Genomic DNA, 57,671 nt, shown 5'->3' on the forward strand with positions numbered 1-57,671 from the left:
GGCTGATCTTCTCAGTGCCCTTTTAGGGCTGGTCAGTAATAGAGGCTTATAGCCGCAGAACAAACCACCCGTTAAACGGGTGGTTTTGATTTATCCTATAAAGCTTTGTATAGCATCTATTAAACTGTAGACACCTAAAAATGATACGACGAGTACGACAAATAGTCCGATGATGTTAAGGACGATGCCATTTGCAAATTTACCCATCATATTCTTCTTATTTAATATTACAAAGATTAATATTGCGATGAGCGGTAAAATGATGCCATTTAATGCTTGTGCAATGAGTAAGACTTCTAATGGTTCGAATCCGAGTGAAGAAGTGATGATACCTATGAAAATGACGATTGCGAACACGAGTCTATATTTTTTACTTTTTACGCCACCTTTCCAACGGAGACAACTACTGATTGTTGCTGCGGCACCCATTGGAGAGGCAATTGCTGAAGATAGACCAGCTGAGAATAAGCCAACACTCATGAAAATAGGTGCTAAGTCTCCTAAAATTGGTTTAAGTGGTTCGGATAATTCTACTAAGCTTGTGACTTCTTTCCCGTGGATGAGTGTACCTGCTGTAATTAGTATGGCAGCAGATATCAGTCCACCTAATCCTATTGCAACAATTGTATCGATTCTTACAATTCTTAAATCTTTTATACCATTAAATCGTTCATGTATAGAACTGGCATGGATAAAGAAATTATAAGGTACTACTGTTGTACCAATTAGTGCGATGATTGTTAATAATGAGCCGTTAGGTATGCTTGGTATGAAGGCACCTTTTAAGACAGCACCGAAATCTGGTTGAATGACGATGACTGTCGTTATAAAAATGATACCCATAATGAGCACGAGTACGGTCATAACTTTTTCTATTAAATCATAACTACCGCTTAACCCGATTAACAAAATAACTATACCAATGACAGGTGCAATATAATTTTCAGGAATGCCTAGTAAATAGGCAGCACCTAACGATGTCCCTAATAAATCCCCCGATATGTATGCTGCACAACCAACTGCGACAGCAATCATACTGAACCAAACTGTGATGAGTTTAAGTAATTGGTGATTAAAAATATCCCGTATAGCTTCTCCTAAACCTTCATTTGTAACAAGCGCCAATCGAGCAACCATTTCTTGAAGTGCAATCGTTGCGATGATTGAGAAGACTACTGCCCAGAGTAAGCTGTATCCAAATCCTGCACCACCTTGAGTCATGGTTGTAACGGTACCAGGACCAACAAATGATGCAGTAATAATCATTCCGGGACCAAAAATACTAAACTTACTTCTTTCTCTCTTTTCAGTCATATCTTGTCATCCCTTCGTTTGTAAGGCATTAAACTTTGTTTAAATACTTAATATGGCCGGCTAATACATAAAGTACAGCAGTTGATACAAAGTGAGCAGAGTTCTGATTCGCATCTTGCATTGGATAAACTTCAACAAAGTCCATACCAATAAGACCTAACTTTCCAAATTCGTATATCATTGTTAAAAGTTCATAACTTGTTAAACCATTACCATCAACAGGTCCACCTGGATTAAAAGCGAAATCAAGTACATCACTACAGATCGTTAAGTAAACGACATCTACATCTTTACTTGCTTGTGCATAAATATCACGCGCAAACTGACGTAAATCAGATGTTTCTTTAATTTCATTGATTGTGATAGTAACCGCACCATTTTCTTTAGCGAATTGTCCCGTTTCAGGCTGGTTACGAGGTCCATGAATACCAGTATGAATTAAGCTTTCGTTTCGAATGCCTTCTGTTTCATATAACCTCATGAAAGGTGTATTACGCGCAAATTGTTCATTTTCATAATGAGGCATATTATCATAGTGCGCATCTAAATGAATAATGCCTACTTTTTTCCCAGTGTTCGTTAATCCTTTTAAAATTGGATAGGTGATACCGTGGTCGCCACCTAAGCCAACTAAAAATTTATTAGATTTCCATAAATCTTCAGCAAATGCTTCAATGTTCTGAACCGTTTGATCAACATCATGCGGTACAGTTGAAACATCACCTACATCGCCGATGGATAAATGCTTATGTACATCTATATGATCTAATTCAGGTAAATATCCGCTATATCTAGCAGAAGATAATCTAATTTGTTTCGGTCCTAATTCACACCCTGTATAATCTCCCCAAGTGCAAGGTCCTTCGAAAGGGACGCCATATACGAGAACGTCTGTGGAATAATCTTTTTCTTTTGTTAAGTTTTTACCACCTAAAAAGCAAGGTGTATTGCCATAAATTCGTTCTGTCATTGTAAAAGTTCTCCTTTCAATTATTTATTCACATTATATAAAAGTAATCATTCGTTTTCAAACTTTTCTGAATATTATTTTTGAAAAAGGGAATATTAATTTTAATATATTAATTAAATTTTACTTAAAATGATTGGAGGGATTTATAATCATGATATATAAATGTGTATGGATGATTACTGCTATATTGCTCTTAACAGGATGTAGTATCACAATAGGAGATCCTCAAAATCACAATCAAAAATCTTCGAAATCCAATAATAAACAACATAAAAATAAAAAAGAAACGCCAAAAATTAATGTTTTATCACAGGATTTTTCTGATCATTATATGAATGAAAACCATGTTACGGGATATAAAGGATTAATGAAGACAATGGACAAGACAGAAATAGAATCTAAATATGGAGATGAAGAAGAAGTACGTAATTTTTTAGGAAGAGAAGGGCATGTTTATGGGAACTTTATGGTTATGTATTATTTGAGTGAAGGTTATCCAGTTAAACAATTCAGTATCGTTCCTAGTAATCACGTTACGTACAAAGACTCTGTAGATTTTCATGGTGAACCAACACAAGATTTAAGAACGAGACAAGGACATTCATTTGTTGTTTATAACAAGACGAATCATAACGGCTACCAAGTTGCTGTATATACAAAAGGAAATAATGACGATGATAATATTCAATATATCATGCAATTTCCAGATGACTTTAAGTTTGAAAATTCAAGGGATAATCAACAAACAACCATTACGAGAGATAACGTATTTGATGCAGTAGAAGCGTTTGAAGGTATAGATAAAGATGGAACAGATCATATCATTTGGAAAGAACCTAAGAAGAAAGGTGACGTGTTTGGATTTTCATATTCAAGTAAAGATGGCAAACTACTAGGGTCATACAATGTTAGTGAAGATGGTTATGTTGAATCATTTAATGAAAATGGCAAAAAAATTAGAGCTGGTTATATTAATTTAAATCAGTAAAATTACATTCGTAGCGTTGACAATTTTAATGGAACCGATTACAATCAGAACATGTTAATATATTTTTTTGAATCTTTTTGGTACCGGTACCAAAAAGAACGGGATAAATAAGGAGTGAAATGAATGAATTATAAAAAGGAAGCTCAGAATATTACTGAAGCAATAGGTGGGAAAGATAACATTGAAGCTATTGCGCATTGTGCCACACGTTTAAGACTTGTATTAAAAGACGAGTCTCAAGTAAATGAAGACCAATTAAATGATATGGATGTTGTTAAGGGGACTTTCTCAACCGGTGGTCAATACCAAATTATTATAGGTTCTGGAACGGTAAACAAAGTCTTTGCGGAAATGGAATCTTTAACTGGATTAGAGGCATCTACAACATCAGAAGTAAAAGAAAAATCGACTAAGAAATTAAACCCGATTCAGCAATTTGTAAAAATGTTATCAGATATATTTGTTCCGATTATTCCTGCAATTGTAGCAGGTGGTTTATTAATGGGGATTAATAATATTTTGACAGCTAAAGATTTATTTTATGATAAAGCGTCATTTATTGATGTACATAGTCAATTTGCAAGTTTAGCTAATATGATTAATGTTTTCGCTAATGCACCATTCGTATTTCTACCAGTTCTAATAGGTTTTAGTGCAGCGAAGCGGTTTGGAGGAAACGCATTTCTTGGAGCTGCACTTGGTATGATACTTGTGCATCCTAGTTTAATGAATGGTTATGATTATCCTAAAGCTTTAGTAAAAGGCGACGAAATCCCAACGTGGGAAATTTTTGGACTTTCTATCAAAATGGTTGGTTATCAAGGACAAGTGTTACCTATATTAGTCGCATCTTACATACTTGCTAAATTAGAAATTGGATTTAGAAAAGTCATTCCTTCTACTTTAGATAATTTATTAACACCATTACTGTCATTATTCTTTACAGCATTTGTTACATTTTTAGTCGTTGGACCAGTTACACGAACTGCAGGAACTTTCTTATCTGACGGTTTAACTTGGTTATATGAAACAGGTGGTGCAATCGGTGGTTTATTATTTGGATTATTATATGCACCAATTGTTATTACTGGCATGCATCATAGCTTTATCGCTATTGAAACAACATTGATTGCAGACAAAGCAAATACAGGCGGATCATTTATATTCCCAATTGCAGCAATGTCTAACGTTGCACAAGGGGCAGCAACACTTGCAGCATTCTTTATTGTGAAGAATCATAAAATGAAAGGTACTGCTTCAGCAGCAGGTATTTCTGCATTGTTAGGTATTACAGAGCCAGCTATGTTTGGTATAAACTTAAAATTACGTTATCCATTTATCGGTGCGATTATAGGATCAGGTGTTGGTTCTTGTTATGTAGCTGCAACAAAAGTAAAAGCTATTGCACTCGGTACAGCGGGATTACCAGGATTTATTTCTATAGCTCCAGGTAGTTGGTTTAACTATATTATCGGTATGGCGATAGCAATTGTTGTCGCATTCGTTGTTACAATTGTATTATCTAGAAGAAAAGCATATAGAGATGTGCAATCATAATATTTGTTATGACCTCTCATTATTTCGTACAATAGAAGTAGTTATTAAATGGAGGTATTGAACATGAAATTAAATGAAATTGATGAAAACGAATTATATCCTACAGAAAAAGTTGGTCCAAGTGTATTAGGAACAATTATTTATAAAGTAGGCGAACAAAGCCAATTTAAAGGGGCATATATTACAACAAACGAACGTGTCATTATGAGCGTTGATATGAACGGTGAACCTTATAAAAGAGTATTTAGTTATCAAGATATCAAAGCCGTTACAATAGAAGATAAAGGTGTATTATTTATTGAATTCCCTCAAGGAAAAGTTGCAATGATAGATATTGAAGAAGGCGACAAAGAAGCATTCAAAGATTACGTTAACAATCTTGTTCAACAATAAATAACATCGTTAAAAACCTTTCAATGAAGACCATAACAGGTCTAAATTGAAAGGTTTTTTTAAATACAAATGATGAAATTGATTAACTGTTATTCAATCCAATAATATTGACTTCGTTAAAAATTTTATCAAGCTTTTCATAGTCTAAATCATTATTTGTGGACTTTGACCAATGTATAATACCAGCTAAATTAGAAGCGTAAATAAAAGGTAGTAAAGATTGAGGTAAATGCTCTGGTGTTGAAACCATATCGATATTATTTTTAAAATCTTTGCTGAATACCTCAATAAAGTACTTAGCAATTTCATCCATAAATGCAGTATCACTATTATCTTTTTGTTTTTCAAATACGTCACTTAACTCACTGATAAATGCCTTTTCCATCGATTGAAAAGGATGATGTAGACGGTCGTATAAATCTAATTCAAAGAAATCTTTCGTATATTCGCTTAATGCATATTGTAAGAGATCAAACTTATCCATAAAATGCTTGTAAAATGTTGTTCTATGTATAAGAGATGCATGACAAATTTCATTTACAGTAATCTCTGAGAAATTTTTCTCTTTAAGAATCGAGATTAAAGTTTCTGTGAGTGCTTTTTTAGTTTTAATCACACGTAAATCCGTTTGTTTAGTCAAAATTAATTCCACTCCTTTAATATACAGTGTATGCATAAAATTTATGAAATGCAAATAGGGAGGTTGTGAGGTATTGTTGATATGAGTTTTGTAGGCGAGCATGTTGTTATTAGCAGTTTTGGTGAGAAGTGCAAATAACGAGTGTATTAGTAACACTTCGGCCGAGTTTTGTAATTAAGACTGTCCATAGTAACAAATCTCAGTAGTTTTGTAACTAACAACTCCGTTATGAACAAGTTTGTGCAGAAGTGTTCACAAGACCAACATATATAATAGAAGAGACTAGGTCAGTATGACCCAGTCTCTGCTTTATTATTTAGTTAACATATCTTTGAAGTATTTAGATTGTTTTTCGATTGAAATTGGATCTGAATACATAAATTCATTTCTTGGATAGTAGTACACTTGATCTTCTTTAACTGCTGGTGTGTTTTTCCAAATGCTACCTTTAGTTAATGAAGAACTTGGTGCTTTTCCATTTTCAGTTGGGATTAATAAATAATCACCAGTGTATTTATTAAAGTTTTCGAATGAAGTTGTTAACCAACCTTCTTTAGGAATGTCTTTTTGTGCTGCTTCTGGATGTTTGAATCCAAATCCTTGATAAATGACTTCTGAACCTCTACCAAAGTTCTTACCGATTAATGTAAGTTCTTTAGGTCCAACTTCCATGATAGAAACTGTGCTGTCTTTACCAATTTTGTCTTGAACTTCTTTCCCGTCTTTAGCCATGATATCTTCTAATTCTTTAACTTGTTCTTTAGCTTGATCTTCTTTACCTAATAATTTCCCGATTTCAATGTGTACTTCTTTAAAAGTACGTTTACTGTGGTCGAATGGTACAGTAGGTGCTATTTTTTCATATTTTTTAATTTGTGGATTAGCATTATAAGTAATGATTAAATCTGGTTTAAGTTTTGTAACAGCTTCAACATCTTCAGAACCAACACGTTTCCCGTCTTTATCGTCAACATACTTTGATTTAGGGAAATCAGCATCTGTTCCAACTGGATCAACACCAAGTTTTTGGAAGTTACCTTGGTTAGTTGTTAATACCACAACACGTTTCGGATTGTTAGGAATTTCAACTGTTTTTCCTTCATCTGTTTTATATTTGTGAGTTTTACTTTTAGATGAGTCATCATCTTTGTTGCCACAAGCTGCTAATACAAGTAACAATGTAGCGAGGAATACAAGTAATTTTTTTGTCATTTTTTCTCTCTCCTAATTGATAATTACTTTCAATTATATCATGTTAATTTGTTAAATAGTATCCATTTTTTTATTTTAAATTTGTTTATAAATTGTAAATAATGGATAATAAACTGTAACGATGGAGGTGATGTCTCGTGCATGAAATTAGAATAGAATGTCCCAAAATATTCGACTATGAAAAATGCTTAGATTATTTAAAAAGAGATGAGAATGAAGTGTTATTTGAAGTTGAAGATCATAAAATTTATCGTGCGATAAATTTAGATGGCGAGCGACTGTTGATGTGTATTTATTATCATCGCCATTACTTAATTGTTGAGATTTTAAATGATGTTTCTGTAAATCCTACACTTACTGAAAAAATAATTGCATATATAGAAGAATGGTTCGATTTCTCAGCAGATTTATCATCGTTTTACCAATATGGTAGAAAAAATGAAATATTAAAGCCATTAATCCAGGAATTATATGGTTTAAGATTGATTAGAATTCCTAATTTATTTGAAGCTATTTCCTGGGGCATAATTGGACAGCAAATTAATTTAACATTTGCATACCAACTTAAAAAGAGACTTGTTCAAACTTATGGAGAGAAAATTACGTATAATCATAAAGCTTATTACATCCATCCTACAACTGAAGTGATTGCAAATGTTTCTGTACAAGAGTTGATGGATTTGAAATTTTCAAGAAGAAAAGCAGAATATTTAATAGATATTGCGAAAAGAATGCATTCTCAAATGTTATCTAAAGACATGTTGTTGGATATTGAAGATACAAATGATATTGAGCGTACACTTATTAAAATTAGAGGGATTGGTCCATGGACAGCACATTATGTTATGATGCGTGCGTTAGGTGTTCAGGATGCTTTTCCAATCGGGGATGTTGGGCTACAAAACGCATTGAAAGACATCTTGAATTTAGATAAGAAACCATCTAAAGAACAAATGTTAAGTTTGAATGAAGGTTGGCATGAGTGGAGTTCTTATGCAACGTTTTATATATGGCGAGCACCACATATTCAAAATTAAAGAGTTGGATTGAAATCTCTACGATAAATAGGGTATTTCATCCAACTCTTAATTTTTAGTCTAAAGTTTGTTCTTCACCATTAAAGATAAGTTTTGGTTCAATTGTTGCTTTTAAAGAATGTGCAACCGTACAATATTTTTCAACACTCAGTTTTATGGAACGCTTTAATTTTTTTAAATCCACTTCACCTTCAACATCAAAGATTAATGTGACATGTTTCACTGCACGAGATGTTGTATCTTCTCTTTCATCATCTACAGTAATTTCTAATTTGGTAACTTGTGCTAAACGTTCTTTCATTAAATTAGTAACATCAATTCCAGTACATCCAGCTAAACCGCTTAGCAAAAGTTCAACAGGAGATGGACCGTTGTCATCTCCACCTGATTCTGTTGGTGCATCAGAGATGATGTCATGGCCAAATTTGGATTGTGCTTTAAAAGTTTTCTTACCTTGCCAAGTAGACTTAATCATTAAGCTCTCCTCCTCTTTTTTTAAATTGTATCAACTTCAAATAATATAGACTAGTAAATCGTCTTTCCCATAATCATTCATTAAAATAAAAAAATTAGTTTTATGTCTTTTTGTTCATATTCAGTTCATATTGCCTCGTTATGATATGTATATACATTAAAGAGAGAGGAACGGATAGACATGAAACTAGCACTTAAAGAGCTTACTTATTACAAATTTAAATATCTACTCGTAACATTAATTTTATTCTTATTAGCATTTTTAATGTTATTTATATCAGCTTTAGCACAAGGGTTAGCTAAAGAGAACGTATCGGGAATTGAACAATGGAATAAAAGTACTTACGTAATTGCCAGTGATGCTGACAATAACTTGAGTCAGTCTAATATTACGACGAAAACTGATGACGCTGTTAATACAATTGCTAAAGGCGACACAATCAAAACAGCAATGCAAAAAATTGATACTAAAAGTGGGAAAACAGATTTAATGTTTACACAAATGACAAATAACATTAAACCGAAACCAACAGAAGGACATTTACCTCAAAATAAAAACGAAGTGTTATTGAATGAAAAATTAAAAGCAGAAGGTTTTAAAGTAGGGGACGAAATTAAATTATCAGAAGGCGATCAATCATATAGAATCTCAGGATTCGCAGATAATATCATGTTCTCACATACATCTATGGCATATGTAAATGAAAATGGCATGGATGCGTTGAAAGGTCATCATATTTCAGTCATTGCATATGACAACTTGAATGATCATCAAAAAAATGAAATCAACGACGTAGACAATGTTAAAGTCATTTCACAAGATGACATGTTAAATGCCATTCCAAGTTATAACGCAGAACAACAACCATTGAACTTGATGATTGTATTCTTATTCGTTATTTCAGCGATTGTTATTACGGCATTCTTCTATGTTATGACAATTCAAAAAACAAGCCAATTTGGTATTTTAAAAGCAATCGGTACAAAAAACATATCACTTATCGCATCATTAATGCTGCAAATTCTGATGATTACATTAGCGGGCGTGGTCTTATCCATTGCCGTTATATTTATCATCAACAGTGTGATGCCAGTTTCAATGCCATTCTATATTGACGTAAACTTAATGATGTTAATGGTAGCCGTATTCATCGTTGTTTCATTAATCGGCGCCGTATTATCACTGATTAAAGTGACAAAAATCGAACCACTTGAAGCTATAGGAGGCGAATAATAATGGGATTAGTTGTTGAACATGTTACAAAATCATTCGGAGAAAATGAAGCAAAAACACAAGTATTAAATGACATTACATTTACAGCAGAAAAAGGACAGCTTGTTATTTTGAATGGCGCTTCTGGTTCAGGGAAATCTACATTACTTTCTATTATTGGTGGATTACTTGGCAAAAGCTCAGGAGAAATAACTTTAGACGATTTAGATTATGTAGACTTATCAGATAAAAAATTAACAGATATGAGATTGAATCAAATAGGATTTATCTTTCAATCATCACACTTAATACCATATTTAAATGTTACAGATCAACTTGTTTATGTTGGTGAAATGGCTGGTATGCGTAAAAAAGATGCTAAAGAAAGAGCAGAAAAATTATTAAAACAAATTGGTTTATCTCATCGACTTAAATCATATCCAAATGAATTGTCAGGCGGGGAGAAACAACGTGTTGCAATTATGAGAGCTTGGATGAATCATCCAAAAATGATTTTGGCAGATGAGCCTACTGCAAGTTTAGATTCAAAACGTGCAATAGAAGTAGCAAAAATGATTAAAAATAGTGTGAAAGAAAATAATTCAATTGGTATTATGATTACACATGATGAAAGAATATTTGAATTTGCAGATAAAGTGATTAAATTAAGTGACGGAAGAATTGAGGAACAAGTATCATAATTAAATTAAGCGGCTGGAGATTGTTAATCATCTCACAGTCGCTTTTTGTATGATTATTTTTTAATAAATCCTTTTAAATTTAATTTTTCTAGAATATCTGGTCTTGTTTTTTTGCTCATCATATTCTTAATTTGTTCTGACCAAGATTCTGAGCGCTTGCCTTGGGTACGTTTTTCATAATATTCTTGTATGTCTTTGTCATATTGTTTAATTTGATTGAGTTGTTGTTCTTTGTCGGCATTATATTGATTTTCATGGAAGACATGTTCAAATGGTAAACGTTGCTTAGGTGAACCTTGATCGTCATCACTTGGTACACCGACAGCCATACCGAATAGTGGGAAGACATGCTCAGGTAAGTTTAATATCTCACTTACTCGACCAACATCGTTACGTAATGATCCTAAATAAACAATGCCTAGCCCCATATCTTCAGCAGTTAAAGCTACATTCTGTGCAGCAAGTGCAACATCTATCGTACCAACTAGCAAGCCTTCAGCTGACTCAAAACTAGGTTGCATATTACCTTGTGTTTCTTGGTTAATTAAACTATGACGGTAATAATCTATCACATACACAAATAAATAACCGTTATCGACAACATGTTGTTGCCCTGATACTTCTTTTAATGCTTGTTTAATTTCTGGGTCTGTAATACCAATAATAGAATAAGCTTGAACGTAACTTGAAGTTGAAGCCATTTGTCCTGCTTTTACTAATTTTTCTACAGTCTCTTTCGAAAGAGGTTCATCTTTAAACTGTCTAACAGATCGGTGCTGTTGAGTTAAGTCAAATACACTTTGATTCATTGTGTTCAGTGCTCCTTTATAATACTTATGATATATAAATGTTATCAAAAATATTAAAAATATTCATATAAGGTGCTTTAAATAAAAAATAAGCATTTAGGATGTTATATGATATCCTAAACGCTTATTAAGTGAAACTTATTTGATTTTATTTAACGCTTGTTCTAAATCCTTAATAATGTCTTCACTAGATTCTGTACCAACTGATAAGCGTACTAAGTCTTTTGTAACACCTGATGCTAGTTGTTCTTCGTATGTTAATTGTTGGTGTGTTGTACTTGCTGGATGTATGATAAGTGATTTAGAGTCACCAACGTTTGCTAATAATGAAAATAAATTCAGTGCTTCAACAAATTCGGGAATAGCTTCTGAATTACCTTTAACACCAAATGTTAAGATAGCACCTTGGCCATTAGGTAAATATTTAGTTGCGAGTTCGTGATATTGATTAGATTTAAGACCAGGATAATTAACCCAGCTTACTTTTTCATGATTTTCTAGAAACTCTGCAACTTTTTGAGCATTTTCAGAATGACGTTCTGTTCTTAAATGTAAAGTTTCAAGTCCGATTAGGAATTGTTGTGCATTAAATGGAGAAAGTGCTGGTCCAATGTCTCGCAATAATTGTACACGTGCTTTCGTAATGTATGCAGCTGCACCAACATCATTGACATAAGATACACCATGATAACTTGGATCAGGTTCAACTAATCCAGGGAATTTGCCATTATCCCAGTTGAATTTACCACTATCTACAATCACACCACCAATTGATGTACCATGACCACCAATAAATTTAGTCGCAGAATGGACAACGATGTCAGCACCAAATTTAATTGGTTGTAGTAGGTGAGGTGTAGCAAATGTATTATCGACGATTAATGGAATACCATTATCGTGTGCAACTTTAGCAACAGCTTCAATATCTAATACATCGATACGTGGGTTACCAATTGTTTCAGCGAAAATAAGTTTCGTATTTTCATTGATTGCTGCTTCAAAATTTGCTGGATCATCTGGGTCTACAAAGTGCACTTTAATGCCGAATTTCTTTAAAGTTACAGCAAATAAATTATATGTACCACCATATAGGTTAGTAGATGCGACTACTTCAGAGCCACTTTCTGCAATATTTAATATACTCAATGTAATGGCTGCTTGACCGCTACCAACACTTAATGCTGCTATTCCGCCTTCTAATAAAGCGATACGTTTCTCGAATACATCATTTGTTGGGTTCATGATTCGAGAATATATGTTACCTTCTTCAGCTAAAGCGAATAAGTTCTTCGCATGTTCAGTAGATTTAAACGTATATGAAGTTGTTTGATGAATAGGTACAGCTGTAGAACCTGTTACAGGATCAGGTACTTGACCACCGTGAATTGCTAATGTCTCTTTATTCCAATTTTCTTGTGTCATTAATAAATACCTCCTTAAGTTATATATATGTCATTATAGTCAGACAATTTTAAAAATTCAATTAAATCCGAGTTAAAAGATAAGAAAATTTCATAAAGCCTTTAAAAAAGCATTTTTTTATTTAAAGCCGACTTTACTTATAAGAATAGTTATGATAAATTCAAAATATTATTACGCTCGGGAGTGGATGACTTGCTTAAAGTTGAAGGATTGTATCATAAATTTGGTACACAAGAAATTTTGAAAAATATAAATTTTGAACAAGAAAAAGGAACCGTCACAACAATTATTGGACCAAGTGGATCGGGGAAGACGACGCTACTAAGAAGTTTAAATATGCTTGAAACACCATATAAAGGATTAATCGAACTCGGGAATTGTAAGTTCGATGTAGAAAATTATCAAAAGCAGGATGTTACGCGCTTAAGAAGTCAATCTGCAATGGTCTTTCAACACTATAATTTGTTTAAAAACCGTACAATTTTAGAAAACATTACAGAAGGTTTGATATACGGACAAGGAATGAAGAAGAAAGATGCTAAAGAGAAAGCTATGAAATATCTTAAGAAAGTATCTTTAGATGATAAAGCAGATGTTTATCCTGTTCAATTATCAGGTGGACAACAGCAACGAGTTGGTATCGTGAGAGCACTCAGTATCGAACCTGAAGTATTGTTATTAGATGAACCAACTTCAGCACTTGATCCGGAATCTGTACAAGGTGTGTTAAATATTATTCAAGAAATCGCAAGCGAAGGTAGAACGATGGTTATTGTAACGCATGAAATTCAATTTGCGAAAGAAGTATCTGATCAAGTTGTGTTTATGGATAAAGGTGAAATTATTGAAAGCGGAACACCAGAAGCCGTTATAGATAATCCAGCGTCTGAACGTACGAGAAGATTCTTAAGTCGTTTAACACCAGTCGGATTGTAGGAGGTAAAGAATGAAGTATATTAAATTATTGATTTTGATGATGCTCATCATTTCTTTATCTGGTTGCGGCACAATCACGAAAGAAAATAACGGTAAAAAAGTAGTTAAAGTAGCTTTATCTGCAGAAGTTAATCCGCCTTATTTATATACAGATAGTGATAATAAACCAGTCGGATACGATATGGATTATATGAAAGAACTTGAAAAGAAACTACCACAGTATGATTTCCAATATGAATTTGGAGAAGAAGAATCTAACGTTGTTGGTATTGGTGTTGGTAAATTTGATATGGGTATTAATTGGTTCTTCAAAACGCCTGAAAGAGAGCAGAAATTCTTATATCAAAAAGAACCCTATGTTTATTCTTTAACAACGCTTATTGTACATAACGATACAAATGATATTGAAACTTTAGATGACTTACAACATAAAAGACTGACGCCTATGTCACCAAGTGGCGGATTATATTCAATCTTAACAGGTTACAACAAGACACATAATAATCAAATCGACATTGATGAAATTCATAAAGTTTCAAATGGTGAGAATTTCAAAATGATTGAATCTAAAAGAAGAGATGCCATGTTCTTAAACTTAACAACTTACCAAGCAATTCAAAAAGAACTCAATGCTGATGTAAAAGTTGGTGGCGTTGTTTCAAAAGAATCTGTTCATATTTTATATAATAAGAAAAATACGCAATTACAAAAAGATATAGACAAAGCTACTAAAGAGTTAAAAGAAGACGGTACGCTAGAGGAATTATCTAAAAAATGGTTTGGATTTAATATATTTGATGATAAAGAGTCATTAAATGATATTAAAGACCGCTTATAAGGAGGAGACATATGGGAACAACTACTTGGCCAGATTTGTTTGTGCAAATACTGGATAAACTACCAATTACATTGTTAATAACCGTTCTTTCTCTTTTATTTGCGATGATATTGGGGCTAGTATTAGCAGTTATTAGAATCAAAAAAGTACCTGCACTATCCCAAATCGTAAAATTATATGTATCCTTTGTTAGAAGTACGCCACTTATATTACAACTATTTTTAGTATATTTTGCGTTACCGATCATATTGCAGTGGGTGTACATTGATATTAATCATTTTAGTAGACTTTTCTTTGTTATTTTGACATTCACGCTGCATACTGGTTCATATTTATCAGAAGTGATGAGAGCTGGATATAACTCAGTTGATAAAGGACAAATTGAAGCAGGGAAAACAGTCGGTCTTAATGATCGTACAATTTTATTAAGAATTATTATTCCACAAGGTTTTAGAAATAGTTTACCAAACACCGGTAATCAAGTTATAGAACTGATTAAAGACACATCATTAGCGTTTACAATCGGTTTAATCGATATGATGGGACAAGTAAATTTAATTATCGGTAATAACTACGGACTAGGCATGTTTCCAGTATATTTCGCGATTTGTATCATTTACTGGGTTATCTGTATCATAGTCGAATTTATCGTGATGCTTTTAGAAAAGAAATACAATATTCCATATCAAACTGAACAAATGAGGTGAGCAATTTGACGATAGATTTTCCTTTTATGTACGAACATGTTGGAGATATTTTAAAAGGTGTACCAACAACGTTATTAATAGCAGTTGTCAGTATGGTAATTGGTTTAGTGATTGGTACTGCTTTTGCATTAATAAGACAAGCTAAGTATCCAGTTATTAACCAACTTATTGTCATATTTGTTTCGTTCTTCAGATCGACACCACTCATCGTTCAGTTGTTTGCTTTTTATTATGGGACGCCTGTAGTCATAGAGTGGTTAAACAAAATGTGGCATTTGAACATTAATCCTGATGGTATAAATCCTATAGCAATCGTATTATTTGTATTTACATTACATTCAGCTGCGTATTTAACAGAAGTGATGCGTGGTGGTTTACGAAGTGTTGATGATAAACAAATAGAAGCGGCACTCACAGTTGGACTTAGAAAGCGACATATACTTATGAGAATTGTGATACCTCAAGCTTTAGGTTATGCAATTCCGAACTTAGGTAATCAATTTATTGCTTTAATTAAAGGGACAGCAATCGCGTTTGTCGTACAAGTAACAGAAATACTTGCAATCAGCCAAATTATTGCTAACGATGGTTATCGTTTTGTTGAAGTATATATTATAGCTAGTGCAATATATTGGATTTTGGCTATCTTTTTCGAATGGATTTTTGGCAAGATGGAAAACAGAGTTGGAAAGTATTTATATCAAACTTAAAGCGCAAGGTCATAGATTATCATTTCCTAGGAAATTTTAACTATGACCTTGTTTTTTTATAACTTTACAGCGTATAAGTGTATACTAATAGATAAATAAATATCGGGGGTGCACCATGATTGAAATCCGACCAGTAGAAATGAAAGACGCAAGTGAATTATTAGATATAGATGTAAGAAATAGAGCACTATTTGAATCATATTCAGCAGCAGACAGAAAAGATTCAGACTACCAACTCTATAATTACAGAAAAATTATAGACAAACATTTACAAGAGATGACAGAAGATAAAGGCTATCACTATGTCATTGTACATAAAGAAGATAATAAAGTAATCGGAACGATAGATTTATTTGCAGTCGTCAGACACAATATTCAGAGCTGTATGATGGGTTATGCATTAGACGCAGAATATAACGGAAAAGGTATTACAACATTGGCAGCAAAAGAAGTCATTCGTATCGCATTTAATGAATTAGGATTCCATAGAGTTGAAGCAGGCGTACAACCAACAAATATAGGTTCAGTTAGAGTATTAGAAAAAGCAGGCATGATACGCGAAGGACTAAACAGATCTAACGTAAGAATCAATGGCGAATGGAAAGACCATTACCTATATGCCATCGTAAATGAAAACTATTAAAGACAGGTGAGTAGCATGGTGGTAGTAGGGTTGGGTGTTTATATATGTTTGTTATTATTGGCTAATTACTTAATTAAAAATGAAAAATTCTATATTATTCATACGATGTTTACAATAATCTTTATCTGTTTTAGCCAAATTCCTTTAATTTATTATGCAAAACTTGATGGGGACTTAAATGGCATTGTATTGGTATTTGGATTGATATTTACAATACTGATGAGTGTATCGATGTTCCTTCAAGTGATTTGTGATTTATTAGCTTATACGAATTTGTTTAAAACAAAAACCATAGATAAAATGTTCAAAATTGTATCTGATCCATTAGAGGTAGCTGGTAATGTAATCAAATCAGTTTGGTTATTACTATTAGGCATACATTTAATTCAAAATAATGACTATGGGATAGGATTATTTGTTCTAATATGGGGCATAACGATTGTCTATTATATTGGCATCCTTATAAATTATGTAACAAGTCACAAGAAAGGTATTAGACCTAATGTGATTTTTATAAATATTGAAACACTATTGATATTTTTAATTTTATATATAGGAACTTTTGTTATATGAGGTGACTTTCTGGACCGATAAAAATAAATACCGGTCCAGAAGTAGGATATGTGGACCGATAAATAAAATTATCGACCCGAAAATGGGATTTGCAGGCCGATAAATAAAAATAGCGACCCGAAAATGAGATTACCAGGCCGATAAAATAAATTATCGGCCTAGTAATTTCCTTATACCACATAAAATGAAACAAGCGGAACCATAATCAACGATGGTTCCGCTTGTTCTGCTCCATTGTCCTGTTCCGCTTGTCCTTTTACCTTGAATCGGGTTGGTCTATTTTTCTGTGGTGATCTATATATAAACCAAGTGGTGTTAGTATGAATGAAAGTATGATATATGCCCAATTCGATGTATATATTTTAGGTCCTAATTGTAAATAGACGCCTGGTAAATAAAAGGCTAGTATCGTCACTACTAATGTCCCGAATATCAATATATTAGTAATCATGGTTGTCCAATTGGATTCGCTATATATTCGTATTTGAACGACTTTAAATATCATCCATATAAATATGAAAATCATCGTAAATCCTGTTACAAAGGTGATGAGGAATGTGTATAGATATGTGAATTCAACTTGTGTGAAGAATCCTGTGAATCCTCTTATGAATGAAAATACACCTAACAAAATAAGGATATGTAAGCCGATAAATTTAAATATATTCTGGAATGTTCTATTTGGCATATTTCTAATCATCGTGTCGGCATGTTTTTTTGGATCGTGATCAAAAAATTCCATGGCATGCATGCCGTCTTTTTCGGCGCTTAATAAATGATTAAGTATGTTGAGCAACATTTTCTCTGAGTCATATTCATTAATGCTCAAATTTGCACGTACGTATGTTATATAATTTTCGTAAACTTCTCTATCGTGACTATTGAGTCTTAATCGTTTTACGTTGTTTTCTATTATAAGGTCGCGTGTTGATTTTTTCATCAGCGTTTTCCTTTCTGTTATCAATAATTTTATTCTAACAAGTATTTTCTAATAAAACATTACAAATTTGAGGTTTATACTTTTTACAGATGATTCATTTTTCGATATTATTAAATGTAACAGGTGGTGTAGTCTTGGAGATCATGACATTATTTATTATCTTTTTAGTAGGGGTTTTTGCAGGAACGATTAATATCGTATCTGCTGGTGGCTCATTAATTGTTTTGCCATTACTTATATTTTTTGGACTACCAACAACTGTTGCGAACGCATCGAACAGGGTTGCGATTTTAGTTCAAAATTTATTAGCGTTATATGTGTTTTATATAAAAGGCATGAGAAATGTTAAGTTGAGCTTGATGTTAAGTGTGCCTGCTATTATTGGCTCTTTTATTGGCGTTCATTTCGCTATAAATCTCCCGGATGCTGTCTTTAACCGCATGTTAGGTATTATTATGCTTCTCGTTTTAATCGTTATGATTATTCCTACCAGATGGAAAGATACGCAAAATCAATCTGAAAAATTATCTGTCTTTAGAATTGTACTTCTCATTATTGTTTTTCTAGCACTTGGTATTTATGGTGGCATTGTTCAAGCCGCTGTAGGATTTTTATTTATTATAGCTTTAAATTTAATTATGCCAAGACTGACTTATGCGGAAGTTCAGTGTATGAAGACGTTAGTTATAACGATTTACTTATCATTATCTACTTTTGTTTTTATTTTTCAAGGTTATGTTAATTGGCCATTTGCCATAAGCTTAGCACTTGGTTCAGGTCTAGGTGGCTTTATAGGTGGTCGTTTAACAGTTTCTTTACCTGAAAAGAAACTAAAAATCATAATGTTTATTATTATATTTATTTTAGCAATTAAATTATTAATCGAAAATAATTAGGTAGGGTAAAAATGTTTGTCATAAAAAATATAGAAGAAGACGTAACGATATATAGCATTAGTGAAATGGCTGCTTCTTCATTTAAAGATGAAAATCAAAGCTTGAGGCTTGCTACATCATTGGAATATGAAGCAATAAAGCGATCTCTTGAATATGAGAAGAGTGTTTTGAAAGGTGCTTTAATTCAAGATAAATGCATCGGTTTTATATGGGCGAAATATAATGTTCATGATCGAGAAGTTAAGATATACAACCTTCTCGTTGATAAAAGTCAAAGAAATAAAGGCATAGCAACCGCTTTGAAACGAGAAATAGAAAAGTGGGCGAAAGAAATGGGTGCGTATACCATCGTTTCAACAGTACATGCTCACAATAAAACAATGATTCAAATAAATGAATCAATGGACTACGAAGTTGAAAAAGTTATTATGCGTAAAAAGTTATTTTAAACAGAAGAGAGGAATTTTATGGCCATATTTGAAGGTTTCTTATGGTTCATCATGGGTATCATCCTAAGTTCAATCATACATCATTATATTTCTAAGATACCTTTAAGTTTTGTTCAAATTATAATTGGTTTTGTTATATTCTTATCTCCAATTCCAGTTGAATTAAACTTTGAGTCAGAAGTATTTATGGTAGGGATTATCGCACCATTGCTATTTTTAGAAGGTATTTCGGTATCACGTTTCCATTTAGCGAGATATTTGAAACCCGTTATGTCTATGGCATTAGTGCTTGTATTCTCAACAGTTATTGGTCTAGGCTTCTTATTACATATTATCTGGCCAGAATTACCATTAGCTGCATGTTTTGCAATTGGTGCAATCGTGTCACCTACAGATGCGGTAGCCGTTCAAGCTATTGCGAAAGGCAAATTATTGCCTAAAGGTTCTATGACTATATTAGAAGGTGAATCTTTACTGAATGATGCTGCAGGTATCTTGTCATTTAAGATTGCATTAGCCGCATTAGTAGGTGGGTCATTCTCATTAACTGGTGCAGTTGGACAGTTCTTTATAACTGCAATCGGTGGCGCAATTGTTGGTCTTATTATTGGTTATGGTGTTGTACAATTACGTGTTTATTTAACACGTAATGGGATTAATAACGGTAATATGTTGACGTTCATCCAGGTTATTACGCCGTTTCTAGTTTATATTATTGCTGAAACATTCCATTCATCAGGTATTATTGCTGCAGTTGTTGCAGGTTTAATTCACGGTGTTGAAAAAGACAGAATTGCTCAAGCAACGACGAAAGAGCAAGTAACATATAATCATACATGGGATTTACTGAGCTATTTATTAAACGGTTTTGTATTTATTTTATTAGGTTTCTTAATACCTGAAGTCATGATTAATATATTAGAAGAACCACAACATGAAATTATGCATGTTATTGGAATTACACTATTTGTAGCTGCATTAGTGTATCTATTTAGATATATTTGGGTGCTTATTTCATATCCATATTTCTATTTACCAGAAAGTCGATTTTCTAAAATGTTAAATACGGGTAAAGATATTGCGCCAGAATCAGAAATAGATAAACCAAATCGCTTTAAATATGCGTTTATTATGACGGTTTGTGGTGTTCACGGTACCATTTCATTAGCAATCGCATTGATGTTGCCATTTAAATTGTCAGAACACACTGATTTTATTTATCGCGATCATCTATTGTTTATCGCAACTGGTGTTATTTTAATCAGTCTTGTACTCGCGCAATTAATATTGCCACTCGTTACACCAAAAGCTAAACCGAAAGATCAAAGTTTATTAACATTTAACGAAGCGAAAATTTTATTAATTGAAAGTGCATTAGAAAATCTACAAGAATTTTACAGTAAAGAAACAAGCTATATTTACGGTAAAATCACACGTAGTTATCATATGCAATTATCGTTCTTAAGAGAAAATGAAGAAAAAGACGAAGATATAAAAGAGCTAGAACGTATGCAACGCATTGCGATTGATACAGAATTCAACACTTTGGACAAACTCATTAAAGAAAATAAAATATCTCAAAGTACATTTGATAACTACAGACAAATTACTGAACGTTCATCAACATTTAAAAATGCTTCATTATATACAAAAGTGAAATTAATGTTGAAATTATTTATTAGACGTAGAAAAATTAAAACATTCATTAATGCTACCAGTTCACTTTCAATTGAAAGTAATATTAAAGAGATGAGATTTATCAGTAAAGAAGTGCATTACAATGTTGTTAAAAGATTAACTGAAGAAATGAATGACAACAATGAATTTGAAATTAGTATTGTATGTGATTCTTACTTAAACAAAGTTGAAAGATTAACACCTGATTACTTTAAAGGTAATCACACTGCTGTATATACAGAAATGGAAATTTACGCATTAAGAATTCAAAGAGAAATGATTAATCAGTTAACAGAAGAAGGTAAAGTCAGTCGTTCAATGGCAATCAAACTAAGAGAATCTGTTAATTATGATGAAATGATTGTTCTCGGTAACAGCATATAGTTTGTTTTCAATAGATAGCTTACATGTTGTGTGGTAAAATGTTTAAGACTATATATAGGAGGCGACACCTATGAAGAAGGCACTTTTACTTATGGTGAGCTCATCAATTATTCTAGCAGCGTGTGGCAATGATGATGAACAGAAAAATCTAGAACAAGAAATTAAATCTTTAGAGAAATCGACTAAAGATTATCAAAAAGATAAAAAGTCTTTAGAAAAAGAAAATGAAAAGTTAAAAGAAAGTATTAAAGATAAAGAAGAGCAATTAAAAAAACTTGAAGATGAAGTGAAAAGTAATCAATCAGATACAGAAGAATCTAAAGATAGCAAAGAAGATTCAACAGACAAAAAAGAAACTTCAAGTGCTGAAAGTAAAGAGGACTCAGCAAAAAAGCCATTTCCTAATACAATTCGAACGTCAACAAATGGAGATGTTGAACTCATTCATGATCTTAAAGATAAACATTTTCAATTTGAAGACAGTGGCATGAAAGTCAATATTGATCATTTGCAAATTTTCCAAGTGCATAACATGCCTGAAGGACAGGTCTTACTTTTTAACGGTGCAAAAAATGGTTATGTCGTGATGTATGAAGTATTAACTGAAAATACTTCAAATCATAAGTTATACTATGATAATACGGCATCTATTCAAGATGGCAGTCATAAACAACGATCTGATTATGCATCATTTATACCAGATTCTCATAATGAAAAGTACATGAAAAAGTCTAAAGAAAATACAGATGAATATCAGCCTGGTGAAAAGACAAAAAGTTTAAAATCTATTCCAATTTCTCAAAAAGCCTATGAAGCGCTTAAAAATAACCGTGCTACTTTCAATATAAAAGGTGGCGTAAGTAAAACAGCTACATTTGATGATGCAACTGATAAAGTAAAATCATTTAAATTAGATTTATAGGTCGCGTTTAGATTGAATTGTATTAGGGAATAAACAACAAAGGATTATTTGAAAAGAGGGATGTCATCGTGCATGAAAAAGAATTTGTTCTGATTGAAGGCGGAAAAATGACATTATTAGAATTAGGTCATGAAATCGAAACAATCACAGGTCGAACATTACAATCAACAACAGGTGAGGTTAGAAGTTGGCCATCAGAAGCAGTAATTTTTAATCGCAAATCTAATATTAATCAAGTCACATATCGTTTTAATGATGTTAACGATTTGATTGATGCAACGATTGAAGTTCCTAGAGGCTTTAAAAATTATGATACTGATCCTGTAACAATTAAACTGCTAACATATATTAGAAAAGCATAGAACACATAACGGAGCGGGATGATGAAATCTTTTAAGTTTAAAAGATTTCTCACTCGCTCCATATTTTATACATAAGGAGAAATATGATGAAGTCTAAACTGTCGATATTGAGTTTAATAACACTGATTGTCTTTGTTATTGCGGGTTGTTCAAATGACGCAACTGAGAAAGAAGGCAAAGATGGAAAAATTGTATTATCACCTAAAAGTGATGACATAAAAGGGAAAGTCTTGTTTGATAGTGCGCATGGTCAAACAGCGGGAAGTGCAGATTGGGTCATCAATGGTGGCTTTTCTGATTTTGCTGATGCATTAACTAAAGAAAACTATGAAGTAACAGATTTAGGGTATAACCAATTATTAGATTATGACAAGATGAAAAAATATGAAGTCGTTGTTATTCCAGAGGCTAATAATCCACTTAAAGCGAGTGAACAAGATGCTATAGAGCAATATGTGAAGTCTGGTGGAAGTATATTAATGATTAGTGATCATTATAATGCCGATAGAAACTTTAATCGATATGATTCTTCAGAAGTGATGAACGGTTATAGAAGAGGTGCTTTTGATAATCCTACAAAAGGCATGAACGCTGAAGAAAGCTCGTCAGATAAGATGAAAGATGTTCAAAGTAGAGATTTCTTAAACGAAGTGTTTGGCTTAAGATTTAGATACAATGCATTAGGTAACATTAAAGTAGATGATTTAGCGGATGAAAAAGATAGCTTTGGAATTACTAAAGGTGTTAAAGCAGTATCGATGCATGCCGGTTCAACAATCGCCATTACAGATCCTAATAAAGCAAAAGGTGTCGCTTTTGTTCCTAAATTATCAAAAGATGATGCATGGAATCATGCTGTAGACCAAGGTATATACAATGGTGGTGGCCGCAATGAAGGTCCATATATTGCTGTGAGCAAAGTATCTAAAGGTAAAGGCGCATTTATAGGCGATTCTTCAATGGTAGAAGATAAGTCGCCAAAGTATAAACGTGAAGACAACGGAGAAACTAAAAAGACTTATGATGGATTTAAAGAAGAAGATAACCAAAAAATGATTATGCAAATTGTAGAATGGTTAAATAAAAAAGATGACCAACAAGATTTATCATCTATGAATGTTCAACTTGATGAAAAAACGCAGTTGTTAAATTTTGAACAACCAGAGAACAGTAGAGAAAATGAAAAAGAACCTTGGGGAACACCTAAACAAGGATATAAATGGTATGATTCCTCAACTTATGCATCTGGAAGTTATGGTGCAAACTCAGACCGTAAAAATAAGAAAGCTGATCAATCAACAACATCTCGTTCAAAAGAACAAAATAATAATCAATCATCCAACAGTGACCAAGGTGCATTTGAAATGCCATCATCCGTTCAGAAACAAGAGAAATTTCAAATAACAGTCCATGTCGATGAATCGAAATTAGTAAATCATAAATTCCAGTTGTCGATTAAAAATAAAGACGGACAAGAAGTAGGCATGTTCGACGGACAAGCACCAGGTGTTTCAAGTTCAGTATCACCAAAAATTAAAAACGGTGTAACCGATTGGTATTTTAAATCCAAAATAGCAAACGAAGCAGACAACGAAGTAGAAGTTGAAGTCTTATCAGGCGGCAACGTGATAGCCAAAACGACATTAAACGTACAATAACGGGTGTCGTTAGGGACAGAATTCCGAGAAATGTCCGTAAGAGAGTGCCCATCTAATTACCAGAATTCGGAATTTTGACAGTTAGCACTCTCTCTCAATAAATTTCATATAACGATAATGAAGCGTCTGGGCATAAGATTATGCTCCAGACGCTTTTTGCATATAGATATTTGTTACTTTTTATTTAAATTTTTATTAATAATCTAAAATGCATTTTATTTGATGTAAGCGTTTTCCTAGATTAAAATTAAAGTGTAATTAATTTAAGGGAGGCGTTTTAATATGGCTTTTGAATATCCAACTGCAGCAAATGCAAAATACAAAGTTAAAGACAAGTATCAGAACTTTATCGGTGGTAAATGGGTGGATCCTAAAAATGGTGAATTCTTTGATAATGGATCGCCAGTAACTGGTGAAGTATATGCAAAAATTCCTCGTTCTACAAAAGAAGACATAGATGAAGCAGTTAAAGCAGCACATAAAGCACAAGTTGAGTGGGCAAAAAAATCGCCAGCTGAACATTCGCAATTACTCTTAGATATAGCCGATCGTATTGAAGAAAATTTAGAAGAATTAGCAGTTATTGAAACATTTGATAATGGTAAACCTATTAGAGAATGTCTAGCAGCTGATTTACCATTAGTTGTGGATCATTTTAGATACTTTGGTGGTGTGGTCAGAGCAGAAGAAGGGGCAATCTCTCAAATTGACGATAATACAGTTGCGTATCACTTTAAGGAACCTATTGGGGTTGTAGGTCAAATTATTCCATGGAACTTCCCATTATTAATGGCTACTTGGAAGTTAGCGCCAGCAATCGTTACAGGTAACGCTGTTGTACTTAAACCAGCAGAACAAACGCCTGTATCTATTTTACATCTTATTGAACTAATTCAAGACTTATTACCAGAAGGCTTGATTAATGTTGTAAATGGTTTTGGTGCAGAAGCGGGACAAGCTTTAGCGACACATGAAAATATTAATAAAGTTGCATTTACGGGTGAAACAACTACTGGTCGTATTATCATGCAAAATGCGAGTCAAAACTTAATTCCAGTAACGCTTGAATTAGGTGGTAAATCACCAAATATCTTCTTCAAAGATATTATGGATGAAGATGATGACTTCTTAGATAAAGCTGTTGAAGGGTTAGTAATGTTTGCACTTAACCAAGGTGAAGTATGTACATGTCCATCAAGAGCATTGGTACATGAAGATATTTATGATAAATTTATCGAAAAATGTATCGAACGTGTAAAACAAATTAAGACAGGTAATCCTCTAGATCCAGAAACAATGCTTGGTGCACAAACTTCACAAGAACAAGCTGAAAAAATTAAGAGCTATTTAGACATTGGTAAACAAGAAGGTGCAGAAGTATTAGTTGGTGGTAATGTAAGAGAAGAAGCTGGAGAATTAGAAAATGGTTTCTATATCGAACCAACGATATTTAAAGGCACACAAAATATGAGAATATTCCAAGAAGAAATCTTTGGACCAGTATTATCATTAGCAACATTTAAAGATGATGAAGAAGCATTAGAAATGGCGAATGATACTTTATATGGTTTAGGTGCAGGTATTTGGACTAGAAACCAAAATAAAGCTTATCGCTTTGGTAGAGGTATCCAAGCAGGTCGTGTATGGGTGAATAACTACCATACTTATCCAGCTCACGCTGCTTTCGGTGGTTACAAAATGAGTGGTATTGGCCGTGAGAACCATAAGATGATGTTAGAACATTATCAACAAACTAAAAACTTACTCGTGAGTTATGACGAGAAGCCTGCAGGACTGTTCTAAATGACTGAACAAGTTACTGCTACTGAAAAAGCCAAATCACTCATTAGAGAATTAAAGAAAACACATGGTGAAAACCTTATTTTTCATCAATCAGGTGGATGTTGTGATGGTAGCTCTCCAATGTTATTTGTTGAAGGAACATTAATTATTGGAGATGTAGATGTGAAATTAGGTGAAATTGAAGGTGTCCCATTCTATATGAATAATAAGCAATATGAATATTGGAAACATACGAATTTAGAAGTCGATGTTGTTGATGGAAGAGGCGGTATGTTTAGTATAGAAGGCCCAACAGGGAAGAGATTTCACATTAGAAGTTCAGTAAGATCATAATTTTTTGAAGGATGTGCTAAAATATTAGTACATCCTTTTTTGAATATGATAAAGGTTGGGTGAATGAAATGAAACATTACATTGAAACAAAACGTTTAATACTTAGAAATTGGAAAGACGAGGATGTTGCATTATTTCAAAGTATGAATGCAAGTCCTGAAGTGAGAAGATACTTTCCAGATATATTGAGCTATCGTGCGACTGAAAATATGATTGACCAAATGAAATCAGTCATCGATCAACATGAAATTGGTTTATTTGCTGTGGAATTAAAAGAAACTAAAAGCTTTATCGGTATGGTAGGTTTGAATTATATTCCAGAAGGTAGCGAATTAAGTTTCCCAGAATTACCTTTTTATGAAATAGGTTGGCGAGTGGATAAGGATGTATGGGGTAATGGGTTAGCGACAGAAGCGGCGGAAGCGGTATTAACATATGCTAAATCAAAAGGTATTGATGAAGTGTATAGTTTTACGTCAGAAATTAATAAACCTTCCAGAAGAGTTATGGAAAAATTAGAAATGAAACATATTAGGAATTTTTTGCATCCAAAAGTCATACATGATGATGATTTAGCAGCACATGTTTTATATCATAAAGTATTGTAAGGAGTAGATGATATGATCGTTATTAGTGCATGTTTAGTTGGAGAAAAAGTAAGGTATGATGGCAACCATAAGTTGGATTTATTCTATAAGAATTTAATAGATGAGAAGAAAGCGATTAGTATTTGTCCTGAAATATTAGGTGGCTTACAAGTTCCAAGAGAACCAGCAGAAATCATCGGAGGAGATGGTTATGATGTGTGGAATGATCAAGCAAAGGTCATGACTGTTACAGGTCGTGATGTCACAATACAATTTAAAGAAGGCGCTAAGCGTGCACTCTCTATTATTAAAGATTTAAATGCCAAGACAGTTATTCTGAAAAGTGACAGTCCTTCATGTGGTAGTACAGTTATATACGATGGTACATTTACGGGAAATAAAAAAGAAGGTGTCGGTGTCACGACAGCCCTCTTTACATTAAATGATATTAACGTCTATGATGAAAAAACATTTTTAACTATTTTTGATAATCACGAAGTTTAACAGGTTGTGCCATTTTCATAGCACTAAATAAATCATTGATACTTTCTTTAATAATCGCTAAATTTTTATAATCTGAACTGATAAATTCAGTCGATATTAAATGATCAATCATTAAACTTAATGGATTGAAAAACTGTTTAGTATTTAATGCACCAATTGGTTTGTGATGTAGTCCTATTTGAGACCATGTATAAATTTCAAAGAATTCCTCTAAAGAACCAGCACCACCAGGTAACATAATGAATGCATCAGCCATATCAGACATCATTTGTTTTCTTTCATGCATTGTTTCGACAACATGATATTCTGATAAATTTTCATGAGCGATTTCACGTTCTCCTAAAAATCTTGGCATTACGCCAATAGCAATACCATCATGGTCAATGACACCATTGGCTACTGCTCCCATCATGCCAGTTGATCCGGCACCATATACTAATTCATATTTATTTTCGGCTAAATATTTACCTAACGCATAAGCTTGTTCTGTATAAATTGGGTCATTTCCCTTACTTGCACCACAGAAAACAGCAATTTTCTTCATATATATTACTCCTCTCACATATGTAGTATAATAACTTAAAAGATACTTCTATTATTTAAGAAGGGGGTATAACTGTGAATATATTTTTAATGGTCGTGCTTATTGTGCTTATTTCATCAGTAGCGGGTCTTATAAAAAACCATCAAAGTAAAACGGTTAGAATAGAAAAAATTAAATCCCAACGAGTTAAAGATGAATTAGAGCTTGAAAAAATAAAGCATGAGAACTACTTATTAGAAACAGATAAGATGCGTTTAGAATTAGAACAAATGAAAGAAATAGATAAAGTTAATTTAGAAAAAGCTAAAAAACAAATGATAGAATAATAACATTCTGGACGATTATCATTGTCCAGAATGTTTTTTTATTAATTTTGATAGAAATTCTGAAAAAACTTTATGGTCTTCTTGTGTGAGTTTTTTAGGACCTTTCGTTCTACCACCTTGTTGACGTACTTGAGCAGAAATGTGTCTTTGCGTTAACAGTTGTTCAATATTTTGAGATGTATACTCGTAACCTTTATGGTGGATAACGTGAAGGGCTTTATTTAATAAAAGACTCGCTAGTCCATAATCTTGCGTCACAACGATATCATCTGGTTGCGTCAATTTGACAATTCTAAAGTCTGCACTATCAGCACCATGATCAACATAAATTGTTGAAACATAATCAGGATATTCCGTTAATGAGAAATGGTTAACACTTCTAATAATAAGAACAGAGATGCCTGTATGTTGAGTTAAGCGAATGATATCATCCGTAACTGGACAAGCATCTCCATCTATAATAATTCTGTTAATCATTTATTGCGGCGAAATCTTTTTTTAGATTTTTTATGTTCAGATGTATGTTCATCATATGGAAATTGACTGATATGTTGAGACATAGACGATTTATGTTGATTAAATAGAAGATGACTAGATTTTTCTTCTTTCTCATTTCTAACTCTTTCATTGACTAATTCTTGAATGTTTGGTTTTGCTTGTTTAGAGCTTACGTCGTTGATTGATTTTGCATTACTGCTTTGTGTAGTTGCTGTGTTCATTTGATGTCCCTCATACTTCTTTATTTCTTTAATGCGTTCTTCTTTATTTTGTTGCTCTAATTTTTGTTCTTCTTGTTCACGCGCTTCGATATTACTTTGTAACTTTTTATCTAACTTAGATACATCTTTTTCGTTTTCTTTTTGAAGTTTTTCACCTTTTTTAGCTTGTTGTTCTTCAAGCTTTTGGTAGTGTGTTAGTTCTTTAATACGCGCTTTTTTATTTTCTTTTTGTGCTTTTTCTTCTTCTTTATTACGCGCATCGATATTTTTTTGAAGTTTTTTATCTAAATGATCAATTTCTTTTTGTTGTTGTTTTGCTTCTTTTTGTTCTTCTTTAAAAGGTTGTTTCATTTGTTTGTTGTACTCATATAAGCGTTTCTTTTGAACGACATATGATTTTACAGGTTGTGTTTTTTCTGCAACTTTATCTTTCGTTTCGATTGTTTTATCTTTTACTTTATGTGAAAAATCAACAGTCGTTTCAGTTACATGTTTAACATCTGGATGTTCTTTTATTTTTTTGCGTTCTCTAATTAATGGTACTAATACAAGTGGTAATGTGTTAACAATTAATTTAACTTTATCATTCATGAGTCATTCCTCCGTAGTTATTTCTTATAATATATCTTACTCCAATACCCTATATCATAATATTCAAACGATTGATACGATACGTTAGCCGATATTCTGACCAATTCCAAAACCGAAATATGCAATAGCAATAATAATAACTAAAATAATACGATAAATCGCAAAAGGTATTAATTTTACTCTATTAATCAGTTTTAAGAATAATTTGATTGAAATCAGTCCAAATATAAATGATGCGATAAACCCTACAATATAGAAAGGTATTTGATCTATCGTTATAAATTGTAGATTTCCAAGTAATGCTTTTGCACTTGCTGCAAACATAATAGGTACGGCCATAATAAATGTAAAGTCAGAAGCAGCTTTATGATCTAACTTTAAGAAGACACCTGTCGAAATGGTTGAACCTGAACGACTAAATCCTGGCCATAATGCAATTGCTTGAGATAGACCAATTACAAATGCTTTTGGATAGTTCATATCATCTACTTTGTGTGGATTTGTGACGCGTTTAGAATACATATCCGCACCAATCATATATATAGCTCCAAGTAATAAACCGATTAATACAGTTGGGACACTAAATAAATGTTCTTCAATGAAATCATCAAATAATAGTCCGAGAATACCAGCTGGTACAAGCCCGACAATAATATGTGACAATTTTAATTTTCTTTTTTGCTGTTCATTTTGTTTAATATGTAACATTTCAAAATATCGATTTCTAAATATCCATGCGGCTGCAAGGATTGAACCTAATTGGATCACAACTTTAAATGTGAATGCTGATTCGCTTCCAAGAAAGGCTTTGGATTTTAACCACATATCATCTACTAAAATTTGATGACCTGTAGATGAAACAGGTGCGAATTCTGTTAAACCTTCAACAATACCTAATATAATGGCTTTTATTAATTCTAATATAAACATAGCTTTGCTCCTCTGTTTTTATGAAAGTCTGTGGTTATCTAGAGACAATCACCGTATCATCATTGTACCAAATATTACATTGTAATATGCTAATATTTAATAATACATTTTAGTTTATTTTTTTCGTAAAGGCGTTATAATGGAACAAGGTGGTGAGATTGTGAAAGATTTAACAAAGTATAGTATGCATTATAAAACGTTGCAAATATTTATGTTTCTAGCTTCGTTTTTATTAAGTTTAACAGTCGTATTTCAAAATATATATTTAGGGAAAATTATTAACCAAATGCTCGTCGTAAAATCAAATGGTCAGCAACTTTATTTATGGCTAGCAATCTTGCTCATTGTATTGCTTTTAAGAGCATGCTTTAACTACCTTAATCAATTATCAGGACAAAAACTTTCATATAAAGTTAAAAAAGATGTTAGACATCAATTGATAAATAATGAAACAGATAGAACTAAAATAACAATGATTACTGAAGTGGTTGAGGGTATACATCCTTTTTATGAATCTTATTTGCCTCAAGTCTTCAAATCAACCATTATCCCAGTATCGATTATCGTTACATTACTCTTTATTCATTGGCCAGCTGCGTTAATTATGATGATTACAGCGCCGTTTATTCCACTGTTCTATATTGTATTTGGACTGAGAACTCGTGATAAAGCGAAAGACCAAATGCAATCGTTAGATCAATTTGCGGCAGAATTTATAGATTTAACAAAAGGTCTCGTATCGTTAAAACTTTTCAATCGAACACATGAAACGACTGAAAAAATTTATAAATCAAGTACGTCATTTAGAGATTTAACAATGGAAATTTTGAAAAGTGCCTTCTTATCAGGCTTAATGTTGGAATTTATCTCGATGCTTGGAATAGGTATTGTTGCACTAGAAGTAGGCTTAAGATTAATCGTATTTCATGATGTATCTTTTGTAGTTGCCATCATTACTTTATTATTGGCACCAGAATTCTATAATGCGATTAAAGATTTAGGACAAGCTTTCCATACGGGTAAACAAAGTGAAGGTTATATTGAATTGATTGAAGAAATGAATAATGAAGAATCTATACAAGCTTCAAATATTCATATTGATTCAAATATTAAAGATGAAGATATCATTCAATTTGATCATGTGTCATTCACTTACCCAGAACGTAAAGATTTTGCATTTGATCAAATCAATTTAAGTATAAAAGAAAATCATCATACAGCAATTATTGGACCGAGTGGTGCAGGTAAATCGACATTAATTAAACTTATGTTAAATGAATTGAATCCCAATGAAGGTAAGATTATTTATAAAAAACCACTCAAAATGGGGTATTTATCCCAAAGACCTTATATTTTCAGCGCATCTTTGTATGAAAATGTCACGATGTTCCAAAATTATGATGAAAATCGTGTTGACGAAGTGTTAACTGAAGTGGGCTTATTTGAAAAAGTAAAACAATTATCTAAAGGTATGCATACGATGATAGGTGATGGTTATGAAATGCTGTCTGGTGGAGAAATGAGAAGAATAGAACTAGCCAGATTACTATTACTTGATCCAGATGTGGTTATTTTTGATGAACCAACAACTGGATTAGATATTGAAACCGAACAACTTATCGTACAAACTGTTAACCAATTTGCGCATCAAAAGACTATTCTCACAATCGCACATCGAAAAGAAGTATTGAGATATGCCACTGATTATATAGAAATTCATAATGGAACCGTTCAATCATATGACGCATCTCAAAAAGGTGGTGGGATGTCATGAAAAAATTAAAAATTAAATTTGATAAAGACTTCTATCTTTCTATTGTAATAGGCGTATTTGGCATGTTAACTGCACTTGGAATGTTTGCTTTAAGTGGATATATGATATCTAAAAGTGCGCTTGGAACACCTTTATATGCATTAATGATTTTAATTGTATCTATTAAATTATTCGGTTTTGTTCGTGCAATTACTAGATATTTCGAAAGATTATATTCACATCGTTCAACATTTACAATGTTGAGGGATATACGTGTTAACTTGTTTAATCAACTCATTCCAATCGTTCCAAACGTATTTAGAAGATACCGTTCGAGTGATTTATTAACGCAAATGGTAAACCACGTTGAACGATTACAAAATATTTTACTCAGAGTATATTATCCACCATTTGTTATTATCATAACGACATTTATAACAATACTCGTGATGATTAATTTCAATATATATGCAGGTGTGATTATAGGACTTTCAATGTTGATGTCAGTCATCATCATCCCTTATTTATCAGCTAAAAGAGCTGAAAGTTTGGCTGAAGATGTTCAACAAAGTGAAGAAGCATATGTTGCTGAATACTTTGATTTTGAAAAAGGACGTTCAGAATTAAAAAGATTCCAACAATATCGTGCATTTAAAGAGAAAGTGTTAAATAAACAATATCAATATGAAGATAAAAAATATAAAGAACAGAAATTTTTAAGTTCTTATGACTTTATGCTGAATTTATCATCGATGGTGAGTATTTGGTGTATGACGATCTTATGTATTTGGCAAATACAAGATGGTGTATTAAACGCTGTATTCTTTGCGAGTATATTAATGATAACAATTACGTTATTTGAACAAGCTATCCCGATGACTAATGTTGCTTTTTACAAAGCGGATACAGAGCGAAGTCTTAAAAATATTGAAGAAGTCATCAATCAATCATTTGATGTGCCTCAAGAACGTTCAGTTCAAAATCATGCATTGTATAAAGCAGAGAATGTAATGTTTAAATATGATTTTCAAGAAAGAGAAACGTTATCTCAAATTAACTTTGAAATAAATGAAGGAGATCATATAGCTATTATAGGTCCTTCAGGTTCAGGTAAGACAACGATGCTTAATATATTAATGGGATTATATAGTGTGAACGATGGTACTTTATCCTATAAAAATGAACAGTTGTCTCATGTGATTCAAGAAGATTATGTGAATGATATCAATACAATGTTGCAACATAATCATTATTTTGAAGGCACAGTAAGAGAGAACTTATTAATTGAAGCAGAAGATGAGCTTATGATAAACGTTCTTGCCGCCGTAAATTTAAATCATTTAAACTTAGATCAGCAGCTAACTAAAAATGCTGAGAACATTTCAGGTGGGGAACGTCAACGTTTATCATTAGCAAGATTATTGTTAAGAAAAGCACAAATATGGTTGCTTGATGAACCAACAGCTTCATTAGATGAAGAAAATGAAGAAAATGTTATGAATCTTTTATTAAATAAAGACGATACAATTGTGATTGTGACGCATAACTTGAAATATTTACAAAACTTCGATCATATAATCGTCATGAATGAAGGACATATCATAGAACAAGGTAGTTATTCACAACTCATTAAAGAACAAGGTTATTTATATAAAGTCATTCAATATAATGAACAATTAGAATAAATAACAAGCAAAAAATAAGCATATCACTTTAAACTGAGCATTCAGTTGCGTGATATGCTTATTTATTTTGAGCAAGATGATAGATGCTTGCTGTATTATTTTTCTTGATTGATTTTATCTACATTATTGATCAATTTTTGTAATAAATTGTTTAATTGATTAGTTTCTTCATCATTTAACTCTGATACATCTTGAATTAAATGTGAAGCTTGGTGTAAATGTGGTTTCATTTGTTCACTTTTTTCTGTTAGATGAACAAACACTTCTCTTTGATCTAATTCAGAACGTACACGTTTAATTAAATCTAAATTTTCCATTCTTTTTAATAAAGGGGATACAGTACCTGTATCTAGGGCTAAGTCTGTTACAAGCTTTTTGACATTGACCGGTGCGGTTTCCCATAAAATCGTTAATACTAAATATTGTGGATATGTAATATTGTACGTCTTGAAAATTTTGTTTGAATAATAGCGGTTAACTTGTCGTTGCGCATTATACAAATTAAAACACAATTGGTTTTGGATATCTAATTTATCCGGCATAATCTTTCCCCCAAACTACAAATGCAATGGTTCATTATTTTTTTGAATTTTCCTAATTCATTATATAATGAATATTTTTATTTTGTAAATATTTTAGTGATGTGTAATTTATAATATTTAATGTATAAGTTATAGAATGAACTTTAAGTCTTTGTAGTTTCTGAGCTTATATCATATAATTACAGAAAGGTGGTTTGAATATGAGTCAAAGTATGAAGAATAAAAATAAAATGGCAGTAACAATTTTGACAGGTTTTTTAGGTAGTGGTAAAACAACATTACTTCAAAGACTCATCATGAAAGCAAAGGAATCTGGTCAAAAGGTCGCAATCATTATGAATGAATTTGGTTCTTTTGATGTTGATAGCAATTTGTTAGGTGATGATGTCTCTACTCAAAGTTTATTAAATGGTTGTATATGCTGCTCATTGAAAGATGATATTGAAGTTGTATTACATAATTTATATCATAAAGACCAGCCTGATCTTGTATTAATTGAAGCTACTGGTATTGCGCATCCTGTAGAAGTTGTGGATGCATGTCAAAACCCTACATTAATAGATAAAGTTGAAATGCCAACAATTATTGGTGTAATGGACGGGAAAAGATATTTAGAAAGATCGAGATATACCGTTCAGACGAAACAATTAATGGAAGAACAAATGTTATATTCTCATTTGATTATTATTAATAAGTCTGATGAATTATCTGATGAAGAAAAAGCATCATTAGAAACATCATTACAAACGATCAAGCATCAACCAGTGCTACACTTTACGCAGTTTTCAAATATTGATGGTGTTGAAATACCTGTAAATGAGGCTTTGTCACTTCAAACTAAACATAGTCATCATCACGGTATTCAATCCATAAATTATACATTTAGTGGTCCGATAGAAATGGAATTATTAATGAATTTCTTAAGACAATTACCTGATTCGATTCTTAGAATTAAAGGATTTCTCAAATTTAGAGAAGAACCAGAACAAACTTATTTATTTCAATATGCGTTTGGGGTACCTCAATATGAACCAGAAATAATGAATATGCCTTTAACAATTGTCATAATAGGTGAATCTTTAGATAAAGCAAATATTCGTAACAAGTTAGATATGTTGAACTTTTCTTAGGAGATGATGGGATGGAAAGAATTCGTATAAATAAACATGTTAGTTATTCTAGAATTGTACATGGTTTTTGGAGATTGAATGAATGGGGTTATAACAATCAACAATTAAATGATTTCATACATGAAATAGTTGATAGAGGCATTACAACAATGGATCATGCGGATATTTATGGTAATTATACATGTGAATCATTATTTGGTGATGCATTAGCATTAACACCTAATTTAAGAGAAAAAATTGAAATCGTCACAAAATGCGGTATTATTTTACCGAATGATCAAATTGCTAAAAATACTGGTCATCGATACGATCAAAGTTATGATCATATTATTGAATCAGTTGATAAATCGCTATTAAATCTTAAGACGGATTACATCGATACGCTACTGATTCATCGTCCATCTCCATTAATGGATCCAGATGAAGTGACGCGTGCAGTGATGCATTTAGTTGAGCAAGGAAAAATAAAAGCATTCGGTGTTTCAAACTTTAAATGTAATCAATATGAATTGTTAAATGAGAGTTTGAAGAAAGAAATGTCGCATATCTCAGTCAATCAAGTTGAAGTATCACCATATCAACTTGAAAATATTGAAGATTGTACATTAAATAGAATGTTGCAACATGATGTTAAAGTAATGGCATGGAGTCCATTAGCTGGTGGTAAATTATTTGATCAAACTGATGAAAAAGCAAGACGCATTATGTCAGTTATACAACCATTAGCAGAAAAATATAACGTATCAGTGAGCACAGTCATTTACAGTTGGTTACTCAGATTGCCATCAAAAGTAATGCCAATTGTAGGTTCAAGTAAGATAGAAAGAGTTGACGAAGCTGTAAATGCTACGAAATTACAATTAACAGATCAAGAGTGGTTCGATATTTATGTCGCATCACGTGGTGAAGATATATTATAGTATGATAATGATATAAAAATGAGGCTAGAACCAATATACAGGTTCCAGCCTCATTTTTTATAATAATATTTATTTTTCTAATCTATTTAATGTAATTTCTCCTAAAGATTTTGCTGCAACTTGCAAGCAATCTTCATTCACATCAAATTTAGGGTGATGATTCATATATGGTTCTGTTACGCCTTCTGGTTTACTGCCTACAATGTAGAATGAACCAGGAATTTTTTGTAGATAGTATGCAAAGTCTTCTGAACCTGTAACTTGAGGTATTTCAACTAATTGTTGGAAATAGTCGCCTTTACTATTTGATAATATTTCTGCTACTTTATCAGTTTGTTCCGGGTGATTGTAAAGTACAGGATAACCAAATTGATAATCTAAGTCATATTCAATATCAAAGCCCACTGCAACACTATCTGCAATTTTTTTGATTTCTTGATACATTTTTTCTTCTAATTCGGGATTTAAATATCTAGCAGTCCCTTTAATCGTGACACTATCTTGAATTACGTTGTATCCACCTGGTGCTTCGAATGCACCAATCGTAACGACACCCATATCTAATGGATCGATACGTCTTGATACAATCGTTTGAATAGTATTTACAAAGTTTGTCCCAGCAACTAATGCATCATGTGTTTTGTGTGGACTTGCTGCATGTCCGCCTAAACCATTAATCGTCAACTTGAATGTTGAACTTCCTGAGAATGAAGGTCCTTTATTGTAACCAATAAATTCAGGTCCAGCTACTGGAACGATATGGATACCATAAACTTCATCTAAATCGTCAAGTGCACCAGATTCTACAAGTGCTTTAGCACCACCAGGAGGTTTTTCCTCAGCATGTTGATGAATGATTTTAACTGTGCCAGGTAATTCTTCTTTAATTTCAATAAGTGCATCTGCAAGCCCCATTAAATAAGCAGTATGAGCATCATGGCCACAAGCATGCATAACACCTTCATTTTGTGATTTGAAAGGAACATCTGTTTCTTCAGTTATAGGTAAAGCATCAAAGTCAGCTCTTAAACCAATCGTTCTACCTTCTTGACCACCTTTAATTTCTACAATAATAGCATGTTCTTTTTCTAAAGGTTGTGTTACTTTAACATCTTTGCCTTCGTAAAATGATTTAATATATTCAGCAGTTTGCGCTTCTTCAAATGATAGTTCTGGGTGTTGATGCAAATGCCTTCTAATATCAATCATGTCACTTTCTTTCTTTTCAATTAGGTTAAAAAGCTTTTCTTTTAAATTATTCATGATTTACCTCCTAAAATTATACTAGAAAAGTATAACAGTAGTCTTTTACTATATAAAATGATTGAACTTATAAAACAACTAAAAAATTTTGGTTGATTTTGGTTGATTGTGAATGAAAGTGATTGACAATGAAATGAAAACGTTTTATTATGTAGAGGAATAGGGGAGATTGTATGTTAACGACTGAAAGACATCAATTAATATTAGAAGAGATTAATCTACGGGAAACAGTATCTCTACAAGAACTTATTAATTTGACGAATTCAAGTACATCAACAATTAGGAGAGATTTATCTCAACTTGAAGAAAGAGGTATGCTCAAAAGAGTTCATGGTGGTGCAACTCAAATAACAAAGCGCCATGAAGAGCGTAATATGACAGATAAAGAATCGCGACATCAAGATGAAAAACGAGAGATTGCACAATTAGCTGTGAGTCAAATTTCAGATGGGGATACGATATATTTAGATGCTGGGACAACTACTTTAGAAATGATTCCGTTCATTACACAACAAGATATTATCGTTGTGACAAATGGTTTAACACATGTAAGACCGTTATTAGAAAAAGGCATTTCGGTTTATATGACAGGTGGAGAAGTAAAGGCAACAACATTTGCGAATATAGGCGTAAATGCAGTTAAATCCCTTGAAAGATATCGTTTTGACAAAGCTTTTATTGGTATGAATGGCATTGATTTGAATTATGGGTTAACGACACCAGACCCTTACGAATCAGAAATGAAAGAAAAGGCCATTCATTTAGCATCTCAAGTATATGTCTTGTTAGATCATTCTAAATTTAATGAAGTATCGTTTGCGGAAGTTACATATGATAAATCAATAGAGATATTAACTTCTCAAAAAGCGATTGAAACATTAAATAATTTAAATCAATTTAAAGAAAAATATAACATTAACGGAGGACTAAAATGATATATACAGTTACGTTTAATCCATCAATTGATTATGTAATGTTTACCAATCAATTTGAAGTAGGTGAATTAAACAGAGCACATGAAACAAACAAGTTTGCTGGTGGAAAAGGGATCAATGTTTCTCGAGTACTTCAAACATTAGATATCAAAAGTACAGCAACAGGTTTTATAGGTGGATTTCCTGGAGATTTTATTAAAGATGCACTTAATCAAGCAAACATCTTAACTGACTTTGTAGAGGTTAAAGATGATACAAGAATCAATGTGAAATTAAAATCTGGTTTAGATTTAGAAACTGAAATCAATGGTCCAGGACCAAATATTGAACCACATAACTATGAAGAATTTTTAACGAAAATGAAAAATACGCAATCAGAAGATACGGTTATAATTGCGGGCAGTGTGCCAAGTTCATTACAAAATCCAGTCTATCAAGAAGTAGCGGAAATACTTAAACAGACTGGTGCGAATTTAATCGTGGATGCTGAGAAAGATTTGATGAAATCAGTACTAGCGTATAATCCGAAATTTGTTAAACCAAATAAACATGAATTAGAAGAGATATTTGATAAACAAATTGAAACGGATCAAGAAGTTATTGAATGTGCTGAGCAATTATTGAATGAAGGTGCTCAAGCAGTCATCGTTTCACTCGGTGGAGAAGGTGCCATTTATGTGGATCAACAAACACGATTAAAAGCCATCGTCCCAAGTGGTCAAGTTGTGAATACAGTTGGTTCAGGTGACAGTACTGTTGCTGGTATGGTAGCAGGATTAGAAGCTGGCAAAGACATAGAATCAGCATTTAAATTGGCAGTAAGTTGTGGTACAGCAACAGCATTTAATGCGGATTTAGCTAATAAAGAAGACATAGAAAAAATAATTTCTAAAGTAATCATTAAACATGTTTAAAATAGGGAGGTTATTAAAATGAGAATTACAGAACTATTAACGAAGGAAACCATTGCAATGGATCTTTCTGCAACAAGTAAAGATCAAGTCATTGACGAGTTAGTTGCGCAATTAAACAGTGCTGGGAAATTAAGTGATGAGGCAACTTTTAAAGAAGCGATTCATGCAAGAGAGTCACAAAGTACAACAGGAATTGGTGAAGGGATTGCGATTCCGCATGCTAAAACAGATGCTGTACAATCTGCTGCGATTGCTTTTGGTAAATCTGTTGAAGGTGTAGATTATCAATCATTAGATATGCAACCAGCTCATTTATTCTTTATGATTGCAGCGCCAGCTGGTGGTGCACAAACACATTTAGATGCCCTTGCTAAACTTTCAGGCATTTTGATGGATGAAGATGTAAGAGCAGAGTTATTACAAGCGAAAAGTAAAGAAGAAGTATTAAATATCATTAATAAGCATGATGATGAAGCTTCAGATGAAACTTCAGAAGCAGCAGCTGTAACGAATGCAGAAGCGGATTCAGAAAAAGGACTTGTATTAGCTGTAACAGCATGTCCTACAGGTATTGCACATACTTATATGGCTGCGGATGCATTGAAAAATCAAGCTAAAAAAATGGGTGTACCTATTAAAGTTGAAACAAATGGTTCAGGTGGTATTAAAAATCACTTAACAGATGAAGAAATTGAAAAAGCATCAGGTATCATTGTAGCTGCGGATGTGCATGTTGAAACAGATCGTTTCGATGGTAAAAATGTAATTCAAGTTCCGGTTGCTGATGGTATTAAACGTCCAGAAGAATTAATCAATATGGCGCAAGACACATCTCGTAAACCATTCGTAGCTAAAGGTGCGAAACAAAGTAGTGCTGCTAGCAACGAAAAACAAAGTGTATCTAAGACGATATATAAACACTTAATGAATGGTGTTTCTAATATGTTACCACTTGTTATATCTGGTGGTATCTTGATGGCAATCGTATTCTTATTTGGTGAAAACTCATTCGATCCAAAGAGTGGCCAATATAACGAATTTGCAGCTAATTTATGGTCGATCGGTAGTGAAAGTGCATTTAAATTAATCGTGCCTATTTTAGCAGGTTTCATAGCTAGAAGTATTGCAGATAAACCTGGTTTCGCATCTGGTTTAGTCGGCGGTATGTTAGCAGTAGCAGGTGGTTCAGGATTCTTAGGTGGTATTATCGCTGGTTTCCTTGCAGGTTATTTAACAGAAGGTATCAAATATGTATTTAAGAACTTACCTCAAATGTTTGAAGGTTTAAAACCTACATTAATTTATCCAATTTTATCAGTATCACTTACTGGATTACTTATGGTGTACGTGGTGAATCCACCAACAGCATGGTTAAACAATTTATTATTAGATGGATTAAATAACTTATCCGGTTCTAATATTATGTTATTAGGTTTAGTAATTGGTGCAATGATGGCAATCGATATGGGTGGTCCATTTAATAAAGCGGCATATGTATTTGCGACAGCAGCGTTAACAGAAGGAAATGCAGCAGCAATTACAGCAGCTATGGTTGGTGGTATGATTCCACCAATAGCAATTGCAACAGCGATGTTAATCTTTAGAAAGAAATTTACTAAAGCACAAAAAGGTTCTATTATTCCAAACTATGTGATGGGATTATCATTCATTACAGAAGGTGCTATTCCATTTGCAGCAGCAGATCCATTACGTGTCATTCCATCAATGATGGTTGGTTCAGGTATTGGTGGAGCGTTAGCTTTAGGATTAGGTTCAAGAATTCAAGCACCACATGGCGGTATCTTTGTTATATTCGCAACTGACTTCGGTCATGTATTACAAACATTACTAGCAGTAATTATCGGTGCATTAGTTGCAGCAATTATTTATGGTGTAATTAAACCTAAATTAACAAAAGAGCAACTTGAAATCGCAGAAGAAGTAGAATAATCAATATATCGTATTAAATTAAAAGCTGTCTACAGAGTTGTGACTTTGTAGACAGCTTTTTTTAATCATTACCTTAAATTCTCGGCCAAAAGTATGACACTGATTTAACATGTTTAAAATTGAAAAGTTGGGGAAATTTTTATATGATAAATTGAAAAGTTGGGGAAATTTTTATATGATTAAATTAAATTATTATAATATGTAGAAAATGGTAAACATAGGGAAAGATGTGAACAATGTTATATTACAAGACAATTATCAAATCAAATGACGCAGAATGGGTTACGTTGATACACGGAGCTGGTGGTAGTTCTTCGATTTGGTTTAAACAAATGAGATATTATAGGAAACATTTTAATATATTACTCGTAGATTTAAGAGGGCATGGGAAGTCTGCGAACAAAGAATGGAAGAAAAATGATTCCTTTGAACATTTAGCAAAAGAAGTTGTAGATGTATTGGATCATTTAAAAATAGATAAGACACATATTATTGGCATGAGCCTTGGCACAATTGTTGGTCAAACAATGGCGCAATCATATCCAGAGAGAATTACGACATTGGTGTTAGGTGGCGCCATCATTAATGTGAATTTAAGGACTAAATTCTTGTTAGCAATCGGCCGTACGATTATGAACTTTGTACCGTATATGTTGCTTTATAAATTATTTGCATACATTATTATGCCTAGGAAAGCTCATGAAGAATCAAGATTAAGATTTGTGAATGAAGCTAAGAAAGTGTCTCAAAAGCAATTTATTAAATGGGTTAAATTAACGAAGCTTGTGAATCCTTATTTAGCACATTTACAAGTTGCGACAAGAGATATTCCGACACTCTTTATTATGGGGGAAGAAGACTATTTATTTATGCCACCAGTAGAAAGACTCGTTAAAGAAAATGAAAACTTTTCAATAGAAATAATAGAGCAAGCTGGTCACGTATGTAATATTGATCAACCAGAAGATTTTAATAAAATTAGTTCTCAATTTATCATGCAGCATGTTGGAACGACGGCTATATAAAGAATGTATGTGTAGACTTCTACATTTACATTCTTTCTTATATCATTTAAATTGAGATAAAAATATGGTAAACTAAAAATAATATGCTAATATCGGGGGAGGTGACGCTAAATGGGAAGGATTTAGTTTTGAAAACGTATATCATAAATAAACTTATAGAACAAAATCATACAAAGGTGGCCATGGCGTCACCGCAAAATATTTGGAGGTGAATCCCTAGAAATAGGGAACTAATTGGAAATTTCGACCATAATAAACTTTATTGTATTCTTTATATTAATTGCATTTACAATGGTATTTGTAGGATCTGAATTCGCGCTTGTAAAGGTGCGTATAACTAGAATTGAACAATTAATTTCTGAAGGAAGTAAATCAGCTAAAATTGTACATAAAATGATCAAAGAACTAGATTATTATTTATCTGCATGTCAGCTTGGTATTACTGTAACATCACTTGGATTAGGTTGGATTGGTGAACCAACATTTGAAGTTTTAATACATCCTGTATTAGACTTCTTTAACTTACCAGACGCATTAACAACAACTTTCTCCATAGCGATCAGTTTCTTAATTGTAACGTTTATCCATGTAGTAGTTGGTGAATTAGCACCAAAAACGGTAGCAATTCAACAGGCAGAAAGACTTACACTTGTCTTCGGCCGACCATTATATTATTTCGGTATCGTTATGAAACCGTTAATTTGGTCAATGAATGGCGCAGCACGTATTCTAGTTAGAGCAATAGGTATTCAACCTACTAACGAAGAACAAGCAATGTCAGAAGAAGAATTAAAGCTTATCATGACTCAAAGCTATCAAAGTGGCGAAATCAATCACACTGAATTAGCTTATATGCAAAATATTTTCTCATTCGATGAAAGATTAGCAAAAGATATCATGGTACCTAGAACACAAATGGTTACATTAACAGAACCATTTAATATTGAAGAATTATTAGAAATTATAAATGAACATCATTATACACGTTACCCAATTACTGAAGATGGCGATAAAGACCATATTAAAGGCTTTATCAATGTTAAAGAATTTTTAACAGAATACGCTTCAGGTGAACAAATAAAAATTAATAACTACGTACATGACTTACCACTTATTCACGAAGTTACAAGAATTAGTGATGCATTAGTGAAAATGCAAAAAGATCATGTGCATATGGCGTTAGTTATTGATGAATATGGTGGTACAGCTGGTGTCATCACGATGGAAGATATATTAGAAGAAATCGTTGGTGAAATTCGTGATGAATTTGATGATGATGAAGTAAATGATATCATTCAAACTGGTGAAGATACTTACCAAATTAATGGACGTGTAACTTTATCAGAACTAGAAGGAAAATTCGGAATTGAATTTGTGGATTCAGACGATATTGATACAATCGGTGGTTGGTTACAAGCACATAACCCAGAAATTGAAAAAGACGACTATGTCGATACAGAATATGATAAATGGGTTGTTATTGATGTTGAAAACCACCAAATTAAGACAGTTGCTTTACACAAAGATTTTATAAAAGAAAGAAAAAGTATATTTGACGAAGACGAAGAAGACGAGGATTAAAACGTGAGCAAAACTACATTAACATCATTATTTAGGTTTACAGGATATTTAGAAGGTGGATCATTACTGTTATTAGTATTTATAGCAATGCCTATCAAGTATATGTTGAGTAATCCAAATGTAGTTTCAGTATTGGGCATGATACATGGTGGATTATTTTCAATGTATGTCATTATGATATTAGTAATGGCACTGATTGTTAGAATTCATATAAAGTGGCCAGTCATTGCTTTTATAACAGCTTTTATTCCTTTTGGAACATTTATATTTGATCATTTCTTTATAAATGGCAAATCTTATGAAAAGATAACACAATCATAAATTGATACGAAGAGCATGGGACAAATATTTGGATCCTGTGCTCTTTTTTTATTGTATTAATTACAAAAGTCTGGAGAAGTGTAACTAAGAGCACCCATAGTAACAAAAGTAGGTCGAAGTGTAACTAAGGCGGCCGTTAGTAACAAAAGTCGGTCGAAGTGTAACTAAGGCAGCCCATACAAATGTCGTCAGAAGTCCAAAATAGACACATACTGTTTTGTTTTAATGAAGATCATCATGTAAAATAGGGAATATAGTAGATAGATTGAGAGAGGAACCATTTTTATGAGAATTAATAAATTTCTAAGTGAAGCTGGTGTATGTTCGAGGAGAGGTGCTGATAAATGGATAAGTGCTAATCGCGTTCAAATTAATGACGAATATGCGACACTAGGGTCTCAAGTTGAAAGTACGGATGTTGTGAAAGTTGATGGTGAAGTCATTACAATTGATAAAGGTTATGTTTATATAGCACTTAATAAACCGCGTGGTATTACATCTACTACTGAGAGACATGTTAAAGGTAATGTTGTAGACTACGTCAATCACCATGAAAGAATTTTTCATATTGGTAGATTAGATAAAGATTCAGAAGGATTATTACTCCTTACTAGTGATGGGGATATCGTTAATGAAATCTTGCGTGCTGAAAATCATCATGAAAAAGAATATGTCGTTTCAGTAGATAAACCTTTAACGAAAGACTTCTTAAAGCAAATGTCTGAAGGTGTTGAAATTTTAAATCAAAAGACACTTCCAGCGAAAGTATCGCAAATTAATGATAGAACATTTAAGATTGTTTTAACACAAGGTTTGAATCGTCAAATTAGACGTATGTGTGAAACGTTAGGATATAATGTAAAAAAATTAAAAAGAATTCGCATTATGAACATTAAGCTTGATGGTATTAAATATGGTGAATGGCGTGATTTAACGAAAGAAGAATTTGAAGAACTGACACGTTCGCTCGCTTATACACCTAAAAGAGACCGTATGACATCTAAATAAAGGGGATAATAAAATGGTTAAATTAAATAATAATGTAGAGATACCAGAATTAGGTTTAGGCGTATACAAAATTGAAGATGCTGATGTTGAGAGAGTAATCCACACTGCAATTGATGCAGGATATCGTGCGATAGATACAGCTTGGTTTTATAAAAATGAAAAAGCATTAGGCGAAGCTTTAAAAACAGTCAATATTAAGCGAGAAGATTTATTTATTACAACTAAATTATGGAATGACTTCCAAGGGTATGATGCAACTATTAAAGCGTTTAATGACTCATTAGAATCATTGCAACTTACGTATATCGATATGTATTTAATTCATTGGCCATGTCCTGAAGATGGATTGTTTATTGAGACGTATAAAGCATTAGAAACGTTATATAAAGAAGGAAAAATTAAAGCAATTGGTGTATGTAATTTTAAAGAACATCATTTAGATCAATTATTAGCTGAAACTGAAGTTGTCTCTGCAGTTAACCAAGTTGAGTTTCATCCGTTATTTAATCAAAAAGCATTACAAGCATATTGCGAAAGTAAAGGTATTAAATTAATGGCGTGGAGTCCACTAATGAGAGGTGGCGAATGGTTAAATAACGCAGATTTACAAAGTATAGCAGATCAGTATAATAAGACTGTTGCCCAAGTTATTATTAAATGGCATTTACAACAAGGTAGACTCGTTATTCCAAAATCTCAAAATGATAATAGAATCAGAGAGAATTTTGATGTATTTGATTTTGAATTGAGTGATGAAGATTTAACCAAAATCGACCAATTAAATACAGATGAACGACAATTTAGAGATCCAGATGAAGTTAAAATTGGAGATATGAAGTAAAATATAGAACCTTCACAGATTTGTTTGAATTAAGATGTATTTCATATGCATCTTTTAGTAAAATAAAACTGTGGAGGTGTTTTATTTGTTTAAATTTAAAAAACCAAATCAACATGGTGTATGGTCAATGATTGTACTACCAATCGCATTCGGAATTGCAGCAACTGGTTTTACATACTTTCATTTATTATTGTATTTAGGTGTACTGGCATCTTATTTCATGAGTGACCAAATTTTCTTCTACTTAAAGAAAAGGAAGAAAATAATAGGTTATATTTATACGGCAGGCATATTTGCTTTGATTGTCGTCATATCTTTTGTACCAATCGTATTACATAAACCCGTTACGATATGGATTTTTCTACTGATGGTACCTTTATCACTATTAAATGCCTATTTTGCTAAAAAGAAAAATGAAAGAGCATTTACTAATGATTTAATAGCTGTCTTGATATTCTGTTTATTTGGTGTGATCAGCGCGTTATTAAATGTATCTATAACAGATGTGGAATCTTGGTTACCAGTCTTTATTTTAAGTTTCTTATATTTCTTTGGTACAATTTTATACGTTAAGACGATGATTAGAGAGAAAAAGTCTGTAAAATATAAATGGTCATCTTGGATTTATCATTTATGTATAGTTGTTGTAGGTTTCTTTATACATCCATTAGTTATGTTGATGTATATACCGAGTTTAATTCGATCAATCGTTTTATATGGTAAGAAAATAAAAATTATGCATGTAGGCTTAATTGAAATAGCTAATTCAGTATTTGTATTAGTAGTTGGATCGATATTTTTACATTAAAAAAGCAACCATCCGCAGATGGTTGCTTTAACTTTACCTATTAATTGAAGATTAATTATTTTTTGATTAATTTCAAAATAAATGATAATACAAGAATTAAAATAATTGAACCGATTAGTGCTGGTATGATTGCGACGCCACCCCATACTGGACCTAAGTCTCCAAGTAAAGAACCACCAATCGCTGAACCAATTAAACCGGCAATAATATTACCGACTATGCCGCCAGGTATATCTTTACCTAATATAACACCTGCTAGCCAACCTATTAGGCCACCTACGATTAACATTAATATAAAGCCCATTTGAGTGTACCTCCTTATTTATATTTCTTATTTCTATATTTAAGTACCCTGTTATTCACTATGTGAAACATAATAAGAAGTTTTGAATAACTTTTGCCATAAAATAAACATAATATAAAAAAGGAACACTGGTATTAATAGAAACCAATGGGGCGTAAGGACAATCATACATATTAACGCCACAATCGATAATATCTCACCAACTAAACGTGGATGAATAAAGTATCGATATATACCATTTTGGTAAATTTTTGCGAGCCTTTTACCGTCTGATTCAATAGGTTCTGTGAATAACGATAAATAAGCAATGATTTGTCCAAATATAAATAAACTGACACCTAAATAAGGTACAGATTGATAAATTGAAAGTGTACTATCTAAGTAAACAATGTTTAAAGACATACTAAATACAATCGTAATGATATAAAGTACGAAATATTGATTTTCAATGTAGTTTGGAACGTATTTAATTTGAATCCATGTATGTAAAAATGCCCATATAAGTAACATAGTTGTTACTGCAATCGTGATGAAGTTGATTTCTTTGATGATTATAAAGGATATTAAACCATTCAAAGCAATTGTGATTGAAATAGCGTAATGATTGATACGCGATTTCTTATTCATTACTACAAAGTTATATGACATCAAGACGATACACAGAATGATATTAATTGAAACGAGGAATGCCATATCTGTCTCCTGCCTTAAAATAGTCTCATCTAAGAATTATAACAATTTCTAAACATATAATCACTAAATATATGTTTTGTAAAAAAATTTAAAGACCCTTTGACAAAAGAATGAAACTTTAATAGTATAAAAGTAAGCTATCTTGTAATACACAATAGCTGTAAAAATTGGAAGAGGTTATTAAGATGTCGACAATTAAGACACAGATGAGAAAAGGGTTATTAGATGCTTGTATTTTATCTATAATACAATCTCAACCAGTATACGGTTATGAATTATCTCGCAAATTAAATGAACATCAATTTACCGATGTAAGTGAAGGAACGATATATCCTATTTTACTTAGATTATTAAAGAAGGATTTTATTTATAATGAGTTTAAGCATAGTGAACAAGGACCTAAAAGAAAATATTATTATATTACAGATAAAGGTCGCGAAGAATTAGAAATCGTACGAAAAGAATGGCTTGAAATTAAAGATCCTATTACTAAATTGTTAAAAGGGAGCAATGAAGATGTCTAGAACTACTAAACAACTCATCAAAGAAAACAACGAGAAGAGAAAGCAGCTAAATGAAACGGATTTAGAAGTTTATGAAGATTTCTTGTTATATGTTAGAACAGACTTGCGCGTAAATGAACATGAATCAGAAGTCATATTAATGGATGTTCTTGATCATTTATTAGAAGCTGTTTCGAATGGTACTACTGCAATTGAATTTTTCGGTCATGATGTTAAAGGTCATGCCGATGATATATTAAATGAATTACCGAATGAATCCAATAAAGCAATTTTAAAAATGGTAGGAATGGGTGTAGCGTACTTCTATAGTGTGTATTTTGTTATTACAGGTATAGTAGGTATATTTGTTGATTATAAGACACCACTTATATCTACACTTTTCCTATTACTTATTGTACCAATAGGTGGATTCTTTATTGTTAAAGCATTATTCAATATTATCCAAAGATATATCTTTGATAAATCTAAATATAAGAAAATAAAAGAATCAGCATATGCTGGACTATTAGTTGGTGTTATTCCAGCAATTCTAATATTAGTACCTAATCTTGTATTTAAAGATATGATGAAAGTTTATATTCCTTGGTGGATATTCCTAATATTAGGGATTGCGATTTATGTTATATATAAAGTTATGAAAAGACAGCCAAAAGCTGTATAAATAATAGACCAAAATAAATAAGCACATCACTTAATGAGCATTTTCAAGTTAGTGATGTGCTTGTTTTATACTGTGTATGCTATTTCCTAGGAAATATTAAACACCTTTTTTATTGCTCCATAACAGTGTATGTAGCTGTGGTAGAACAAAAATATCATTTAAAGTATCATTCATTACTTTATCGATCAGTTGTTCATATTTTTCGAGTAATTTTTCAGTATGGTTTGAAACGCTATCGTCTAGATATGGATTACCTACTTGTAAATAGAACGGGATAGAAGGATATCGTTTGTGTATATCTTTAGCAAATTGATAGTCTGCTTCGTCAAAAATAACAACTTTAAGAGAAAGACTTTCCTCCACACATTGTGCGATAACTTCATCTAGTATTGTTAAATTAGGTTTCATACCTGAACTTGGTGGCTTAGGACTAATCGTTAAGTCATCGATTAGTGTCATCCATTCTTGGAATTTAGAGCCTTGAGTTTCAAGTGCGGTCTTTATATTTCTTGCTTTAAGTGCTTCTACGAAAGGTCCTATATTTTTAATCAGAGCAGGGTTACCACCTGATATCGTAACGTGTTGATATTTATTTGGAGCGAGTTGATCTAATTCTGAAATAATATCTTCTGGTTCAAGTAATCGGATATCATCTTTAGCAGAGCCATCCCATGTAAAACTTGAATCGCACCAACTACATCTATAATCACAACCACTTGTTCTAACAAACATCGTTTTTTGACCAATGACTGCACCTTCACCTTGAATCGTTGGACCGAAGATTTCTAACACTGGTATTTTAGGCATTGTTGTCACCTTTCTTAGTTGGACGATAAACGACGTAACTTGTAGGTGTTTCTCTCACAAATACTTGTACACACTTAGGTTGATTATCGCGTTTATCTAGAGATGCTTGAACGATATTATAAATAGTTTGAGCAACTTGTTCAGTTGAAGGACTATAATTTTTAAATTCTTCAAAGTCATTTAAAAGTTGATGGTCATAACGTTTATGAATTAATGATTTTAATTCGCTAAAGTTCACTAAAAATCCCATTTTATCTAATTCGTCGCCAGCAATTGTTAAATTTACAAAATATGTGTGTCCATGTACGTTCAAACATTTACCAGCTTCTTCATGTGGAATATAATGTGCACTTGAAAAATTAAAGTCTTTATTTAGTTCGAAAGCATAAGGGTGTTGAACGCTCGGATAGATTTGTTGTAACATTATAAACTTCCTTTCGTTTCTAGGTATTGGTCTAATCCTTGTTTTCTTAATTTACAAGCAGGACATTCACCGCAACCATCACTCATCACACCGTTATAACATGTTAATGTTTTTTCTCTAACATAGTCTAATGCACCTAATTGATCACTTAGTGCCCAAGTTTCTTTTTTATTCAACCACATGAGCGGTGTATGAATGACGAAATCTTTATCCATTGATAAGTTAAGTGACAAGTTCATAGATTTAATAAAGCTATCTCTACAATCTGGATACCCGCTAAAGTCTGTTTCGCAAACACCTGTAATAATATGTTTAGCACCAATTTGGTATGCTAATGCACCGGCAAATGATAAGAATAGTAAATTACGTGCTGGAACAAATGTATTAGGTATGCCGTTTTCATCATTTTCTATTTGCATTGAATGGTCTGTTAGTGCGTTAGGGGATAGTTGTGAAAGTAATGACATATCTAGAATATGATGCTTTAATCCTTGTTCTTTAGCGATATCTTCAGCAATTTTAATTTCTAAATCATGGCGTTGGCCATATTGAAACGTCACTAATTCTACTTCTTTAAAATGTTCTTTCGCATAGAATAAGCATGTTGTACTATCTTGTCCGCCACTGAACACAACAACTGCTTTTTCATTTTTTAATGTTTCTGACATAGTGTTTCTCCTTTATAAAGGCATAAAAAAAGCCTGCCTTCTATAAAAAGGTAGACGTAGGTGTCTAGTTTTTTATAGAGGGTGTAAGCTAGTAACCTCTTAGTTTATTGAATATACAAATGATAATATAATCAAATTGTAAAAGCAAGTTTAGTATATGGTATGATTGACATGAAATTAACGAAAGAAGAGCGAATAAACATATGATTATAATGATAGATAACCACGATTCTTTTACATATAACATTATCGAGTATATTAATATACTGACGAAAAATGAACAAATAAAAATATTGAAATCTGAAGAGGCAACTTGTGATGTTGTACGTGCAATCAATCCAGATGCTATGATCATTTCACCTGGCCCTGGTCATCCAGATGATTATGTACAGTTAAAGGAGTTTCTTCAATCTATTTATACAGATATACCCATATTAGGTGTATGTCTTGGTTTCCAATTATTGATATCTACTTTTGGTGGTAAAGTCGTGAAAGGTCCACGTCCGGTTCATGGGCATACAGCAACGATTAAACATGATGGGGAAGGTATTTATGAAGGATTGCCTGAATCATTTGAAGTCGCGAGATATCATTCTTTAATTGCTGACAAACACTATATACCTGAAGGATTTAAGGTTTCAGCATGGTTAGAAGAAGGTATTCCGATGGCTATACGACATCAACATTTACCTATTGAAGCGGTTCAGTATCATCCGGAAGCAATATTAAGTGAATATGGATTAGAACAAATTGCGAATTTCTTAGTAAAGGCAGGTGTAGAGATTGAAGACGCATATACAATTTAAGTATATTTCAGACAGTCAAATAGAAGAGAAATTAGATTATAAATTTGAGAATCCAATTGTCATTAAATATGCAAGAACGATTGAAGAAGTATCAGAGCTTGTGCATGAAGCGGAGCGCTATCAAAAAGAAGGATACTATGTTGTCATGACTTTACCATATGAAAGTGCAGGAGCTTTTGATACAGCGTTAAATGTTTATAAAGCGTCTCAGCATTATGGGAGTATTCAAGTATTCGAACAACCCGTCTCACACTTTAATGATAAAACGCATCATACATATATTAATGAACATATTGAATGGCGAAGAACAGATTCAGATGAACGTTTAGCAAACAATATACATGCTATTCAAGATGAAATCAGACTTGGAAATACGTATCAAGTTAATTATACGACACAACTTGAATCAGAACCGATTCGTCATGGTTATGACTATTATCAATCACTCACAGAGGATGCTAATGGAGATTATCAAGCATATATTGAGCTTGAAGATGAAACGATTATATCGATTTCTCCAGAACTTTTCTTTCAATATGGTCCTTATCAACAAATGCCAAATACAGTATTAACGAAACCTATGAAAGGTACAATTTCGAGAGGGAATCATAAAGCAGAAGATCAAGCAAATTATGAACGACTGAAGCATTCTCAAAAAGATAGAGCAGAAAATGTTATGATTGTAGATTTGCTTAGAAATGATTTAAGTAAAATTTCTGAAGTTGGTACGGTTAATGCAATTGATTTATTTAAAATCGAACCTTATCAAACGGTATATCAAATGACCAGTACGATTCGAAGTCAATTGAAAGCACAATATTCATTATTTAAACTACTTCAAGCGCTGTTCCCATGTGGCTCGATAACGGGTGCACCAAAAGAATCAACGATGACCATTATCAAACGATTAGAGAATAGACCAAGAGGTATTTATTGTGGAACGATAGGTTTGTTGTTACCAGATAACAGAATGATTTTTAATGTTCCAATTAGAACGATACATTCAAATTCAGAAAGAGCAGTTTATGGCGTTGGAGCTGGTATCACAATAGATTCAAATGCTAAAGCTGAAATTGAGGAATTCAAAATGAAATCTAAAATACTAGAAAGTAGACATGTAAATCTTATTGAAACGATGAGATTAGAAAATGGAATAGTCCAAAGACGTCACGAACATACGCATAGAATTTCTACAAGTGCTAAAGCGTTAAATATTCGATTTAATAAAGATGAATGGGATACTATGCTTAATGACATGGTTAATACTTATGTAGATGGCACATATAAAATAAGAGTTGAATTAAATTCGGATGGTACATTTAATGCTGAAACTTCACCAATAGTTGATTCAACTCAACCTTTAACCGCTCAGTTGTTACCGAGTACACCAGTTTCTTCTATATATACGATACACAAAACAACTGAACGCCAGCATTTTCAATATAATCATGATACAGATGTCATATTGTATTATAATGAAGAAAATGAAATAACAGAATTTGATATTGGTAATGTCGTTATTAAAATAGGTGATGCATATATCACACCTCCATATCATGGGCAATTTTTAAATGGTTGTATGAGGCAAGCGTTATTAAAAGATAACCTTATCGAAGAAAAAAATATTACTGTGGAAAAGTTAATCAAAGATATCGAAAGTTCAAATTGTGAAATTTACATGATTAACAGTTTGCGAGAATGGACAAAAATAGATTTAAAATTATGATGGTAATATATAGATACAAATAGTAAAATAGTAAACATCATATAAGGACGGGTGAAAATAGATGTTCTTAACATTATTATATTTAGTAATAGTGATTGTTATAGCATTTTACTTAAAGCGCATCGTTTTAAGTGAATTGAGAAAAGAAAAAAATAAGCAAAGTTTTGCGTATTTATATATTGGATTTGCCGTTGCAATTGTTTTTGTAGGCTTATTTGTAAATCAATTAACACATGTATTTATTGATTTAACAGATGTATTTTATCGTAAATAATGATGCTTTATATATAGCAGAATAGAATGAGGTGTCTTAAATGCGCATATATCCTAAGGGCGATTCTGCATTAACTGTAATGAGCGATCGTGAACCTTCGAGACAGCTAACGCATGAAATTAATGAATTTAGATTAGAAATATTAAGTCAAGATATGCCTTTTATAGATGAGGTTATACCTAGTGAAAATAGTTTAATGGTTGTGTATCATCCTTATAGCATGATGATGAATCATAATATCAATGAGCCATTTAAATATATGACTGAATTTGTAGAACGTATTATTTATCAGAAAAAGCAAGACATTAATGATAGAGAAGTTACAAAGGAATCGATTATGATAGATGTCGTTGTAGGTGGCGAATATGGTCCAGATTTCGATACGTTAACGGACTTGTCTGAAGAAGAACAAAGACAAGTGTTAGAATCTAGTACGTATTTTGTTTCAATGATTGGTCATACTCCAGGATGTCCTTATTTATCTGGTTTAAGTCATCGATTGCATTCAGGTAATGCACAGTTCAAACAATTTATCCCTAAAGGATCATTGTGTATCGAAAGAGATAAATTATTTATTACGACAACTGATACAAGTGGTGAATGGCCAGTCATTGGTTGGACGAATGTTGAAATATACGATAGACAAAATAATATTTGTAAGCTTAATTTTGGTGATGATGTCATCTTAAATATTGTAGATCAACTACAAAGCAAGGATGGAGGGTATAAGCCATGTCATTAATTATTCGAGAAGCTGGACTATACTCTTCGATTCAAGATTTAGGAAGGCAAAAACAACAACATATTGGCATTGTTAAAAATGGCTCAATCGATCAATTAAACCATAGACTCGCTAATATGCTTGTAGGTAATGAAGAAGGCGAAGCTTTAATTGAAATGACGATTAAGTTGCCGTCTATCCAATTTACAGAACCAACTTTAATCGCATTTACGGGAGCTAACTTCCCAGCATTTGTAGATGGTAAGAAAATAGCTTCATATAAAATTCATTTAATGGACAAAGGTGAAGTATTAAAGTTTGGTGAAGCATCTAAAGGTACGAGAGGTTATTTAGCAATTGCAGGTGGTATTGTTGCTGAAGAATGGTTAGGTTCAAAATCTACAAGTATCCGTTTAGAAATGGGTGGCTGCCACGGTCGTACTTTACAAGCAGGCGATGAAATTGAAATGTGCCGTAACTACACACCATTACAAAAAAAGCTATTTGAAAACCTAGAAGATAGCAAAACAGCTTCATGGGGTGTTGATCAATATACATTAGCGTTAAATTATTTAACAGATATATTCCATGTTATATCGGGAGAAGGTATGACGCACTTTAATGAAGCGGAAATCAAGCATCTAGAGAGTCAAGTTTATAAAGTATCTAATCGCTTTAATCGAACAGGATTAACATTAGAAGGGAACTCCGTTATTAATCGTAGAATTGTCGATCAGTCATTTTTAAGTGTTAAAAAAGGAACAGTTCTATTAAATGAAGGGAACCAACCGGTCGTAATGTTGAATGATCATCAATCATTATCGAGCTATCCTCAAATTGGAACAATTGCTTCTTATCATATCGATAAATTAGCACAAAAAAAGCAAGGTTCAAAACTCATCTTTAAGAAATTAACAATACAAGAAGCGGAACGCAATATGAGAAAGCATGCTCAATTCGTTAAGCAAATAAAAAACGGCATCAGATATAAATTAAATGAAGAATTAAACAAGTAATTTCCATGTGTGAATTGTGTCTATTGTGTGCACTTTTTACACATTTCTTATTTGTATTTTAGGTTTTTAGTTGAAATTTATTGTAAAATAGTATAAATTATAATACTGTACATTAAATATTACAAGAATATTACAACCTTCAATAATATGTAATGAAATAATAATGAAAATTGATATGAGTTGAGATACGGAGGAACGGTATGAAAACTAAAAATAGGAAGATAGGCGTCTTTACTTTCTTCTTGCTAACGATTTTAGCAATTTCACTAAAGACTTATTTTGCCTATTATGTAGATTTGTCACTCGGGGTTAAGGGACTCGTACAGAATTTAATTTTATTAATGAACCCATACAGCTTGATTGCGCTAATATTGAGCGTATTCTTATTCTTTAAGGGAAGAAAGTCGTTCTGGTTTATTTTTATCGCTGGATTTGTATTATCGTTCTTACTATATGCGAACGTCGTGTACTTTAGATTCTTTTCAGATTTCTTAACATTTAGTACTTTGAATCAAGTAAGTAACGTAGAATCAATGTCTGGTGCAGTATATAGTTCATTCTCTTGGTACGATTTTATATATTTCACAGATACGATTATTTTCTTATTTGTGTTGATCTTTAAGAGAAATAATTTATCAGTTAAAGCATTTCCTAAGAAATTTGTCCCAGTTGTTATGGGTGTAGCTGTAGCACTATTTTTCTTAAACTTAGCATTTGCTGAGTCAGACAGACCAGAATTATTAACACGTACATTTGACCATAAATATTTAGTTAAATATTTAGGACCTTATAACTTTACAGTTTATGACGGGGTTAAAACGATTCAAAATAATTCACAAAAAGCATTAGCAAGTGAAGATGATTTAACACAAGTTAAAAATTATACAAAACAGAAGTATCAAGAACCTAACAAAGAAACATTCGGTATCGCTAAAGACAAGAACGTTATTAAAATTCACTTAGAAAGTTTCCAATCTTTCTTAATTAACTTCAAAGTTAATGGTGAAGAAGTAACACCTTATTTAAACTCTTTAGCAAAAGGTGATAAAGGTTACAAATACTATCCAAACTTCTTCCATCAAACGGGACAAGGTAAAACAGCCGATTCAGAATTAACGATGGATAATAGTATTTTCGGTTTACCACAAGGTTCAGCATTCTCATTAAAAGGTGACAACACTTATCAATCACTACCAGCAATTTTAAATCAACAAGGCGGCTATGAAACATCGGTTATGCATGGTGATTACAAAACATTCTGGAACAGAGATCAAGTGTACAAACATTTTGGTGTAGATAAGTTCTATGATGCAACTTATTATGATATGCAACAAAAAAATCTTGAGAACTTAGGCTTAAAAGATGAAGTATTCTTTGATGAATCCATTGCACATCTAAAAGAACAAAAAGAACCATTCTATTCTCATTTAATTACGTTGACTAACCATTACCCATTCACATTGAGTAAAGAAGACGCAACGATAGAGAAACCAGATACAGGTAGTGCAACACTAGATGGATACATTCAAACAGCTCGTTATCTAGATGAATCATTAGAAAAATTCATGACAGAACTTAAAAAAGAAGGTTTATATGATGATTCAGTAAT

62 protein-coding genes and 1 pseudogene (1 of these 63 running past the window's edge) are annotated in these 57,671 nt (G+C 32.4%); 44 read left to right on the forward strand and 19 right to left on the reverse strand.

All coding sequences use genetic code 11. The annotated features are described in order from the left end of the window. Nucleotides 1–90 precede the first annotated feature (90 nt). Nucleotides 91–1,314, reverse strand: a complete 1,224-nt coding sequence (locus LQ611_RS05260) for an Nramp family divalent metal transporter (protein WP_204175625.1) — start codon at nt 1,312–1,314, stop codon at nt 91–93. Nucleotides 1,315–1,342: 28 nt separating this feature from the next. Next, on the reverse strand, nt 1,343–2,284 hold the full coding sequence (locus tag LQ611_RS05265) for an agmatinase family protein (RefSeq protein WP_025905703.1): 942 nt from the start codon (nt 2,282–2,284) through the stop codon (nt 1,343–1,345). Nucleotides 2,285–2,435: 151 nt separating this feature from the next. Here LQ611_RS05265 and LQ611_RS05270 point away from each other — a divergent pair, with 151 nt between their 5' ends. The 3 genes from LQ611_RS05270 (at nt 2,436) to LQ611_RS05280 (ending at nt 5,222) form a co-directional block, all read left to right on the forward strand. Further along, entirely contained in the window at nt 2,436–3,272 is an 837-nt protein-coding gene (locus LQ611_RS05270; RefSeq protein ID WP_204175626.1) for a hypothetical protein, read from the forward strand. Nucleotides 3,273–3,395: 123 nt separating this feature from the next. Continuing rightward, nucleotides 3,396–4,829: a sucrose-specific PTS transporter subunit IIBC gene (locus tag LQ611_RS05275; RefSeq protein ID WP_025905707.1), complete on the forward strand. Its 1,434-nt coding sequence runs from the start codon at nt 3,396–3,398 to the stop codon at nt 4,827–4,829. Nucleotides 4,830–4,892: 63 nt separating this feature from the next. Beyond that, entirely contained in the window at nt 4,893–5,222 is a 330-nt protein-coding gene (locus LQ611_RS05280) for a hypothetical protein (RefSeq protein ID WP_048541837.1), read from the forward strand. Nucleotides 5,223–5,304: 82 nt separating this feature from the next. Here the strand turns inward: LQ611_RS05280 and LQ611_RS05285 are convergent, their stop codons facing one another. After that, nucleotides 5,305–5,862, reverse strand: a complete 558-nt coding sequence (locus tag LQ611_RS05285; protein WP_025905711.1) for a TetR/AcrR family transcriptional regulator — start codon at nt 5,860–5,862, stop codon at nt 5,305–5,307. Between the two features lie 312 nt (nt 5,863–6,174). Continuing rightward, entirely contained in the window at nt 6,175–7,074 is a 900-nt protein-coding gene (locus LQ611_RS05290) for an ABC transporter substrate-binding protein (protein ID WP_025904708.1), read from the reverse strand. A gap of 137 nt (nt 7,075–7,211) precedes the next feature. On the opposite strand from LQ611_RS05290, the gene LQ611_RS05295 reads away from it, so the two are divergent. Next, entirely contained in the window at nt 7,212–8,111 is a 900-nt protein-coding gene (locus LQ611_RS05295; RefSeq protein WP_107565334.1) for a DNA-3-methyladenine glycosylase family protein, read from the forward strand. Between the two features lie 55 nt (nt 8,112–8,166). Here the strand turns inward: LQ611_RS05295 and LQ611_RS05300 are convergent, their stop codons facing one another. After that, entirely contained in the window at nt 8,167–8,586 is a 420-nt protein-coding gene (locus LQ611_RS05300) for an OsmC family protein (protein ID WP_025904710.1), read from the reverse strand. A gap of 180 nt (nt 8,587–8,766) precedes the next feature. On the opposite strand from LQ611_RS05300, the gene LQ611_RS05305 reads away from it, so the two are divergent. Together LQ611_RS05305 and LQ611_RS05310 are read left to right on the forward strand one after the other, a co-directional pair. Beyond that, nucleotides 8,767–9,819, forward strand: coding sequence for an ABC transporter permease (locus tag LQ611_RS05305; RefSeq protein WP_204175628.1), 1,053 nt, complete (start codon nt 8,767–8,769; stop codon nt 9,817–9,819). 2 nt (nt 9,820–9,821) lie between these two features. Beyond that, nucleotides 9,822–10,499 carry an ABC transporter ATP-binding protein gene (locus LQ611_RS05310; protein WP_107565335.1) on the forward strand — a complete coding sequence of 226 codons (678 nt, stop codon included), beginning with the start codon at nt 9,822–9,824 and terminating at the stop codon, nt 10,497–10,499. A gap of 53 nt (nt 10,500–10,552) precedes the next feature. Here LQ611_RS05310 and nfsA read toward each other — a convergent pair whose 3' ends face one another. Continuing rightward, nucleotides 10,553–11,308: an oxygen-insensitive NADPH nitroreductase gene (gene nfsA / locus LQ611_RS05315; RefSeq protein ID WP_025904713.1), complete on the reverse strand. Its 756-nt coding sequence runs from the start codon at nt 11,306–11,308 to the stop codon at nt 10,553–10,555. 138 nt (nt 11,309–11,446) lie between these two features. Continuing rightward, nucleotides 11,447–12,730, reverse strand: a complete 1,284-nt coding sequence (locus LQ611_RS05320) for a homocysteine synthase (protein WP_107565336.1) — start codon at nt 12,728–12,730, stop codon at nt 11,447–11,449. 192 nt (nt 12,731–12,922) lie between these two features. Here LQ611_RS05320 and LQ611_RS05325 point away from each other — a divergent pair, with 192 nt between their 5' ends. The 6 genes from LQ611_RS05325 (at nt 12,923) to LQ611_RS05350 (ending at nt 17,137) form a co-directional block, all read left to right on the forward strand. Continuing rightward, nucleotides 12,923–13,666, forward strand: a complete 744-nt coding sequence (locus LQ611_RS05325) for an amino acid ABC transporter ATP-binding protein (RefSeq protein WP_103362168.1) — start codon at nt 12,923–12,925, stop codon at nt 13,664–13,666. A 10-nt stretch (nt 13,667–13,676) separates the two neighbouring features. Further along, nucleotides 13,677–14,504 (forward strand): transporter substrate-binding domain-containing protein, encoded by an 828-nt coding sequence (locus tag LQ611_RS05330; protein ID WP_107565337.1) that lies wholly within the window; start codon nt 13,677–13,679, stop codon nt 14,502–14,504. A gap of 11 nt (nt 14,505–14,515) precedes the next feature. Next, nucleotides 14,516–15,211, forward strand: a complete 696-nt coding sequence (locus LQ611_RS05335; protein ID WP_107565338.1) for an amino acid ABC transporter permease — start codon at nt 14,516–14,518, stop codon at nt 15,209–15,211. Between the two features lie 5 nt (nt 15,212–15,216). Continuing rightward, complete coding sequence (locus tag LQ611_RS05340; protein ID WP_232339573.1) at nt 15,217–15,921, forward strand: amino acid ABC transporter permease; 705 nt, start codon at nt 15,217–15,219, stop codon at nt 15,919–15,921. Nucleotides 15,922–16,036: 115 nt separating this feature from the next. After that, complete coding sequence (locus tag LQ611_RS05345; protein WP_107565339.1) at nt 16,037–16,564, forward strand: GNAT family N-acetyltransferase; 528 nt, start codon at nt 16,037–16,039, stop codon at nt 16,562–16,564. A gap of 15 nt (nt 16,565–16,579) precedes the next feature. Further along, nucleotides 16,580–17,137: a hypothetical protein gene (locus LQ611_RS05350; protein ID WP_107565340.1), complete on the forward strand. Its 558-nt coding sequence runs from the start codon at nt 16,580–16,582 to the stop codon at nt 17,135–17,137. 256 nt (nt 17,138–17,393) lie between these two features. On the opposite strand, the gene LQ611_RS05355 is transcribed toward LQ611_RS05350, so the two are convergent. Continuing rightward, nucleotides 17,394–18,077 (reverse strand): DUF1129 family protein, encoded by a 684-nt coding sequence (locus LQ611_RS05355; protein WP_037589281.1) that lies wholly within the window; start codon nt 18,075–18,077, stop codon nt 17,394–17,396. Nucleotides 18,078–18,220: 143 nt separating this feature from the next. On the opposite strand from LQ611_RS05355, the gene LQ611_RS05360 reads away from it, so the two are divergent. From LQ611_RS05360 to LQ611_RS05405, 10 genes are all read left to right on the forward strand, one after another. Further along, entirely contained in the window at nt 18,221–18,973 is a 753-nt protein-coding gene (locus LQ611_RS05360) for a sulfite exporter TauE/SafE family protein (protein WP_158258797.1), read from the forward strand. A gap of 11 nt (nt 18,974–18,984) precedes the next feature. Further along, nucleotides 18,985–19,422 (forward strand): GNAT family N-acetyltransferase, encoded by a 438-nt coding sequence (locus LQ611_RS05365; protein ID WP_107565342.1) that lies wholly within the window; start codon nt 18,985–18,987, stop codon nt 19,420–19,422. Nucleotides 19,423–19,440: 18 nt separating this feature from the next. Continuing rightward, nucleotides 19,441–21,483 (forward strand): cation:proton antiporter, encoded by a 2,043-nt coding sequence (locus LQ611_RS05370; protein WP_025904723.1) that lies wholly within the window; start codon nt 19,441–19,443, stop codon nt 21,481–21,483. Between the two features lie 70 nt (nt 21,484–21,553). Further along, nucleotides 21,554–22,405: an SA0632 family lipoprotein gene (locus LQ611_RS05375; protein WP_119494623.1), complete on the forward strand. Its 852-nt coding sequence runs from the start codon at nt 21,554–21,556 to the stop codon at nt 22,403–22,405. A gap of 68 nt (nt 22,406–22,473) precedes the next feature. Continuing rightward, nucleotides 22,474–22,767 carry a hypothetical protein gene (locus LQ611_RS05380; protein ID WP_025904725.1) on the forward strand — a complete coding sequence of 98 codons (294 nt, stop codon included), beginning with the start codon at nt 22,474–22,476 and terminating at the stop codon, nt 22,765–22,767. Between the two features lie 86 nt (nt 22,768–22,853). Beyond that, nucleotides 22,854–24,425 carry a hypothetical protein gene (locus LQ611_RS05385; protein WP_025904726.1) on the forward strand — a complete coding sequence of 524 codons (1,572 nt, stop codon included), beginning with the start codon at nt 22,854–22,856 and terminating at the stop codon, nt 24,423–24,425. A gap of 282 nt (nt 24,426–24,707) precedes the next feature. Further along, nucleotides 24,708–26,228 carry an acetaldehyde dehydrogenase ExaC gene (gene exaC, locus LQ611_RS05390; protein ID WP_025904727.1) on the forward strand — a complete coding sequence of 507 codons (1,521 nt, stop codon included), beginning with the start codon at nt 24,708–24,710 and terminating at the stop codon, nt 26,226–26,228. Beyond that, nucleotides 26,229–26,561, forward strand: a complete 333-nt coding sequence (locus LQ611_RS05395; RefSeq protein ID WP_025904728.1) for a DUF779 domain-containing protein — start codon at nt 26,229–26,231, stop codon at nt 26,559–26,561. 68 nt (nt 26,562–26,629) lie between these two features. Beyond that, nucleotides 26,630–27,169 carry a GNAT family N-acetyltransferase gene (locus tag LQ611_RS05400; protein WP_239709438.1) on the forward strand — a complete coding sequence of 180 codons (540 nt, stop codon included), beginning with the start codon at nt 26,630–26,632 and terminating at the stop codon, nt 27,167–27,169. Nucleotides 27,170–27,181: 12 nt separating this feature from the next. Beyond that, entirely contained in the window at nt 27,182–27,652 is a 471-nt protein-coding gene (locus tag LQ611_RS05405) for a 2-thiouracil desulfurase family protein (RefSeq protein ID WP_025904730.1), read from the forward strand. Here LQ611_RS05405 and LQ611_RS05410 read toward each other — a convergent pair. Next, on the reverse strand, nt 27,627–28,196 hold the full coding sequence (locus tag LQ611_RS05410) for an LOG family protein (protein WP_025904731.1): 570 nt from the start codon (nt 28,194–28,196) through the stop codon (nt 27,627–27,629). The two genes, LQ611_RS05405 and LQ611_RS05410, sit on opposite strands and share 26 nt — an antisense overlap. 74 nt (nt 28,197–28,270) lie before the next feature. Here LQ611_RS05410 and LQ611_RS05415 point away from each other — a divergent pair, with 74 nt between their 5' ends. Next, a complete protein-coding gene (locus LQ611_RS05415) occupies nt 28,271–28,522 on the forward strand; it encodes a hypothetical protein (RefSeq protein WP_025904732.1) in 252 nt (83 codons plus the stop codon). An 18-nt stretch (nt 28,523–28,540) separates the two neighbouring features. Here LQ611_RS05415 and LQ611_RS05420 read toward each other — a convergent pair whose 3' ends face one another. The 3 genes and pseudogenes from LQ611_RS05420 to LQ611_RS05430 all read right to left on the reverse strand — a co-directional run bounded on the left by LQ611_RS05420 (nt 28,541) and on the right by LQ611_RS05430 (nt 30,762). Then, nucleotides 28,541–28,996: a YaiI/YqxD family protein gene (locus LQ611_RS05420; protein ID WP_025904733.1), complete on the reverse strand. Its 456-nt coding sequence runs from the start codon at nt 28,994–28,996 to the stop codon at nt 28,541–28,543. Nucleotides 28,997–29,244: 248 nt separating this feature from the next. Next, nucleotides 29,245–29,832: pseudogene (locus LQ611_RS05425) on the reverse strand (hypothetical protein); the annotation flags it as partial. Nucleotides 29,833–29,916: 84 nt separating this feature from the next. Further along, nucleotides 29,917–30,762 carry an undecaprenyl-diphosphate phosphatase gene (locus tag LQ611_RS05430; protein ID WP_107590440.1) on the reverse strand — a complete coding sequence of 282 codons (846 nt, stop codon included), beginning with the start codon at nt 30,760–30,762 and terminating at the stop codon, nt 29,917–29,919. Between the two features lie 160 nt (nt 30,763–30,922). Here LQ611_RS05430 and LQ611_RS05435 point away from each other — a divergent pair, with 160 nt between their 5' ends. Together LQ611_RS05435 and cydC are read left to right on the forward strand one after the other, a co-directional pair. Further along, nucleotides 30,923–32,536 (forward strand): ABC transporter ATP-binding protein/permease, encoded by a 1,614-nt coding sequence (locus LQ611_RS05435; RefSeq protein WP_025904736.1) that lies wholly within the window; start codon nt 30,923–30,925, stop codon nt 32,534–32,536. Beyond that, complete coding sequence (cydC, locus tag LQ611_RS05440; protein WP_107565346.1) at nt 32,533–34,200, forward strand: thiol reductant ABC exporter subunit CydC; 1,668 nt, start codon at nt 32,533–32,535, stop codon at nt 34,198–34,200. Before LQ611_RS05435 ends, cydC begins: the two co-directional genes overlap by 4 nt. A 95-nt stretch (nt 34,201–34,295) precedes the next feature. Here cydC and LQ611_RS05445 read toward each other — a convergent pair whose 3' ends face one another. Further along, the gene (locus tag LQ611_RS05445) at nt 34,296–34,742 is read right to left on the reverse strand and encodes a MarR family winged helix-turn-helix transcriptional regulator (RefSeq protein WP_025904738.1); all 447 of its coding nucleotides are present in this window, start codon (nt 34,740–34,742) and stop codon (nt 34,296–34,298) included. A gap of 200 nt (nt 34,743–34,942) precedes the next feature. On the opposite strand from LQ611_RS05445, the gene LQ611_RS05450 reads away from it, so the two are divergent. Together LQ611_RS05450 and LQ611_RS05455 are read left to right on the forward strand one after the other, a co-directional pair. Continuing rightward, complete coding sequence (locus LQ611_RS05450) at nt 34,943–35,872, forward strand: CobW family GTP-binding protein (RefSeq protein ID WP_051539241.1); 930 nt, start codon at nt 34,943–34,945, stop codon at nt 35,870–35,872. A gap of 11 nt (nt 35,873–35,883) precedes the next feature. Further along, the gene (locus tag LQ611_RS05455; RefSeq protein ID WP_103362182.1) at nt 35,884–36,792 is read left to right on the forward strand and encodes an aldo/keto reductase; all 909 of its coding nucleotides are present in this window, start codon (nt 35,884–35,886) and stop codon (nt 36,790–36,792) included. 69 nt (nt 36,793–36,861) lie between these two features. On the opposite strand, the gene LQ611_RS05460 is transcribed toward LQ611_RS05455, so the two are convergent. Beyond that, on the reverse strand, nt 36,862–38,055 hold the full coding sequence (locus LQ611_RS05460; protein WP_107565348.1) for a M20 metallopeptidase family protein: 1,194 nt from the start codon (nt 38,053–38,055) through the stop codon (nt 36,862–36,864). A 173-nt stretch (nt 38,056–38,228) separates the two neighbouring features. On the opposite strand from LQ611_RS05460, the gene LQ611_RS05465 reads away from it, so the two are divergent. The 9 genes from LQ611_RS05465 (at nt 38,229) to LQ611_RS05505 (ending at nt 47,438) form a co-directional block, all read left to right on the forward strand. Next, entirely contained in the window at nt 38,229–38,990 is a 762-nt protein-coding gene (locus LQ611_RS05465) for a DeoR/GlpR family DNA-binding transcription regulator (protein ID WP_198051902.1), read from the forward strand. Further along, complete coding sequence (gene pfkB / locus LQ611_RS05470) at nt 38,987–39,904, forward strand: 1-phosphofructokinase (RefSeq protein ID WP_198051903.1); 918 nt, start codon at nt 38,987–38,989, stop codon at nt 39,902–39,904. Before LQ611_RS05465 ends, pfkB begins: the two co-directional genes overlap by 4 nt. Nucleotides 39,905–39,922: 18 nt before the next feature. Continuing rightward, nucleotides 39,923–41,854: a PTS fructose transporter subunit IIABC gene (locus tag LQ611_RS05475; protein ID WP_107565350.1), complete on the forward strand. Its 1,932-nt coding sequence runs from the start codon at nt 39,923–39,925 to the stop codon at nt 41,852–41,854. Between the two features lie 236 nt (nt 41,855–42,090). After that, complete coding sequence (locus LQ611_RS05480; protein ID WP_107565351.1) at nt 42,091–42,879, forward strand: alpha/beta fold hydrolase; 789 nt, start codon at nt 42,091–42,093, stop codon at nt 42,877–42,879. Between the two features lie 234 nt (nt 42,880–43,113). Then, a complete protein-coding gene (locus LQ611_RS05485) occupies nt 43,114–44,460 on the forward strand; it encodes a hemolysin family protein (RefSeq protein ID WP_198051905.1) in 1,347 nt (448 codons plus the stop codon). Between the two features lie 3 nt (nt 44,461–44,463). Then, entirely contained in the window at nt 44,464–44,781 is a 318-nt protein-coding gene (locus LQ611_RS05490) for a DUF3817 domain-containing protein (RefSeq protein WP_025904747.1), read from the forward strand. 285 nt (nt 44,782–45,066) lie between these two features. Then, the gene (locus LQ611_RS05495) at nt 45,067–45,789 is read left to right on the forward strand and encodes a pseudouridine synthase (RefSeq protein WP_107572598.1); all 723 of its coding nucleotides are present in this window, start codon (nt 45,067–45,069) and stop codon (nt 45,787–45,789) included. A gap of 13 nt (nt 45,790–45,802) precedes the next feature. Beyond that, a complete protein-coding gene (locus LQ611_RS05500) occupies nt 45,803–46,630 on the forward strand; it encodes an aldo/keto reductase (RefSeq protein WP_239709440.1) in 828 nt (275 codons plus the stop codon). A gap of 76 nt (nt 46,631–46,706) precedes the next feature. Beyond that, complete coding sequence (locus LQ611_RS05505; RefSeq protein WP_233670807.1) at nt 46,707–47,438, forward strand: YwiC-like family protein; 732 nt, start codon at nt 46,707–46,709, stop codon at nt 47,436–47,438. A 55-nt stretch (nt 47,439–47,493) separates the two neighbouring features. Here LQ611_RS05505 and LQ611_RS05510 read toward each other — a convergent pair whose 3' ends face one another. Then, entirely contained in the window at nt 47,494–47,742 is a 249-nt protein-coding gene (locus LQ611_RS05510) for a GlsB/YeaQ/YmgE family stress response membrane protein (protein WP_025904751.1), read from the reverse strand. 51 nt (nt 47,743–47,793) lie between these two features. After that, nucleotides 47,794–48,435, reverse strand: coding sequence for a hypothetical protein (locus LQ611_RS05515; RefSeq protein ID WP_037589261.1), 642 nt, complete (start codon nt 48,433–48,435; stop codon nt 47,794–47,796). 185 nt (nt 48,436–48,620) lie between these two features. Between LQ611_RS05515 and LQ611_RS05520 the strand changes: the two genes are divergently transcribed. Together LQ611_RS05520 and LQ611_RS05525 are read left to right on the forward strand one after the other, a co-directional pair. After that, a complete protein-coding gene (locus tag LQ611_RS05520) occupies nt 48,621–48,959 on the forward strand; it encodes a PadR family transcriptional regulator (protein ID WP_119493788.1) in 339 nt (112 codons plus the stop codon). After that, the gene (locus LQ611_RS05525) at nt 48,952–49,620 is read left to right on the forward strand and encodes a DUF1129 family protein (protein WP_158011186.1); all 669 of its coding nucleotides are present in this window, start codon (nt 48,952–48,954) and stop codon (nt 49,618–49,620) included. The genes LQ611_RS05520 and LQ611_RS05525 overlap by 8 nt, the downstream gene beginning before the upstream one ends. A 96-nt stretch (nt 49,621–49,716) precedes the next feature. On the opposite strand, the gene queE is transcribed toward LQ611_RS05525, so the two are convergent. The 3 genes from queE to queC are packed head-to-tail and all read right to left on the reverse strand — an operon-like array spanning nt 49,717 to nt 51,519. After that, nucleotides 49,717–50,427 (reverse strand): 7-carboxy-7-deazaguanine synthase QueE, encoded by a 711-nt coding sequence (gene queE, locus LQ611_RS05530; protein ID WP_119493789.1) that lies wholly within the window; start codon nt 50,425–50,427, stop codon nt 49,717–49,719. After that, nucleotides 50,420–50,851, reverse strand: coding sequence for a 6-carboxytetrahydropterin synthase QueD (queD, locus tag LQ611_RS05535; RefSeq protein WP_119493790.1), 432 nt, complete (start codon nt 50,849–50,851; stop codon nt 50,420–50,422). Before queD ends, queE begins: the two co-directional genes overlap by 8 nt. Then, the gene (gene queC / locus LQ611_RS05540) at nt 50,851–51,519 is read right to left on the reverse strand and encodes a 7-cyano-7-deazaguanine synthase QueC (protein WP_119493791.1); all 669 of its coding nucleotides are present in this window, start codon (nt 51,517–51,519) and stop codon (nt 50,851–50,853) included. Before queC ends, queD begins: the two co-directional genes overlap by 1 nt. A 203-nt stretch (nt 51,520–51,722) precedes the next feature. Here queC and LQ611_RS05545 point away from each other — a divergent pair, with 203 nt between their 5' ends. The 6 genes from LQ611_RS05545 to ltaS all read left to right on the forward strand — a co-directional run. After that, nucleotides 51,723–52,325 carry an anthranilate synthase component II gene (locus LQ611_RS05545; protein WP_119493792.1) on the forward strand — a complete coding sequence of 201 codons (603 nt, stop codon included), beginning with the start codon at nt 51,723–51,725 and terminating at the stop codon, nt 52,323–52,325. Next, entirely contained in the window at nt 52,303–54,051 is a 1,749-nt protein-coding gene (locus tag LQ611_RS05550) for a chorismate-binding protein (RefSeq protein WP_198051908.1), read from the forward strand. Before LQ611_RS05545 ends, LQ611_RS05550 begins: the two co-directional genes overlap by 23 nt. Nucleotides 54,052–54,112: 61 nt before the next feature. Continuing rightward, nucleotides 54,113–54,325 (forward strand): hypothetical protein, encoded by a 213-nt coding sequence (locus LQ611_RS05555; protein ID WP_025904760.1) that lies wholly within the window; start codon nt 54,113–54,115, stop codon nt 54,323–54,325. 40 nt (nt 54,326–54,365) lie between these two features. Next, nucleotides 54,366–55,067 (forward strand): carboxyltransferase domain-containing protein, encoded by a 702-nt coding sequence (locus LQ611_RS05560; protein WP_119493794.1) that lies wholly within the window; start codon nt 54,366–54,368, stop codon nt 55,065–55,067. Next, on the forward strand, nt 55,058–56,062 hold the full coding sequence (locus LQ611_RS05565) for a 5-oxoprolinase subunit C family protein (RefSeq protein ID WP_239709442.1): 1,005 nt from the start codon (nt 55,058–55,060) through the stop codon (nt 56,060–56,062). The genes LQ611_RS05560 and LQ611_RS05565 overlap by 10 nt, the downstream gene beginning before the upstream one ends. 200 nt (nt 56,063–56,262) lie before the next feature. After that, on the forward strand, nt 56,263–57,671 hold the 5' portion of the coding sequence (gene ltaS, locus LQ611_RS05570) for a polyglycerol-phosphate lipoteichoic acid synthase LtaS (protein WP_103362197.1). Its footprint extends 532 nt past the window's final position; only the first 1,409 of its 1,941 coding nucleotides appear in the window; the start codon lies at nt 56,263–56,265; the stop codon falls past the right edge of the window.

Origin of the sequence: Mammaliicoccus sp. L-M44, assembly GCF_022386355.1 — a bacterium.
GTDB lineage: Bacteria > Bacillota > Bacilli > Staphylococcales > Staphylococcaceae > Mammaliicoccus > Mammaliicoccus sciuri_A.

Coding starts and splice junctions, on each gene's coding strand:
- LQ611_RS05560 (WP_119493794.1), top strand. CDS start 54,366: ATGCGCATATATCCTAAGGGCGATTCTGCATTAACTGTAATGAGCGAT.
- queD (WP_119493790.1), bottom strand. CDS start 50,851: ATGTTACAACAAATCTATCCGAGCGTTCAACACCCTTATGCTTTCGAA.
- LQ611_RS05480 (WP_107565351.1), top strand. CDS start 42,091: ATGTTATATTACAAGACAATTATCAAATCAAATGACGCAGAATGGGTT.
- LQ611_RS05335 (WP_107565338.1), top strand. CDS start 14,516: ATGGGAACAACTACTTGGCCAGATTTGTTTGTGCAAATACTGGATAAA.
- LQ611_RS05510 (WP_025904751.1), bottom strand. CDS start 47,742: ATGGGCTTTATATTAATGTTAATCGTAGGTGGCCTAATAGGTTGGCTA.
- exaC (WP_025904727.1), top strand. CDS start 24,708: ATGGCTTTTGAATATCCAACTGCAGCAAATGCAAAATACAAAGTTAAA.
- LQ611_RS05565 (WP_239709442.1), top strand. CDS start 55,058: ATGTCATTAATTATTCGAGAAGCTGGACTATACTCTTCGATTCAAGAT.
- LQ611_RS05515 (WP_037589261.1), bottom strand. CDS start 48,435: ATGGCATTCCTCGTTTCAATTAATATCATTCTGTGTATCGTCTTGATG.
- LQ611_RS05520 (WP_119493788.1), top strand. CDS start 48,621: ATGTCGACAATTAAGACACAGATGAGAAAAGGGTTATTAGATGCTTGT.
- LQ611_RS05265 (WP_025905703.1), bottom strand. CDS start 2,284: ATGACAGAACGAATTTATGGCAATACACCTTGCTTTTTAGGTGGTAAA.
- cydC (WP_107565346.1), top strand. CDS start 32,533: ATGAAAAAATTAAAAATTAAATTTGATAAAGACTTCTATCTTTCTATT.
- LQ611_RS05405 (WP_025904730.1), top strand. CDS start 27,182: ATGATCGTTATTAGTGCATGTTTAGTTGGAGAAAAAGTAAGGTATGAT.
- LQ611_RS05360 (WP_158258797.1), top strand. CDS start 18,221: ATGACATTATTTATTATCTTTTTAGTAGGGGTTTTTGCAGGAACGATT.
- LQ611_RS05375 (WP_119494623.1), top strand. CDS start 21,554: ATGAAGAAGGCACTTTTACTTATGGTGAGCTCATCAATTATTCTAGCA.
- LQ611_RS05475 (WP_107565350.1), top strand. CDS start 39,923: ATGAGAATTACAGAACTATTAACGAAGGAAACCATTGCAATGGATCTT.
- LQ611_RS05450 (WP_051539241.1), top strand. CDS start 34,943: ATGAGTCAAAGTATGAAGAATAAAAATAAAATGGCAGTAACAATTTTG.
- queE (WP_119493789.1), bottom strand. CDS start 50,427: ATGCCTAAAATACCAGTGTTAGAAATCTTCGGTCCAACGATTCAAGGT.
- LQ611_RS05495 (WP_107572598.1), top strand. CDS start 45,067: ATGAGAATTAATAAATTTCTAAGTGAAGCTGGTGTATGTTCGAGGAGA.
- LQ611_RS05270 (WP_204175626.1), top strand. CDS start 2,436: ATGATATATAAATGTGTATGGATGATTACTGCTATATTGCTCTTAACA.
- LQ611_RS05395 (WP_025904728.1), top strand. CDS start 26,229: ATGACTGAACAAGTTACTGCTACTGAAAAAGCCAAATCACTCATTAGA.
- LQ611_RS05320 (WP_107565336.1), bottom strand. CDS start 12,730: ATGACACAAGAAAATTGGAATAAAGAGACATTAGCAATTCACGGTGGT.
- LQ611_RS05350 (WP_107565340.1), top strand. CDS start 16,580: ATGGTGGTAGTAGGGTTGGGTGTTTATATATGTTTGTTATTATTGGCT.
- LQ611_RS05500 (WP_239709440.1), top strand. CDS start 45,803: ATGGTTAAATTAAATAATAATGTAGAGATACCAGAATTAGGTTTAGGC.
- LQ611_RS05445 (WP_025904738.1), bottom strand. CDS start 34,742: ATGCCGGATAAATTAGATATCCAAAACCAATTGTGTTTTAATTTGTAT.
- queC (WP_119493791.1), bottom strand. CDS start 51,519: ATGTCAGAAACATTAAAAAATGAAAAAGCAGTTGTTGTGTTCAGTGGC.
- LQ611_RS05460 (WP_107565348.1), bottom strand. CDS start 38,055: ATGAATAATTTAAAAGAAAAGCTTTTTAACCTAATTGAAAAGAAAGAA.
- nfsA (WP_025904713.1), bottom strand. CDS start 11,308: ATGAATCAAAGTGTATTTGACTTAACTCAACAGCACCGATCTGTTAGA.
- LQ611_RS05525 (WP_158011186.1), top strand. CDS start 48,952: ATGTCTAGAACTACTAAACAACTCATCAAAGAAAACAACGAGAAGAGA.
- LQ611_RS05455 (WP_103362182.1), top strand. CDS start 35,884: ATGGAAAGAATTCGTATAAATAAACATGTTAGTTATTCTAGAATTGTA.
- LQ611_RS05370 (WP_025904723.1), top strand. CDS start 19,441: ATGGCCATATTTGAAGGTTTCTTATGGTTCATCATGGGTATCATCCTA.
- LQ611_RS05345 (WP_107565339.1), top strand. CDS start 16,037: ATGATTGAAATCCGACCAGTAGAAATGAAAGACGCAAGTGAATTATTA.
- LQ611_RS05310 (WP_107565335.1), top strand. CDS start 9,822: ATGGGATTAGTTGTTGAACATGTTACAAAATCATTCGGAGAAAATGAA.
- LQ611_RS05430 (WP_107590440.1), bottom strand. CDS start 30,762: ATGTTTATATTAGAATTAATAAAAGCCATTATATTAGGTATTGTTGAA.
- pfkB (WP_198051903.1), top strand. CDS start 38,987: ATGATATATACAGTTACGTTTAATCCATCAATTGATTATGTAATGTTT.
- LQ611_RS05545 (WP_119493792.1), top strand. CDS start 51,723: ATGATTATAATGATAGATAACCACGATTCTTTTACATATAACATTATC.
- LQ611_RS05410 (WP_025904731.1), bottom strand. CDS start 28,196: ATGAAGAAAATTGCTGTTTTCTGTGGTGCAAGTAAGGGAAATGACCCA.
- LQ611_RS05300 (WP_025904710.1), bottom strand. CDS start 8,586: ATGATTAAGTCTACTTGGCAAGGTAAGAAAACTTTTAAAGCACAATCC.
- LQ611_RS05365 (WP_107565342.1), top strand. CDS start 18,985: ATGTTTGTCATAAAAAATATAGAAGAAGACGTAACGATATATAGCATT.
- LQ611_RS05330 (WP_107565337.1), top strand. CDS start 13,677: ATGAAGTATATTAAATTATTGATTTTGATGATGCTCATCATTTCTTTA.
- LQ611_RS05400 (WP_239709438.1), top strand. CDS start 26,630: ATGAAACATTACATTGAAACAAAACGTTTAATACTTAGAAATTGGAAA.
- LQ611_RS05280 (WP_048541837.1), top strand. CDS start 4,893: ATGAAATTAAATGAAATTGATGAAAACGAATTATATCCTACAGAAAAA.
- LQ611_RS05305 (WP_204175628.1), top strand. CDS start 8,767: ATGAAACTAGCACTTAAAGAGCTTACTTATTACAAATTTAAATATCTA.
- LQ611_RS05275 (WP_025905707.1), top strand. CDS start 3,396: ATGAATTATAAAAAGGAAGCTCAGAATATTACTGAAGCAATAGGTGGG.
- LQ611_RS05355 (WP_037589281.1), bottom strand. CDS start 18,077: ATGAAAAAATCAACACGCGACCTTATAATAGAAAACAACGTAAAACGA.
- LQ611_RS05465 (WP_198051902.1), top strand. CDS start 38,229: ATGTTAACGACTGAAAGACATCAATTAATATTAGAAGAGATTAATCTA.
- LQ611_RS05260 (WP_204175625.1), bottom strand. CDS start 1,314: ATGACTGAAAAGAGAGAAAGAAGTAAGTTTAGTATTTTTGGTCCCGGA.
- LQ611_RS05290 (WP_025904708.1), bottom strand. CDS start 7,074: ATGACAAAAAAATTACTTGTATTCCTCGCTACATTGTTACTTGTATTA.
- LQ611_RS05555 (WP_025904760.1), top strand. CDS start 54,113: ATGTTCTTAACATTATTATATTTAGTAATAGTGATTGTTATAGCATTT.
- LQ611_RS05385 (WP_025904726.1), top strand. CDS start 22,854: ATGAAGTCTAAACTGTCGATATTGAGTTTAATAACACTGATTGTCTTT.